The sequence below is a fragment of the Peptostreptococcus stomatis DSM 17678 genome (assembly GCF_000147675.1).
GTDB classification, from domain to species: Bacteria; Bacillota; Clostridia; order Peptostreptococcales; family Peptostreptococcaceae; genus Peptostreptococcus; species Peptostreptococcus stomatis.
The window spans coordinates 1-51,430 of the sequence record NZ_ADGQ01000044.1; the positions used below are offsets into that span (position 1 = coordinate 1).

General features: G+C 36.7%; 41 protein-coding genes. 2 read left to right on the forward strand and 39 right to left on the reverse strand.

Annotation, left to right across the window (positions count from 1 at the left end; genetic code table 11):
• Positions 1–79 precede the first annotated feature (79 nt).
• The 22 genes from pta to HMPREF0634_RS03995 all read right to left on the reverse strand — a co-directional run bounded on the left by pta (position 80) and on the right by HMPREF0634_RS03995 (position 25,177).
• Complete coding sequence (pta, locus tag HMPREF0634_RS03885; protein WP_007789246.1) at positions 80–1,051, reverse strand: phosphate acetyltransferase; 972 nt, start codon at positions 1,049–1,051, stop codon at positions 80–82.
• A 34-nt stretch (positions 1,052–1,085) separates the two neighbouring features.
• A complete protein-coding gene (locus tag HMPREF0634_RS03890; protein ID WP_007789252.1) occupies positions 1,086–1,562 on the reverse strand; it encodes a SoxR reducing system RseC family protein in 477 nt (158 codons plus the stop codon).
• Between the two features lie 14 nt (positions 1,563–1,576).
• Positions 1,577–1,891, reverse strand: a complete 315-nt coding sequence (locus tag HMPREF0634_RS03895) for a metal-sensitive transcriptional regulator (protein WP_007789250.1) — start codon at positions 1,889–1,891, stop codon at positions 1,577–1,579.
• Between the two features lie 3 nt (positions 1,892–1,894).
• Positions 1,895–3,685, reverse strand: coding sequence for an aspartate--tRNA ligase (gene aspS, locus HMPREF0634_RS03900; RefSeq protein WP_007789208.1), 1,791 nt, complete (start codon positions 3,683–3,685; stop codon positions 1,895–1,897).
• 16 nt (positions 3,686–3,701) lie between these two features.
• Entirely contained in the window at positions 3,702–4,964 is a 1,263-nt protein-coding gene (hisS, locus tag HMPREF0634_RS03905) for a histidine--tRNA ligase (RefSeq protein WP_007789204.1), read from the reverse strand.
• On the reverse strand, positions 4,936–6,495 hold the full coding sequence (hemZ, locus tag HMPREF0634_RS03910; protein WP_007789238.1) for a coproporphyrinogen dehydrogenase HemZ: 1,560 nt from the start codon (positions 6,493–6,495) through the stop codon (positions 4,936–4,938). Before hemZ ends, hisS begins: the two co-directional genes overlap by 29 nt.
• Positions 6,496–7,122 carry an MBL fold metallo-hydrolase gene (locus HMPREF0634_RS03915; protein WP_007789218.1) on the reverse strand — a complete coding sequence of 209 codons (627 nt, stop codon included), beginning with the start codon at positions 7,120–7,122 and terminating at the stop codon, positions 6,496–6,498.
• A gap of 17 nt (positions 7,123–7,139) precedes the next feature.
• Positions 7,140–7,589 carry a D-aminoacyl-tRNA deacylase gene (gene dtd / locus HMPREF0634_RS03920; RefSeq protein WP_007789211.1) on the reverse strand — a complete coding sequence of 150 codons (450 nt, stop codon included), beginning with the start codon at positions 7,587–7,589 and terminating at the stop codon, positions 7,140–7,142.
• Between the two features lie 11 nt (positions 7,590–7,600).
• Positions 7,601–9,826 carry a RelA/SpoT family protein gene (locus HMPREF0634_RS03925; protein WP_007789253.1) on the reverse strand — a complete coding sequence of 742 codons (2,226 nt, stop codon included), beginning with the start codon at positions 9,824–9,826 and terminating at the stop codon, positions 7,601–7,603.
• Positions 9,827–9,908: 82 nt separating this feature from the next.
• Positions 9,909–10,430 carry an adenine phosphoribosyltransferase gene (locus HMPREF0634_RS03930; RefSeq protein ID WP_007789222.1) on the reverse strand — a complete coding sequence of 174 codons (522 nt, stop codon included), beginning with the start codon at positions 10,428–10,430 and terminating at the stop codon, positions 9,909–9,911.
• A gap of 22 nt (positions 10,431–10,452) precedes the next feature.
• On the reverse strand, positions 10,453–12,936 hold the full coding sequence (gene recJ, locus HMPREF0634_RS03935; protein WP_007789206.1) for a single-stranded-DNA-specific exonuclease RecJ: 2,484 nt from the start codon (positions 12,934–12,936) through the stop codon (positions 10,453–10,455).
• A gap of 12 nt (positions 12,937–12,948) precedes the next feature.
• On the reverse strand, positions 12,949–14,616 hold the full coding sequence (locus HMPREF0634_RS03940) for an ABC1 kinase family protein (RefSeq protein WP_007789235.1): 1,668 nt from the start codon (positions 14,614–14,616) through the stop codon (positions 12,949–12,951).
• A 3-nt stretch (positions 14,617–14,619) separates the two neighbouring features.
• Positions 14,620–15,993 (reverse strand): thioether cross-link-forming SCIFF peptide maturase, encoded by a 1,374-nt coding sequence (scfB, locus tag HMPREF0634_RS03945; RefSeq protein ID WP_007789242.1) that lies wholly within the window; start codon positions 15,991–15,993, stop codon positions 14,620–14,622.
• A 150-nt stretch (positions 15,994–16,143) separates the two neighbouring features.
• A complete protein-coding gene (locus tag HMPREF0634_RS03950; RefSeq protein WP_040565734.1) occupies positions 16,144–17,118 on the reverse strand; it encodes a hypothetical protein in 975 nt (324 codons plus the stop codon).
• A 255-nt stretch (positions 17,119–17,373) separates the two neighbouring features.
• Positions 17,374–18,261 carry an SPL family radical SAM protein gene (locus tag HMPREF0634_RS03960; RefSeq protein ID WP_007789220.1) on the reverse strand — a complete coding sequence of 296 codons (888 nt, stop codon included), beginning with the start codon at positions 18,259–18,261 and terminating at the stop codon, positions 17,374–17,376.
• Between the two features lie 14 nt (positions 18,262–18,275).
• Positions 18,276–18,821 carry a ClbS/DfsB family four-helix bundle protein gene (locus HMPREF0634_RS03965; RefSeq protein ID WP_007789249.1) on the reverse strand — a complete coding sequence of 182 codons (546 nt, stop codon included), beginning with the start codon at positions 18,819–18,821 and terminating at the stop codon, positions 18,276–18,278.
• Positions 18,822–18,883: 62 nt separating this feature from the next.
• The gene (locus tag HMPREF0634_RS03970; RefSeq protein ID WP_040565740.1) at positions 18,884–19,780 is read right to left on the reverse strand and encodes a helix-turn-helix transcriptional regulator; all 897 of its coding nucleotides are present in this window, start codon (positions 19,778–19,780) and stop codon (positions 18,884–18,886) included.
• Positions 19,781–19,982: 202 nt separating this feature from the next.
• On the reverse strand, positions 19,983–20,636 hold the full coding sequence (locus HMPREF0634_RS03975; protein WP_007789240.1) for a hypothetical protein: 654 nt from the start codon (positions 20,634–20,636) through the stop codon (positions 19,983–19,985).
• Between the two features lie 278 nt (positions 20,637–20,914).
• Complete coding sequence (ptsP, locus tag HMPREF0634_RS03980; protein WP_007789243.1) at positions 20,915–22,630, reverse strand: phosphoenolpyruvate--protein phosphotransferase; 1,716 nt, start codon at positions 22,628–22,630, stop codon at positions 20,915–20,917.
• A 67-nt stretch (positions 22,631–22,697) separates the two neighbouring features.
• Positions 22,698–22,961, reverse strand: a complete 264-nt coding sequence (locus HMPREF0634_RS03985) for an HPr family phosphocarrier protein (RefSeq protein WP_040565736.1) — start codon at positions 22,959–22,961, stop codon at positions 22,698–22,700.
• A 283-nt stretch (positions 22,962–23,244) separates the two neighbouring features.
• Positions 23,245–24,372 (reverse strand): N-acetylmuramoyl-L-alanine amidase family protein, encoded by a 1,128-nt coding sequence (locus HMPREF0634_RS03990; RefSeq protein WP_007789248.1) that lies wholly within the window; start codon positions 24,370–24,372, stop codon positions 23,245–23,247.
• Positions 24,373–24,388: 16 nt separating this feature from the next.
• Positions 24,389–25,177, reverse strand: coding sequence for a Cof-type HAD-IIB family hydrolase (locus HMPREF0634_RS03995; RefSeq protein ID WP_007789247.1), 789 nt, complete (start codon positions 25,175–25,177; stop codon positions 24,389–24,391).
• Positions 25,178–25,340: 163 nt separating this feature from the next.
• Between HMPREF0634_RS03995 and HMPREF0634_RS04000 the strand changes: the two genes are divergently transcribed.
• Both HMPREF0634_RS04000 and HMPREF0634_RS04005 read left to right on the forward strand, forming a co-directional pair.
• Positions 25,341–26,390: an LCP family protein gene (locus HMPREF0634_RS04000; protein ID WP_408634985.1), complete on the forward strand. Its 1,050-nt coding sequence runs from the start codon at positions 25,341–25,343 to the stop codon at positions 26,388–26,390.
• 170 nt (positions 26,391–26,560) lie between these two features.
• Entirely contained in the window at positions 26,561–27,523 is a 963-nt protein-coding gene (locus HMPREF0634_RS04005; protein ID WP_007789233.1) for an LCP family protein, read from the forward strand.
• A gap of 177 nt (positions 27,524–27,700) precedes the next feature.
• Here the strand turns inward: HMPREF0634_RS04005 and HMPREF0634_RS04010 are convergent, their stop codons facing one another.
• The 17 genes from HMPREF0634_RS04010 to secA all read right to left on the reverse strand — a co-directional run bounded on the left by HMPREF0634_RS04010 (position 27,701) and on the right by secA (position 51,091).
• On the reverse strand, positions 27,701–29,050 hold the full coding sequence (locus HMPREF0634_RS04010; RefSeq protein WP_007789255.1) for an alanine/glycine:cation symporter family protein: 1,350 nt from the start codon (positions 29,048–29,050) through the stop codon (positions 27,701–27,703).
• Between the two features lie 89 nt (positions 29,051–29,139).
• The gene (locus tag HMPREF0634_RS04015) at positions 29,140–31,284 is read right to left on the reverse strand and encodes a family 10 glycosylhydrolase (RefSeq protein ID WP_007789200.1); all 2,145 of its coding nucleotides are present in this window, start codon (positions 31,282–31,284) and stop codon (positions 29,140–29,142) included.
• 309 nt (positions 31,285–31,593) lie between these two features.
• A complete protein-coding gene (locus HMPREF0634_RS04020) occupies positions 31,594–32,823 on the reverse strand; it encodes a C40 family peptidase (protein ID WP_007789226.1) in 1,230 nt (409 codons plus the stop codon).
• 131 nt (positions 32,824–32,954) lie between these two features.
• Entirely contained in the window at positions 32,955–34,514 is a 1,560-nt protein-coding gene (murJ, locus tag HMPREF0634_RS04025; protein WP_007789224.1) for a murein biosynthesis integral membrane protein MurJ, read from the reverse strand.
• 11 nt (positions 34,515–34,525) lie between these two features.
• Positions 34,526–35,971, reverse strand: a complete 1,446-nt coding sequence (locus HMPREF0634_RS04030; RefSeq protein ID WP_007789217.1) for a polysaccharide biosynthesis protein — start codon at positions 35,969–35,971, stop codon at positions 34,526–34,528.
• Between the two features lie 100 nt (positions 35,972–36,071).
• The gene (locus tag HMPREF0634_RS04035) at positions 36,072–37,172 is read right to left on the reverse strand and encodes a glycosyltransferase (protein ID WP_007789244.1); all 1,101 of its coding nucleotides are present in this window, start codon (positions 37,170–37,172) and stop codon (positions 36,072–36,074) included.
• 61 nt (positions 37,173–37,233) lie between these two features.
• Entirely contained in the window at positions 37,234–37,998 is a 765-nt protein-coding gene (locus HMPREF0634_RS04040; protein ID WP_007789228.1) for a glycosyltransferase family 2 protein, read from the reverse strand.
• A 12-nt stretch (positions 37,999–38,010) separates the two neighbouring features.
• Entirely contained in the window at positions 38,011–39,132 is a 1,122-nt protein-coding gene (locus HMPREF0634_RS04045) for a hypothetical protein (protein ID WP_050786352.1), read from the reverse strand.
• 22 nt (positions 39,133–39,154) lie between these two features.
• Entirely contained in the window at positions 39,155–40,342 is a 1,188-nt protein-coding gene (locus HMPREF0634_RS04050; protein WP_007789237.1) for a CDP-glycerol glycerophosphotransferase family protein, read from the reverse strand.
• A gap of 9 nt (positions 40,343–40,351) precedes the next feature.
• Positions 40,352–41,164 (reverse strand): glycosyltransferase family A protein, encoded by an 813-nt coding sequence (locus HMPREF0634_RS04055; RefSeq protein ID WP_007789215.1) that lies wholly within the window; start codon positions 41,162–41,164, stop codon positions 40,352–40,354.
• A gap of 39 nt (positions 41,165–41,203) precedes the next feature.
• Positions 41,204–41,983: a glycosyltransferase family 2 protein gene (locus HMPREF0634_RS04060; RefSeq protein WP_007789202.1), complete on the reverse strand. Its 780-nt coding sequence runs from the start codon at positions 41,981–41,983 to the stop codon at positions 41,204–41,206.
• Between the two features lie 14 nt (positions 41,984–41,997).
• Positions 41,998–42,660 (reverse strand): sugar transferase, encoded by a 663-nt coding sequence (locus HMPREF0634_RS04065; RefSeq protein WP_007789210.1) that lies wholly within the window; start codon positions 42,658–42,660, stop codon positions 41,998–42,000.
• Between the two features lie 76 nt (positions 42,661–42,736).
• Positions 42,737–43,843, reverse strand: a complete 1,107-nt coding sequence (locus tag HMPREF0634_RS04070) for a cell wall-binding repeat-containing protein (RefSeq protein WP_007789213.1) — start codon at positions 43,841–43,843, stop codon at positions 42,737–42,739.
• Positions 43,844–43,994: 151 nt separating this feature from the next.
• The gene (locus HMPREF0634_RS04075; protein ID WP_007789216.1) at positions 43,995–45,887 is read right to left on the reverse strand and encodes an N-acetylmuramoyl-L-alanine amidase; all 1,893 of its coding nucleotides are present in this window, start codon (positions 45,885–45,887) and stop codon (positions 43,995–43,997) included.
• A 230-nt stretch (positions 45,888–46,117) separates the two neighbouring features.
• Positions 46,118–47,422 (reverse strand): phosphatidylinositol-specific phospholipase C/glycerophosphodiester phosphodiesterase family protein, encoded by a 1,305-nt coding sequence (locus tag HMPREF0634_RS04080; RefSeq protein WP_040565746.1) that lies wholly within the window; start codon positions 47,420–47,422, stop codon positions 46,118–46,120.
• 13 nt (positions 47,423–47,435) lie between these two features.
• Positions 47,436–48,800, reverse strand: coding sequence for a DUF5009 domain-containing protein (locus tag HMPREF0634_RS04085; RefSeq protein WP_040565737.1), 1,365 nt, complete (start codon positions 48,798–48,800; stop codon positions 47,436–47,438).
• Between the two features lie 17 nt (positions 48,801–48,817).
• Positions 48,818–51,091 carry a preprotein translocase subunit SecA gene (secA, locus tag HMPREF0634_RS04090; RefSeq protein ID WP_007789251.1) on the reverse strand — a complete coding sequence of 758 codons (2,274 nt, stop codon included), beginning with the start codon at positions 51,089–51,091 and terminating at the stop codon, positions 48,818–48,820.
• Between the last annotated feature and the right edge of the window lie 339 nt (positions 51,092–51,430).

A 51,430-nucleotide genomic window follows, 5' to 3' on the forward strand; every position in this document is an offset into this window, starting at 1 on the left:
TTTTTGCCTTTGCTATCTTGCAGTTGGCTACTAGTCTCTTGTCTGAACTACCCTATATTAAGATTTTATTAAATTCTAACTATATTAAACTCTGGCAAGCTGTTATAATACTTAGCTTGTATACATCCTCTTCATTACAACCCCTTGAAAGGTCTGTAATAGGCTTATTTAACCCCTGGATAATTGGTCCCAAAGCTTCAAATCCACCTAGTCTCTGAGCAATCTTGTATCCAATATTACCAGCATCTACTGATGGGAAGATAAATACATTGGCGAATCCAGCAACCTCTGAACCTGGTGCCTTCTGCTTGGCTACTCTTTCAGATACTGCAGCATCAAACTGTAACTCTCCATCTATTGGAAGGTCTGGTGCTAATTCTTTTGCTATCCTAGTGGCATCTTGAACCTTTGTTATAAGGTCGTGCTTAGCTGACCCCTTAGTCGATAAGCTTAGCATAGCTATCTTTGGATCTATACCAAACATCCTAGCCATTCTAGCAGATTCTACTGCAACTCCTGCTAGGCCTTCAGCATCCAATTCAATATTAATAGCACAGTCTGCAAACAGGTACCTAGTGTCGCCTCTTAGCATTAGGAAAGAACCACTTGTTCTTGGTACACCTGGTCTAGTCTTTATAATCTGTAGGGCTGGCCTTACTGTATCAGCAGTAGAGTGAACAGCACCACTTACCATACCATCAACCTTGTCCATATATGTCAACATAGTTCCAAAGAAGTTTCCATTCTTTAATATCTCTCTAGCCTCTTCTTCACTTACCTTGCCTTTTCTTCTTTCTACAAAGGCTGCTACCATCTCATCAAAGTCTGGGTATGTGTCAATATCAATAATTTCTATACCGTCTATATCAAAATTATTTTCTACAGCTACTGACTTTATATCTTCCGGCTTACCTAGTAGGACTGGTACCAATATTCCTTCCTTCTGTAGTCTGGCTGCTGCACCAAGTACTCTTGGCTCAGTTGCTTCAGGTAAAGCTATTCTGATATTTTTACCTTCAATTTGTGCTTTTAATTCGTCAAATAATTCCATTTTCTTCCTCCTGATTACCTATTACTTTTTATATTTACATGCCCTCACAACTACCATCAAGAGAGCAAGTATTTAAATCTATGACAACACGAGTTACGGTTGGCATATATTTTCGACTAGCTCTAAATTTGCCTTCTCTAGACCTTATTAATAAGTAGGCCAAACCTGTAAAGGCAAATCCCACTAGGGCACTCAAGACTTCTAACATACTTGTTACACCTAGTGATTTCAATATATAGTATGACCCCACTGAGCCTATTAAAAGGCCTAATAGTGGTATGCCGTATAGGATGCCCAGGGCTTTCATTACGTCGATTTGGTCCATGCTGACCTCTACCTCGTCTCCTAACTTTGCACCTATAGTATTGTCTACTTCAACTATTATTTCTTGTGACTCTGATGACGAAGAACCTATGCACTTACCACAAGACGCACAGGCAGAGTTTCTCTGCATCTTCATCATAGCAGTTCTTTCATCTATTATTTCTACAATTCTACCTCTTTGATCCATTTTTATACCTCCTCTTATTTGGAGTATCTCACCATTAGTTCAATCATTTCATCAATTAGTTCTTGCTTGTCGTCCTCATTTTGTTCAATGGCTTCTTTTACACAGCCCCTGATATGATTTTCAAGGATCATATTCCCAACGGCATTGATAGCTGACTTGGCTGCAGATATCTGTGTCAGTATATCTACACAGTATCTTTCGTTTTCAACCATACCCTGAATCCCCTTAATCTGGCCTTCTATCCTCCTCAATCTCTTTAGGAGTAGTTCCTTATCATTATTTGGATTCAAGTGTCTATCATCATGATTATTTACTGAATCAATACTCATATCTTATTCCTTATCTTCTATTTCTACCCTTATACTTAGCTCCTTTAACTGGTCATCTTCTGCTATACTTGGTGCATTTGTCATTGGGCAAACTGCGTTCTGGTTCTTAGGAAAGGCTATTACTTCTCTGATATTTTCAGCTCCTGCTAATAGCATTACCAACCTATCTAAACCAAATGCAATACCCCCATGAGGTGGTGTACCAAACTTGAAGGCATCTATCAAGAAACCAAACTTGTTATAGGCTTCTTCATCTGTGAAACCTAAAGCCTTAAACATCTTCTTTTGAATTTCTGCATTAGAGATTCTAATTGAGCCTCCACCTACTTCATACCCATTTAATACGATATCATAGGCTTTTGCCCTTAATTCTAATTTATTTTCTGCAGATTCTAGCTTATCAAGGTCTTCATCCATTGGTGAAGTGAATGGGTGGTGCTTGGCAACAAATCTTCCATTTTCTTCATCTTCCTCAAATATAGGAAATTCTGTCACCCATAATAGGTTAAACTGGTTAGGATCTGCTAGACCCAACTTGTCTGCTACTGCTATTCTAACCTGGCCCAAGGCATCATATACTACAGGGTCCTTATCTGCCACAAACAGTAGTAGGTCGCCTGACTTGGCATCCATAGCTCCTGTTATCTTGGCTAATTCTTCTTCTGTAAAAAATTTTGCTATTGGAGAAGTAACTCCTTCATCAGTAATCTTCATCCAGGCTAGACCCTTGGCCCTGTATGTTTTTGCATGGTCTTCCAGGTGGCTGATGGCCTTCCTAGTAAAGTGATCTGCCCCACCTACTACATTTATACCCCTTACTGAGCTACCTGGCTTAGTAGAGTCGGAAAATACCTTAAAACCACAGTCTGCTACTATATTTGATATATTTACAAATTCTAATCCATACCTAGTGTCTGGCTTGTCAGACCCATACTTATCCATGGCATCTGCATAAGTCATCCTAGGAAATGGTGTAACTATATCTCTGTCAAGGACCTTCTTAAAAATGTCCTTTACCAAACCTTCCATTATCGTCATTACATCATTTTCTTCTACAAATGACATTTCACAGTCTATCTGAGTAAATTCCGGCTGTCTGTCAGCCCTTAGGTCTTCATCCCTAAAACACTTTACTATCTGGAAGTACCTATCCATACCAGACACCATTAATAGCTGCTTGTATAGCTGTGGTGACTGTGGTAGGGCATAGAACTTACCTTCATTTACCCTTGATGGTACAAGATAGTCTCTTGCCCCCTCTGGAGTCGGTTTTACCAAGAAAGGTGTCTCTATTTCACAGAAGTCATTGTCTGACAGGTAGTTCCTAACTACATTCGCTACCTTATGTCTTAGCATCAAGTTCTTCTGCATCTTTGGCTTTCTAAGGTCCAGGTACCTGTACTTTAACCTTAGAGCCTCACTTACTTCATCGTCATCCTTGATGTATATAGGTGGTGTCTGCGATTCATTTAAGACCCTTAGTTCTTCTGCAAATACTTCTATTTCACCAGTTGGTATATTAGGGTTTTTAGACTGTCTCTCTAATACTTTACCCCTAACTCCTATTACATATTCACTACCTAGCTTTTCTGCTTTTTCAAAAGCTTCTTTGCTTACTTCCGTATCGAATACAATTTGGGATATTCCTCCCCTATCTCTTAGATCAACAAAGACTAGTCCACCTAGATTTCTCTTTTTCTGGACCCATCCCATTAATACTACTTCTTTGCCTATATCAGAAGATCTCAAGTCCCCTGCGTAACAAGTTCTCTTCATTCCCTTTAAATTATCCAATGCCTCTACCTCCAAATTATAGTACACTTCTTAGCTCATTAACTAATTCACTGATTTTTATCAATTTCTGGTCACCTGTTTCCATATTTTTCAGAGTGGCCTTATCCTTGTCTAACTCATCATCCCCAATTACAATCGTATACTTTGCATTTATCTTGTTCGAATACTTAAACTGGGCCTTTAGACTCCTATCAAGGTGGTCCTTGTCAGCTGATATATGATTTTCTCTTAAGTCTTTTAGAATACTAAATGACTTCAACTTAGCCTTGTCTCCTATAGTTACCACAAATATATCTGTATGGTTAGGGTTGCCGATTTCAACCCCATTGGCTTCAAGTGTTAACAAGAGTCTTTCTGCCCCTAGCCCAAAGCCTATACCACTATAGCCACTCGGTCCACCGATTTGCTCAACCAGACCGTCATACCTACCCCCACCACATACTGTAGACTGGGCTCCCAGATCGTTTGATATTATTTCAAAAGCTGTCCTCTTATAGTAGTCCAAACCTCTTACTATCTTCTTATCAACCACATATTTTATGTTCATCTCGTCTAAGTATGCTTTTAACTGCTTAAAGTGGTCCTTGCAATTGTCACACAAGTGGTCTGCCATCAATGGTATATCCACTATATTGGCCTGGCAAGTTTCATTCTTACAGTCTATTACCCTCATAGGGTTCTTGTCTCTTCTATCATTACACAGGTCACATAGGACATCAGCCTTGGTTGCTAGATAGTCCTTTAATAGCCTGTTGTATTCTTCCCTACAAACTGGACATCCAACTGAGTTGATAGATACTGTCAGGTCTTTTAGGCCAGCCTCTCCCAAAAACTGCATGGCCAAGGAAATTACCTCTGCATCCAGTGAAGGTGTATCACTACCGATAGCCTCTACACCAAACTGGTGAAACTGTCTCTGCCTACCTGACTGGGGTCTTTCATACCTGAAACATGGTGTGATATAGAAAAGCTTGGTAGGCTGGGTCTCAGCATACATCTTATTTTCGATGAAGGCCCTTATTACACCGGCTGTACCTTCAGGCTTTAGTGTAAGGTCCCTATCCCCCCTATCCTTGAAAGTATACATTTCCTTTTGAACTATATCAGTAGTATCACCTACACCCCTCTTGAAGAGTTCTGTGTGTTCAAATACAGGTGTCCTAATTTCTTCATATCCATATAGTCTGCACAAGTCTCTGAATTTTTCTTCTAAATAATTCCATTTATAGGCTTCTGCAGGTATTATATCCTTAGTTCCTCTTGGTGCTTTTGTTAACATTTTTTGCTACCTCCTTATACTTCTTATCTATCATTTCATCGATTCTAGCTAGATAATGGTCTAGGTTCTTTACATCATCTACTCTTTCTATACGATTTTCATCCAGGTATACAAACTTGGAAACTGCCCCTGCCCCAATAGCATAGTTGGACTGTTTTTCCTCCATAATCTGCATATTGTATAGGCATTCATAGCCAGGTTTTGCATAACCTATGTTTTCCAGGTTGCCCAGCATATGTTTTTGCCTGTACATGTAGTATGGCTTGTAGCCATTTTCCTCCATATAAGTCCTGGAAATATCTATCATTTCAACCATATTCCTATAGTTGGTCAAGTCATTTTTATGGTCTTGCAAATTTATATTTAAGTCTGAAGCCCTCTTAAGTGCCAGTGTATGAACTGTCACACTCTCTGGGTCCAGGTCTATAATTTTTTTCATGGTCTCCTCAACCATGGCTGGACTTTCACCTGGTAGACCCAGTATCAGGTCCATATTTATATTGTCAAAACCCAGGTTTCTTGCCATATGATAGCAGTCCACTATATCTTCAACACTATGTTTCCTGCCAATCCTATCCAGGCTGACCTGGTTCATGGTCTGTGGATTTATACTAATCCTGGTCACACCATGTTTTTTAAGGACTTTTAACTTGTCCCTTGTTATGGTATCTGGCCTTCCAGCCTCAACAGTAAACTCTTTAATCTTCGTCAGGTCTAGGATTTTAAATAGGTTTGTTATCAGGTAATCCATATCCTTGGCCTCTAGACTAGTCGGTGTACCCCCTCCTATATATATGCTTTCGATAGTCTTACCAAAGTCTTCTATAATAGACTCGATACCTCTAGCCTCTTTTAATAGGGTATCAACATATGACTCCCTATGCTGGCCATACTTATCCAGGCTATGAGATGGGAAGGAGCAATACAGGCACCTGGTTGGGCAAAAGGGTATGCTCAAGTAAAGTGATATCTTGTCCTCTGAAGTAGGATATATAAAGGGTCTCTCTCTATTGGCTATATCCATAATCAGGTCTAGTTTCTCCTGAGATATAAGGTATTCTTCCTTCATAAAGTCACTTATTTCCTGGTCGCTTTTTCCTTGGTCCATAAGACTGTGTATCAGCTTTACTGGCCTGATACCAGTTAAAATTCCCCACGGAACATTTGCATCATACTTCTTATTCAAGTAATCAAACATTGACCTTTGTATAAGTCTTTTTGATATAGTCTTAATATCATTATCTATTTTTTTATTTCTTTTTTCAAACTTTTTTTCATAATCTACTAGGTCTATGTCTTGCGAAAGTTCTTTTTCATACAGGACTTGGCCATCCTTAAGAACCTGGCTCTTAGTAAGTATACTCACCCTGTCAGGACCATGGTCTATATCCAATTTATTGACCAAAAGTTCACCCTCTCTATTAACGCCAAAATCTTCTGAGCATTCTATAAAAGAAAACTCAGAAGAGAATAGCTTTAGAAATTCGGATATTTCGTACCTATAATTATGCCCCTGCAATAATATATACATCTATACCACCAATTTCATATAATAATTTTCTTGTTTTTCAATACCTATAGTACTGACTGGCCCATGACCAGGATATACTACTAGGTCATTTTCCATCTTGCTTAATTTTTTTAGGGACTTCAGTATTACCTTGTAGTCTCCACCATAGAAGTCTGTCCTACCTATTGATCCTGCAAATAAGGTATCACCGGTAAACATATCCATACCAATCCTTATACACATGCCACCCTTAGTGTGACCTGGTGTAGCTATAAAGGTAAAAGTATGGTTTCCTACCTTTAATTTTTCCTTATCAGTTACATAAACATCAGCTTCAAACTCTATTCTTCTTCTGAAAAGCTCGTGACTCATGTTCTTGTTAGCATCATTTAGCATTTCTTTTTCATCTTGATGGGCTAAAATCTTAGCACCTGTTAATTTTTTTAATTCAAGGACGTCACCTATATGGTCAGCATGACCATGAGTCAACATTATGTATTTGACATCTAGATTCTTATCCTTTATAAACTTTTTTTCTTCATCTATGCTTAAAGATGGATCTATTACTACTGCTTCTAGAGTCTCCTCATCATAGCAAATATAAGTATTTTCTCCCATCATCATATCTGTAATTGCCTTAATTTTCATCTATATTTAAACCCTTCCTAGAAATTTTTCTTAGAATCAATCAACAAGGTTACCGGTCCATCATTTACCAGTTCTACCATCATATGGGACCTAAACTTACCTGTATGGGTATCGACCCCCATGGCCCTGGCCTTGTCGACAAATTTTTGGTAAAAGTCATCTGCCATATCTGGTCTGGCAGCTTCACTAAAACCTGGACGCCTACCCTTTCTACAATCTCCAAAAAGGGTAAACTGGCTAACAACCAAGAGCTGACCACCTACATCCAAAAGTGATAGGTTCATCTTATCATCCTGGTCTTCAAATATTCTAAGGTTGACTATCTTGTCAACCATATAGTCTATATCCTTAGTTGTGTCATCCTGGCCAACACCCAAGAGTACCATCAGCCCCTTGTCTATTTGTCCTACTAACTGGTTTTCAACCTCTACCTTAGATCTCGCAACTCTCTGTACCACTGCCCTCATTATAGCTACTCCTATCTGCCTTGTACCCTATAGGCTTCTTCTACACCCGGTATATTCTTCATCTTTTTGATAAGCTTGTTTAATTCTTCCATACCAACTACCTCAACTGATAGGTCTATTGTGACACCAATATCAGTACCCTTTCTGGCATAAATTCCAACTAAACCAACCTTTTCATTGGATATAACATGGGTAACTTCGTTTATAATACCCCTTCTATCGTTGGCCTTTAATTGTAGCTCGGCTTCAAATTTTGATTTTATATCCTCTATCCATGATACCTTAACCATTCTTGGAGCATTCTTTTCCTTGTCTCTAAGGACATTCTCACAATCTGTCCTGTGAACTGCTACTCCCCTACCCCTAGTGATGTAACCTACGATTTCATCACCTGGAAGCGGACTACAACACTTGGCAAACCTAACATATATACCATCTAGTCCATCGACCTTTACACCAGTATGCCTCTTTTCAGTCTTCTTAGAAGTATACTTGCTCTTTTCCGGATCAACTATATTATGGGCTACAACCTCTTCTTCCAGGTTAGCCTTCTGTTCTTTTTCTAACTTTCTTTCTTCCCTGGTAATCTCATCCTTTACCTTGTTAACTACATGGTTAGCTACAATACCACCATAGCCTATAGTAGCTAAAAAGTCATCGTAGTCTGGTTGGTTGAATCTGACTGCGACTTCCTTAATGGCAGCCATTACCTTGTTATCATTCCTGCTTAAATTATTTCTTGAAAGTTCCTTGTCCAGGATAGCAAGACCTCTTTCAATGTTTTCTTCTCGCCTTTCCTTCTTAAAGAACTGTTTTATCTTATTTCTTGCATTTGGAGTCTTGACCAGGTTCATCCAGTCCCTACTAGGACCTAGAGAATTTGCAGATGTAAGTATCTCCACTATTTGGCCATTTTTAAGCTTGTATTCTAATGGCACAATCCTACCATTTACCTTGGCCCCTACACACTTATTACCCACCTTGGAATGGATCCTATAGGCAAAGTCTATAGGTGTAGCTCCATTTGGTAATTCCAAAACATCTCCCTGGGGTGTAAATACATACACCTGGGCATTAAATACATCCTCTTTTAGGGCATCTAGGAATTCATATGGGTCAGTTACATCCTTCTCCCATTCCATCATCTGCCTCAACCACTGAAGTCTCCTATCGACATCACTAAGACTATTGTCAGTAACACCCTCCTTGTACTTCCAATGGGCGGCTATACCAAATTCAGCCACATTATGCATTTCATAAGTCCTTATCTGGATTTCAACCGGCTCACCATCGGAACCTATAACTGTAGTATGGAGTGACTGGTACATGTTTGGCTTTGGCATGGCTATATAGTCCTTGAACCTACCTGGAATTGGCTTCCATAGGGTATGGACCTCACCAAGAACTGCATAACAGTCCCTGTCCGTATCCACTAAAACCCTGACGGCTGTCAAGTCATATATCTCGTCAAAGCTCTTATTCTTCTTTTTCATCTTTTTGAATATGCTGTAAAAATGTTTAGGACGGCCGTAAACATCACATTCTACACCCTTATCATCCATATCCTTTTTTATTATAGTTACTATTTCATCTATATAAGCTTCTCTTTGCTCTCTCTTCTTATTAACCCTATTGACAAGTTCATAATATTCATCTGGATACAAAAACCTAAAAGCCAGGTCCTCTAACTCCCACTTGATAGTAGATATACCCAGCCTATGTGCTATACCAGCATATATGTCTAGGGTCTCTTGGGCCTTGTACTTTACCTTATTGCTATCCATATACTCTAGAGTTCTCATATTATGAAGTCTATCTGACAGTTTAATCAGCATGACCCTCATGTCCTTGGCCATAGCCATAAACATCTTTCTTAGGTTGCTGGCCTGAGACTCTTCCTTAGTCATATACTTGATCTTACCAAGCTTGGTAACCCCGTCTACCAGGGCAGCTACATCCTTGCCAAACATCTCTTCTATGTCTGCCTCTTCAAAATCAGTATCCTCTACAACATCATGAAGTAAGCCTCCACATATTGTATCTATATCCAATTCCATATCAGCCAGTATATTAGCTACAGCTACCGGATGAATAATATATGGTTCTCCAGACTTTCTAAATTGGTCCTTATGGGCCTCCTTAGCTAAATTATACGCTCTTACTACCTTATCTATATCAGCATTAGGCGCATATGCTTTTATCTTTTCTATTAAATTTTGTATTCTATCATCGTACATAAAATCACCCCTCATACTAAATATACTGGAAGTTAGTAAGGCTAAAAGAAATTTAAACTCGACTAGTTCCTTTATCTATTAATTATTCACTGTCATACTGGACTAGGGTCTGAACATCATATCCATCCAGCTTGTCCCTGCCATTTAGGAAGGTTAATTCAATTAAAAATTCCAAACATACAACCTGGCCACCCAGTTTTTCTATAAGCTTTACTGCAGCTGCAGTTGTACCACCAGTTGCTAGGAGGTCATCAACTATAGCAACCCTCTGGCCTGGTTTTATTGCATCCCTGTGGATTTCCAGGATATCAGTCCCGTATTCCAAATCGTATTCAATAGTTTCTACCTCTGATGGTAGCTTACCCGGCTTCCTGATAGGAACAAAACCAACTCCTAGGGCATAGGCAACTGGTGTACCAAATATAAAACCTCTTGCTTCCGGTCCAACTATTAGGTCTACCCTCTTCTCTCTTAAGTAGTCTGCCATCCTATCAACGGCCAGCTTAAAGCCTTCTCCATCGCAAATCAAGGTAGTAATATCTTTAAAACCTATACCTTCTTTTGGGAAATCCTGGACATTTCTGATTTTTTCTTCTAAATTCATATATTCCTCCACAGTATCGACCCTATAAATTGTATGTCTTAACAAATTTATTGTAGTCTTCACCTATATATTCAACAATTTTATTTTTTTCTAAATCTAACTTTATATCTGGCCTAGGCAAGATCTCAACATCAATTGAGTCCCTCTCAAAATCAGCCTCATACCTCATCAAATTTTCACTGGCTAGAACCCTTAAAATCAAGTCTAACTTGACTGGGTTGACCCCTGTTACTTCAATTAATTGGCTATATTTTATTTTACCTATATTAATACCCATCAATTTTTTATATACAACAACAAATTCTTTCCTGTCAAATTCAAGCATCCTAAACTTATTTTTCAAGTATTCAAAATCTGATTTATCATAGTTGATAAGCAGGTCAGAATCGCCTATATTTTCCAACAAATTCTTGTATTGTTCATAATTGTCTAAATAGTCATATACAATAATTTTATTATATACTTTTAAGGCCATTTTATCAATATTTCTTGGGCATATAAGGTCTATTTTCTGGTCATAGTATAGATTTTTATCTGACATTGCCCTAAAATACCCATTAATAGTATTCACAAGCATTAGGTTTGACTCTCCAAAGTCTAAAGACTGGTTATTTATAGCTTTTTCTCCTTCAAAGTCTTCTGACTCAAACTTAAGCCTAAATATATCATCTATCCTATTAAGGTCTGCCCTATTTTCTAGACTGGCAAAGTCTTTCCTATCAGATAAGATATCACTCTTATTGGCCCTGCACTTGTCTGGAATCATCATATCGATAATTTCACCATAGTATGGGCTTGGATAGAGACTTTTAGGTTTTGACAGTCTCATATCCTTTAATAACAATTGCAGACTAGTCTTATTGTTAAAGGTGTTTGAATCAACCTGGAAAACCAAGTCAACAAGGTCTCCCTCCTGATAATCTGTCCCCAGATGAGCCATATTAAAACCTATTACGTCAAACTCCATGTCCTTCTCGACCACCATTTTAAGGTGGTTCTTGTCCCTGCCTATTGTCATCAACCTCTTTAACAGGCACTTTCTCAACATAAAATACGGGGTTGGGTTTTTAATGCCAAAAGGCTCTAAAAGGTGGAGGTTTTCCACTAGGTCTAGATTAAGACTAGACTGGTCTATTTCATACTCTACCCTGATTACCTCTACTAAGTCTTCCTGGTCTAGTTCATAGTTGGCTATCTGGTTTATCTTTTCCCTTAGTAGGCCTATCTTGGCCACTTCCATGCTCATACCTGCAGCCTGTTGGTGACCACCAAACTTGGTCATATAGTCCCTACACTCATAAAGGGCTGAAAATATGTCAAATCCCTTTATAGACCTCGCAGACCCTACTGCTATATCCCCTTCCTCACAAAGAAGGATGCAGGGTTTATAGTATTTTTCTGTAACCTTAGATGCAACTATACCTATAATACCATGGTGCCAGTCCTCCCCCGAAACCACTAAGACCTTGTCATCCCTGTATGAAGGATCCTTGGATATTATATCCTCTACTTCCATATGAATCCTAGCTTCTACTTCCTGTCTTTCTGTATTTTTTGTATCCATCATAAGGGCCAAGTTTCTTGCCTCTTGTAGATTGTCACTTGTAAATAGGTCAACACCCAAGTTTGAAAATCCCAGTCTACCTGAGGCATTAATCCTAGGCCCTATTGCAAAGCCCAGGTGGGAACTCTTTATCTTTGTCCCATCTAGTCCACATACTTCTAAAAGAGCCTTCATCCCTATATTATTACCCTGGCCTAAAATCTCCATACCATTCTTTACAATTATCCTGTTTTCATCCAGTATGGGCATTATATCACATATGGTAGCTAGAGAAACTATCTCCAAATACCTATTTATATTTTTATAAAAGTCCTCATTTCCTGATAGGGCATGGATTAGTTTGAAGGCTACACCACAGCCACATATTCCTTCGAAGGGGTATGAACAGTCTTCCCTCTTTGGGTCTACCACTGCATAGGCAGCTGGTAGGCTTTCCTGGCATTCATGGTGGTCTGTTATTATAACATCTATTCCTAGCCCCCTGGCATATTCAACCTCTTTTACAGAAGTAATACCACAGTCTACTGTTATTATTAGCCTGCCATCCTGACTGCCTATATGGTCTATTGCCTCTATATTCAAGCCATATCCCTCTTCCAACCTATTAGGTATATAGTAGTCAACCGGATAGCCTATGGACTTAAAATACAAGACCATAATAGATGTTGATGATACACCATCCACATCATAGTCCCCAAAAATCCATATCTTTTCTTTTCTCGATATAGCCTGCCTTATCCTCTCCACTGCCTTGTCCATATCCTTTAGCAGAAAGGGGTCTCTGAGATACTTCAAGGATGGGTCTGTAAACATCTCTACCTGATCTTGGCTCTCTATACCCCTGTTAAGAAGGATTTGACCTATTTCCTTTGATATAGACATGGACTCCATCAAGTCATTTCTAGATGGCTCCTGCCTATGTAATATATTCCATTTTTTCATCAAAATCCTCCCCTATTTCTTGTTGTGGTAGTTGTTCCTAAATATTAAAAATACCAGGGTAATACCAATAACAAAGGATATCATAAATCCTATTATACTCACATACTTGATCATTATGCTATTTTGTATATTTGATGAAGCCAGTATAAGAGATGAACCTACTATACAGGCTGCTAGCATAATACTCATAGACATCTGAGTTGTGAATTTTTTTATGCTATTATCTAGACTAGGAGATTTTAATTCCCCCAACTCTAGTTTCATGTTATTCTTCTCTAATATAGATAGGATGGTCTTTATCTGACCTGGTACCGTAATCCACTCGTAGTAGTACTCGTCCACATTGGATTTTAATCTTAAAAGGTTCCTCTTAATATCCACCTTTTCTTCCCTATAATACTTCAGGTATGAGTTGGCGATACTCTCTACACTGAAATCATTATATAGGCCCCTAGATGTCCCTTCAAGGGTTATTACAGTCTTACCTAGTATGATAAGCTGTGAAGGCAACTTAATCTTGTGGTTCCTCATAAACCTAAAGACCTCATCCAAGATGTCGGTTATCCTTAACCTATCAAAAGGTATATCATAGTAGTAATGAATCAAATAAAGCAGGTCTCTTCTCAGGCCCTCTGTGTTTATGTCAACTGACATGGCATCCATATCAGTCAAAACCCTGATAATCTTATCAATATTTTTGTTTGTAGAGGCGATAATTAACTGGTTTAGGTAGCCTAGGGTCTTATCGTCTATCAGGCCTATCATACCAAAATCTATATATGCCAGACGACCGTCATCCAGTATATACATATTGCCCGGGTGGGGGTCAGCATGGAAGAAACCACAAGTCATGGCCTGCCTAAAAAATGACCTCACACTTATATCTACTATCCTCTTTTTTTCCTGGTCATCAAGGTAATGTTGGTCTAGCTCAGACAAGCATACGCCCTCAATCTTTTCCATTACCAGGATCTTCTTACTCGTATAGTCACTAAATATCTCAGGTATAAATACCTCACTACTATTTTTAAATATCTTACCTAGTTTGACCCCATTTACTGACTCAAACTTGTAGTCTAACTCTCTTAAAAGCTGGATTTCCATTTCCTTGATAAGTTCTTCAACATCTAGGTTAAAGTCTTTTTTAATACTATTTAGGCTGGATGCAATGTTCTTCAAAATACTTATATCCGCCTTTATAGTCGACTCTATTCCTGGCCTCTGAATCTTTATAACGACCTTTCTACCATCAAGGAGCTTGGCCTCATAAACCTGACCAATCGATGCCGCTGCTATCGGGTCTTGACTGATATAGGAAAATACCTGGTCTCTTGGAAATCCTAATTCTTCATCCAATATAGCCATGGCCACGTCATTGTCAAACATCTCTACATTGTCTCTCAGCTTGCTTAGTTCGCCTATTATTTCATCGTCAAAGATATCCTTCCTTGTACTTAAAATCTGGCCTATTTTGATGTAGGTAGGTCCTAACTCCTCTAGGGCGCACTTAAGCCTTTGGGCAGTTGTCATAGACTTGCTCTTGATACTAGGACCATGTCCAACTACCTTGGCAGTCATGGAATCCTTGTTAAGCCTGTCTACGATAAATCCAAATCCATATTTAATTAAAACACCTGCTATTTCCTTATATCTGCCTAGATATTTGTAACTTATCCTCATATATTATTCACCTTCAGTCAGTAATTTTGCCTGAATCATTATGGCACATTCCGTCCTCTTCTTCTGCATTTCACATCCCAAATCATATGGTTTTTTAATATCATTATTAAAGTTAATTGCATTGGCATGACATCCACCAGAACAGTAGAACTTGTTCCAACATGTTTGGCAAGTTTCCTTGTTATATACATGAGCCTCCCTGAACATATTTGTTATATCTTCAGGTATCTCAATCTTTTCATTATTTATATTGCCTAGAATATATTCTTCCTTTCCTACAAACTGGTGACATGGGTAGATATCCCCATTTGGCACTATAGATATATACTCATTACCTGCCCCACAACCTGTTATTCTCTTGATAACACACGGGCCCTGGTTTAAGTCTATCATAAAGTGGAAGAACTTCATCTTCTCTCCCCTCAACTGCCTATCTGCCAATTCATCTGCAAAAGATTCATACTCCTCGAATATCTTTGGTAAGTCTTCCTCTCTTAGGGCAAATGGGTTAGTCTCATCATCTACAACCGGCTCTATAGATGTCAACTCAAAGCCAAGGTCAGCAAAATGCTTGACATCCTCTGAAAAGTCCAGGTTGTCCCTGGTAAAGGTACCCCTCACATAGTAGTACTTGTCTTTAGGCCTCTGACTAACCAATTTCTGGAACTTAGGTACTATGATATCATAACTACCCTTATCATTTACAGTTGGCCTCATGCTATCATTGACATCCTTCCTACCATCAAGTGATAGGACTACATTATGCATGTGTTCATTTATAAAGTCTATCTTCTCATCATCAAGAAGGACACCATTAGTAGTAATTGTAAACCTTATATTCTTACCGGCAGGCTTTTCAACTTCCCTACCATACTTTACCAATTCCTTGACTACTGGCCAGTTCATAAGTGGCTCACCACCAAAGAAGTCTATTTCAAGATTTCTCCTGTTGCCAGAATTAGCAATCAGGTAGTCAAGGGCCTTCTTGCCTACCTCTAGTGGCATTAGTTCAGCCTTACCTCCAAAGTCACCCTGCTTAGCAAAACAATACTTACACTTTAGGTTGCAGTCGTGGGCGACGTTTAGACAGAGTGCCTTTACCACCGGTTGTCTATTTACAAAACTTGGATGGAACTTATACTCATCTTCTGAATAAAGTAGTCCCTCCTCTTCTAGATTTTTTATTTCTTCATAGGCCTCCCTGACCTTATCAGCCTCAAATTCACCTGCTAAAAGCTCTACTATATCTTCTAAGTCATTTTCCTTATAAAAATCCAGTACTCTATATGTCACATCATCTATAACGTGAACAGCCCCCCCATTCACGTCTATGACGATATTATATCCATTCAAACTATACTTGTGTATTAATTCCACCTTATTTCCTCCTATTTTAAAAATCCTTTACTCTTTATTATACCACACCATTATAAGACTATACAAAAAAACCAACCCATATGGATTGGTTTTTATTTAAATATTAGTTTTATTTTCTTATTTAGGTTTAATCAATGTCCAATTATGCCATTAATTACCATAAAAGGCTGCCTTAAAGGCCTCTACGAAAATAGATCTGGCTTCAGCTATCTGACTTCCCTGGATTGGACTATCTCCTTCTAGGTCATTAAACATCTGAGTTGCTACAGCTTCAAGCTGGCTTTCACTACCTCCACCCTGCTTGAAACTACTACCCGCATTAGCACCGGCACTCTTAATTTCACTTCTTAGACTGTTATTCAAACTAGAAACCTTAGGAACAAATCCTGGGTCATCATTAGAGTTTGAATCACTGTTACTTGGCTTAGTATTGTTTGAAGGCCTCTTATTCTTGTTAGAATCTTCATTAGACCTTCTCTTATTTGACTTCTGGTCAGAGTCCTTATCTTCGTCTTTCTTATTGTTTGACTTGCTCTTATTTTTGTCAGTACTTGAAGATGAATTATTCTTGTCTACTTCATCTGTCGTAGTCTTGTCGTCATTTGCCTTAACAGACTTACCTCTAACCTTTTCAACGTCCTGTCTTATCTTATCCATCTTTTCCTTGAAATCTTTAAACAAGTTATCATACTCCTTCAATTCCTTCTTGTACTTAGCTGAATCTGTAAGAACATGGTCTGCCATGTCAAGGGATTTTACATACATCTTTTTCAAGATATCCTTAGCCTCATTTAGGGGCTTGTACTTAATATCTGTACTAGCCAAAAGAGTCTGGCCATTTTTGATTAAGTCCTTGGCTGATACTAGGTCACTCTCAAGGTCTGGGTTTTTACTAGCATCACTTATTGTCTTCAAGTTATTCTTGAGATCATTGTAATATGACAATATTTCCTTATATTCAACAACCACTTCTTCTACATTGTCTTTTGTAATCTCTGTAATATATTCTGTTTTCTGGGTTTTATCACTATTTTTGGTATCAGTTTTTTTATTGCTACCACAGCCTACTGTCAAAGTCATGGCAAGTACCAAGCTGGCAGCAATAGCCTTCTTGAATAAATTCAAAAAATCACCTCCGTTTCATAGATACTTTTTATTATACCATATTTTCTTGCAATTCACAAAAAATATATAATTATTCTTGTATATAAGTGTTTATACACATATTTTTTTGCATTGTAGGTCACAAAAATATTTAATATTTCACTTGAATTCCTACGATATAATAAATCACCTAAATTATCCAGCAAGAGCATTGACTTTGCGCCATCATAGGCTAATTCATATTCTGTATTTGCATACAGGTCATTTAGTGCTTCATTAGCCGCCAAATATTTCATCAAAAAAACTTAGTTGCTTTGAAATTTCCTTTTCCTCAAATAAATTCAAGTAATTAAATATAGCCTCATTATCATGGGCAATATTATTCTGCTCACAAAATCTGTGAAATAGACCCATTAACTTTTTATTATTTTGACTGGTCACTATATAGCTGTTTCTGTATTCACTCATATATTGATTTTTCAATCTTGGAAACTTTTTATCTAGTTGGGAATAAAAATATTCTCTGTTACCATCCCTAAGTGTAAGACCCATACCAAAGCATATTATCCCATATACACCGGCATCTTTACAATAATTCAAAATCCCAAGAATATTCTCTTCCGTATCATTTATGTATGGCAATATTGGACATAGCCAAACTACTGTCGGTATCCCTTCATCTCGCAATACTTTTAATGCTTCAAACCTTTGTCTCGTAGTTGAAACATTGGGTTCAATTTTTTTGCACATATCTTCATTATAGGTTGTCAAGGTCATTTGAATAACACATTTAGTTTTTGAATTTATTGCCTTAAGTAAATCTATATCTCTTAAGACATTCGCAGATTTCGTTATCAGTGTAGCACCGAATCCATACTTATTTATTAGTTCAAGAGCTTTTTTCGTATAGTTTAAGTCTAATTCTTCACTAAGATATGGATCTGTCATGGAGCCCAAACCAATCATACATTTTTTCCTCTTTCGTCTTAATCTTTCTTCCAGAAGACTTATTCCGTTTTCTTTTACCTCTATATCCTCAAATTTATGGTTCATCTGGTAACAATCACTTCTTGAGTCACAATATATACATCCATGTGTACAACCCCTAAACAAGTTCATTCCATTTTTTGAAGATAAGATTCCTTTTACTTTAGTAAAATGCACTTTAAATCCCTACCCTACTCTTTTGATTTGCAATTTTTCCTATGAGTTTTAAGCTTTTTCATAGCCCAATCATAATGGCTCGAGGTCGCACTTACAAAATAAGACCCAAGTACACTTCCTCCGACCCACTTATATATCTCTTTTGTAAACAATTCTTCATCTGTGAATGTTTCAGCCAACTCTAAAACATCCCTATGGGATTTATGAAACATTTCAGTCGCACTTTCAAGAGAAGTATTTTGGTGTTTCTTCCAAAATTCTATGTTCATATCCCCATAAGTTTTCCAGTTATATGGTTTAGGCAAAAATGGCCTTTCTTCCCCTTTTTGATTAGAATATACCCATTTTAAAATAAGCTGATGCCATTCATAGAGATGAATTAAAATATCTCTTAAATTCTTATCTCTTTTCCAATGAGCTTCTTTTTTCTTTTCATCTTTTGAAAAATCAAAAGGTGTATTTAACTCATCCTCGGTCATATTTGAAATAAGTAAATTAAACTTTTCATAGTTTTCCTTGGCAGCAGTCAATAAATCTTTTTTTGTTCTAGGTCTTGACATAATCTAATCCCCCTTTGTCTTTTGATTATTTTATTATACAGGAAGATACTTGACACCATATGTCATATTATATATTTTTCTGCCATTTTATTTATCATTTCCTTAATCTGTATTCGTATCTCCTTTGGCTCTAATACTTCAGCACTATCTCCAAAGGAAAGAATATAGTTAAATAAGTTATAATCATTTGGCATCTCTATTTCAACATATAAATCTCCATCATCTTCTACGATTTCTCCCTTTAACTCATCATATACTCTAAAGGCAACTTTATGATCAAACTTAACTTTGATATTGACTGTATTTTCATATGGAATTTCTTTTTTCAGTATTAAATTTTCAAAGCTGTCTTCGAATTTTTCGGCATGAACTTCTAAATTTTTTATCCTAGACAATTTAAAATACCTAAAGTCATTTCTAAGTAAACATAGGGCATATAGGTACCAGTCCTGTCCTTTAAAAAGAAGCCTCACAGGTTTAACTCTTCTGCTTGTTTCTTCTTCATTGCTACTAAAGTATGAGAATGAAATAATACTCTTACTTAAAATGGCAGATTTAATATCATTAAATGTTCTTTCATACATCTTGTTGTTTTGCCAATTATTGAAGTCGACCTCAATCCAATTAGTACTTTTCATTTTAAATAATGCAGACAGTTTAGTCATGAGTTCATTTTCATAATGTTTAGTAGTATTATCCAATCCTTGAAGAGCAGACATAATTTGCTCTTTTTCCCTTTCAGTAAGCAATGATTTGCTCAGCACAAAATCTTTGGCAATTTCTATACCACCACCCTTTCCTTGAGTGGCATAAATTGGTATCCCAGCACTGCTAATTGAGTCAATATCTCGATAAATCGTTCTGACTGACACTTCAAATTTATCTGCAAGCTCATTTGCCGTAACTTTCTCTTTTTCTAAAATGTAATATAGTATCCTAAACAATCTATTATTTTTCATCATCTTAAATCTCCTCGATTCATTATACCACAGTAACATGACACCTTTTGTCATATTATATTATTTTCTATAACAAATCCCCCAGATAAACTGGGGGATTTATTATAGAAAAAACGCCGGATTGGTAAGTTCCGACGTCTCTGCACTATAATAGTGCATGTTATTATGGTAGTTTTGTAAAAAAACAAAAAGTAATAGCAAATTAATTAGCTAGGGCTGTCTTAAGGCTCTCATTTCTATATGAAAGGTCCTTGTTGTCTGTTGGAACCATGACAACTGAATAACGTTTACCTTCAACAAAGAAAACTACGACCTTCTTGTCCTTAAAGTTATATTCCCTATACTTATCCATTTCCACGTTGCATACCTTACGAATCTGGTCCATCTCATTAGAATCTGCCAACATGAACTGGGCATCTGACTTCATCAGTAAATTGATTAGGTTTCTTTCCTCACCAATTTCATAAATCTTATACTTTCTCAAGATCTTTTCTAACTGGTCATCTGTTAGTGCAACGCTAATTGGATTACCCTTGTCATCCTTCAATATAGAACCACTTATATCCTGAACATGTACAGGATGTAATTCATCTGGCCTTACATCGATAACCTTACTAAAGTGTACGTACTGCTTGTTACTTACATAGCCTTCATTCTTGATTTCAACGAATCCAGGAATCAGACCAATGCAGAAAGATTCAATAGAATCCTTGCTAAACTTGTTAGATATAGGCAAAATCTTCACAGTATTTTTGTCTTCGTCTATATCCAAAATAACTGCGTAGTCTAAAGAGTATGTCTCATAGTCTACATCATCTAGTGCAAAAAAGTTATACCTTATAATATCACCTAACATTAGCTACACCTCCACTTAATATTCAACGTCAGGAAATCATTTCCAACCTTATATTAACATACTTTCAACCTTAAGTCTAGTGTTTTTTACAAAAAAATAAGGCATTTGAATAATAATTCAATGTACCTTATTTGTCTAAAAGCACTCTAAGCCTTGATATAATAGGGTTTTTTAATCCTAAAAAACTTATTAGTATATCATATATTTTTTATTTTTAGGGATATTTTGCTCATATATCCTAAATATATTATACTATATTAATCCCTTTTAATCCTTGTCTACTTAGATTCTATAAACTTATCCATATAGGCTTCTATTTCCTTGGCTGTTCCTAGGACAAGAACCTCGTCAGAAAGTTTCTTCATATCTGCTTCTGTAACAGAATTTATCAGCCTTCTAGCCCTTAAAATAGATATTGGTGACATAGAAAACTCATCTAGTCCAAATCCTAGTAGGATTGGAATCATCTTCTGGTCCCCTGCTGCTTCACCACACATACCTACCCACTTACCTTCTTGGTGGGCGTTCTTTATTACAAGTTTGATTAATCTCAACACAGCTGGATTAAACTGGTTATATAGGTAGCTAATCTTCTGGTTCATCCTGTCTACTGCACAAGTATACTGGATTAGGTCATTTGTGCCTATAGAGAAGAAGTCTACATGCTTGGCTAATATATCAGAGATTACTGCTGCAGATGGTATTTCTATCATCATACCTAGTTCTACATCTTCAGAATATGCTATTGCTTCTGCCTTCAATTCATCCTTGACCTTCTGGCACATTTCCTTAGCTGCCAATAATTCTTCTAGAGAAGATATCATCGGGAACATTATTCTAAGCTTGCCATAGACAGATGCCCTATATAGGGCCCTTAACTGAGTCCTAAAGATGTCAGTCTTGTCTAGGCATAATCTTATAGCCCTGTAGCCCAAGAATGGATTCATCTCTTCATCCATTTCAAAGTAGCTTAGCTTCTTATCGCCACCTATATCAAGTGTCCTGATTACAACTGGCTTGCCGTCCATGCCTTCTAAAACCTTCTTATAGGCTTCATACTGGATTTCTTCACTTGGGAATTCATCATTATTCATGTATAGGAATTCTGTCCTGTATAGACCCACACCTTCTGCATCGTTCTTAATCAGGCCTTCAACATCATCTGGAGTTCCTATATTACCAGCTAATTCAACCCTCTTACCATCTATTGTCCTAGATTCCTGACCCTTTAATAGGGCAAGGGCCTTCTTGTCTTCCTCAAATACCCTCTTCTTTTCCTGGTACTCATCTATAAGGGCCTGGTCTGGATTGATATATACCTGTCCCTTGTCTCCATCAAATACTATAGTATCTCCGTCCTTAGCCTGGCATGTAATATCACTTAGACCAACTACGGCTGGAATTTCTAAAGTTCTTGACATTATGGCTGTATGAGAAGTTCTACCGCCTATATCAGTCAGGAAGCCCTGCACCATAGCCTTGTTCATTGTTGCAGTGTCAGAAGGAGTTAAATCATGGGCTACCAAGACAACTTCTTCATCTATAGCAGACAAGTCTACTATCTTTATACCTAGTATATGTCTAAGAACCCTATTAGTAACATCCTTTATATCTGCAGCCCTTTCCCTCATGTAGTCGTTGTCCATCGACTCAAATATAGTCACAAACATATCCTTCACTTCATTTAGGGCGTATTCAGCATTTAGAGACTCTGACTTTATCTTGTTTTCTGCCTCACCTATGAATTCTGGATCTTCCAGTACCAAAAGATGGGCTCCAAATATTTCTGCTTCTTCTTCTCCAAGGTCGTTTGCAACCTTAGCCTTTACTTTTTCTAGTTCTGTCTTTGATATTTCAACCGCGTCATTTAATTTCTTAACTTCAGCTTCAAGATCATTGATAGCCTTTTTTTCTATTACTATTTCGTTTTCTTCTACTACTAGGGCCTTGCCTATTACAATTCCTGGTGATGCTCCAATACCATTAAATAACATGACTACCTCCATCAAATATAAATAAAATGTTAAGAGAAAACTCTTAACATTTTACAATCTAGTTATACTATTTTTCTCCAAAACCACTTTCTATTAATTCTACTATTGAATTTAAAGCTAATTCTTCGTCTTCTCCGTGAGTTTCAATAACTACTTCAGTACCCTTAGCTAGGCCTAACTTCATTATACCCATGATTGACTTAGCATTTACCTTTTCTCCACCACAAATTAATTCTACGCTTGACTTGAATTCAGATGCCTTCTTTACAAACATACTAGCTGGTCTAGCATGTAAGCCTGTTTCATTGATAATTGTAACTTTCTTTTCCATAATAACCTCCAAAAAAAATTCTTGTATTTGTGAAAACCTAAGACATATAGACTTTCTAATAAACTATACTTTGATAAATGGTTTTGACGGATTGCGACCCTAGAGGTCATTTTTCGTCCCCATATATTCAACAAATAATATTATACCTATATATTACCCCAATTGCAAGGAAATTACTAGTATTTTATTTAAAATATTTTCTGTAAATTCTAAAAAATCCAAACTTACAATTTAAATTAAAAGGTCAAATATAAGACTTATATTATAGCCACTATATTTAAGTCTACCTATAATTTATCCTATCTTTAATAATATCGGCCCTATGCTCATCTACAAATTTCAGGATACCCTCGCTAATGCCCTTGGCTATATCCTGTTGATATTTTTCACTCTCTAATTTACGGGCATCATCCTTGTTGCTTATAAAGCCACACTGGACTATTACGGCTGGCATCTGAGTATAGTTTAAGATATCGAACTTTTTTTCTAAAACCCCCCTATCTTTCATTTCTATATAAGATACAGTTGTATTTTGTATGCTCTCTGCCATAAGTTTTGATAGGTTTTTCCTTTCAGGTTTGTCGGTTTTTCCTTTAGAAGTTCCCTTACTTGAATCTTCCTTATCTGAGTTTTCCTGGCTTGAAGACTTATTATTAGTATCGACATCACCTGTATCTATTTTGTCTTTTGAAGACTTGTCTCCCTTTTCCTTGTCTGTAGACTCGTCAGTTTTTTTAGATTTATTTTCATCCTTAAGTGAGACAGTCTTCTTACTCTCATCTTTTATGAGTGAATCGTATTCTATATTCTCTGGACCAATGTAGAAGGTATCTATCCCCGAAGCATCATTCCTGTTTGCTTGGGCACTTAGTCTTATTGACACATAAAGGTCTGCCTGGTTCTTTTTTGCATAGGCCACCCTTTCTGATAGCTTCATATCTTCATCGTAGGACCTCACCATGATTACATTTATATCTGCCTGGTCTGATAGGTTGTCCTTGACATATTTAGCAATTTCCAAGTTTATGTCTTTTTCTTTTTGACTACCTCTATAGGCTGTCATGCCTTCATTGATACCACCCTTGGCAGCATCTACGGCAACATTTATAACATTCCTCTTCTTCGCTTCCATAAGTTCTATAGACTTTTGGTTTTGAGATGCTTCCAAAGCTTTTTTTGCCTGGGTATTTTTATGGTTCGACCAGACTAACCTCCCTATTGCAAAGAAAATTATAAATATTATAAATAAAACCAAAAATAACCTGGATTTAATTATTTTTTTTCTTCTAGGTCTGGTCTTTCTTGCAGGATTATTAGGTCTTCTCTGCTTACTAGGTCTTCTCTGCTCATTAGGTCTCCTGGATCTTGAATTTCTATTTTGACCCTGCCTTGTCCTTGTCTTCTTTCCCATACCTTATTACCCCTCACTAATCAATGGCAAATACTTCTTTGAGTGTAGATACCACCCCAAATTCATTATTACTAGGTGCAGTATACCTGGCTATCTGCTTGATTTTATCTATGGCATTATCCATAGCATAACTATGATAGGCCTGGTTTATCATTTCAAAATCATTCATCTGGTCTCCAAAGGCCATAGTTTCTTTTGGACTTATACCAAGCATGGCCTGCATCTTGGCTATGGCCGTCCCCTTGTTTGTCCCCTTTGGAACTATATCCAACCAGTCAAAACCAGAGGTACATATACTGGCCTCGTCGGAAAACTCCTCTACCAATAGTTTAAAGTCGTTATAATATCCATTTTTTGAATGGACCGATATCTTAACTGGTAACTCCTCTATATGGGTCACATCCTTTACAATTTCAAATTTTGGCAAGTATATCCTGGCATTTTCCATGGATTCATCATCAGTCCTATCTATGTATGAGTAGTCTGATGTACAATACAAGATTCTCATATCGTCCAATTCCTTAAGTCTGGCCAAAAATTTATCGCTAATTTCCCTGGTTAGGGTTGCATTTACTATTGGCTGACCATCTATTTCCATAACAGCACCATTTTCTGCTACAAATAACATCTGGTCCTTATATTTATCAAATACAGTCTTAAGGCTGGCCAACTGCCTGCCACTCGCTGCACAAAATTTCACATTTTTTTCCTTCAAGGCCTTAAAAACCTTATCAAATTCTGGACTCATTTCCTTATCATCATTTAGAAATGTACCATCCATGTCTACACTTATTAATTTTACCATAAAGCCTCCCTGTTCTATTTATTACTACTCGTCACCTATAACATTATATCATATACCGTCCTCTAGTTAAATCCAATAAAAAATTATCATATTTTTCCATATTCCCCTTTACTAGTCAAATGATATTTAATATAATAGTTTATGTAACTTTAGAGAAAAGAAGGTGATATTTTTGTCTGCTCTTAGAAAATTCGTAATTTTTCTAGCAGTACTAGTTGTTACAATTCCAATTACATTTGCAGGGGTTGTTTATTCGAAACTAAAAAGCATGCAATTAGATGGTAATTTTGATATGTTGGCTTCAAATAAATACAAGTATGATAATGAAATTATTAATATACTTTTGGTTGGTAGTGACGGTCGACCTGGTGAGAAGGTTTCAAGGTCAGATTCCATGATGATATTGACTGTGGATAATAAGCACAAAAAACTTAAACTAACTTCACTTGGTAGAGATACCTATGTCAAGATACCCAACCACGGTTTCCAGAAGCTAACTCATGCATATGCCTATGGCAAGGAAAAATTATTGATTCAAACAATAGAAGACAACTTTAAGTTGGATATACAAAACTATGCTCAGGTTGACTTTTTCTCCTTTATGGATATAGTTGATGCCCTGGGTGGTGTAGATGTAAATATTAAAAGTGAAGAAATTCCAGAATTAAACAAGTTTGTTGCAGAGTGCTACCGTTGGAGCAATCACAAAAATGGCCCTCTGAAGTACTTTAAGAAAAGTGGTCAACAAACCCTTGTCGGCTACCAGGCCCTTACTTACGCAAGAATAAGAAAGAGTGATGGTACTATGGAAAGGGATGATAGGCAGAGAAAGGTTATAGAAGCTATCATACACAAGGTTAATGGTATATCTATATCCAAGTATCCTAAGCTACTGGATGCAGTTAAGCCATATGTAAAGACTAACATGACCCCTACAGAGATAATGTACCTGGGTAAGGATGTCCTATCAATAGGAAACTTGACCATAGACACTATGCAGTTCCCTCTTCATCCGGAAAATGAAGTTAAATTGCCTGAAGCTGGTTATGTAATACCATTTGAAAGCTATGAAGTGGATATCTTGCATAAGTATATATTTGATAATATAAAGTCTACAGCCAATGAGATAGAAGAAGCTAGACGGGCTTGGAAGGAAGCTGGTAACCGAAGCCAGTACCTGACAGATTCAGAATACATGTCAGCAGCCCAATAGTTAGATGGCTATTTTTACAAACTTTAAAAACTAGATATAATGTTAAGAATTAAGAGTGGTAGGTATTTTAGTTGACACAAAACTAAATGCCTTACCCCTCTTTTTTTATTTCCAATTATGGTTAATTTAATATTAATATTATATAATCAACGAGAAAGGTAGGTGTTTAAATGTTTAAACTCAGAAATTTCGTAAGACTTTTACTCGTATTAGTCATAGCAATACCAGTTGGGACTTTTGCCCTAACAAGCTCTGTCCTAAGCGATATCCATAATTCAAATATAAATACAACTAGTCTAGATGACAAGTCCCATACAAGTAGGGACGGTATCAAAAATATACTAGTAATGGGTACAGATGCCAGACCAGGAGAAAATACTTCAAGAGCGGACTCCATGATGATTGTTACAATAGACAGCGTCCACAAAGACATCAAGATAACATCTCTAGCCAGGGATACCTTGGTTAACATACCAGGTCATGGCAAGTCTAAATTGACACATGCCTATGCCTATGGCAAGGAAGACCTCTTGATAAGAACAGTTGAAAATAACTTTGATATAGATATAGATGAATTTGTCATGATAAACTTCCAGTCATTTATGGCTATTATAGACAGCCTGGGTGGAGTTACAGTCGATGTAACCCAGAATGAACTTGCAGAATTAAATAAGTTTATCCCTGAGACATATTCATGGTCTACCAACAAGAATAAGGGAGAAATGGAATTGGTAAAATCTGCCGGTACACAAAAGCTAAACGGCTACCAGGCCCTATCCTATGCTAGAATCAGACACAATGATTCAGCCTTTGGTAGGGACAACAGACAAAGGATGATTGTATCGAGCATTATGAAGGAGATAAAGAATACTTCCTTCCTAAGGTACCCTCTCCTATTAAAGGCAGCTGCCCCATATATAGACTCAAGCATGTCACCAACCAAGATGATAAGACTTGGTCTCGAGGCTCTTAGAATAGGTACTGATAATATAAAACAAAAGGAATTCCCTCTTGTAGACAACCCTAGGTATACAACCAACGGTTCTTACAGAAGCTATGGATGGGTAATCAGGTTTGACCCTGACTCTGTTAAATTCCTAAAACAGTTTATATTTGACGATATTGAGTACTAGGCTTATAGCCTTCTATAAATATAACTTCTAAAAAATAATCAACACAAAAAATCGGGCTGTATTTGACACTAGATCAAGTCGGCCCGATTTTGTATTTAGCAAAGTAAAAGTGTTAATATTTTTTAAGATAATATCTAAATTTAATTTTCTAACAATAATTAATTGGAGACCTCACATCTACAAGATATGGTTATCTTCTGCCTTATCAAGAGCCTGTTTAACCAACTTAGATAGGCCTATTAGACCTATTACGTTAGGAATTACCATGATACCATTAAACATATCTGCTAGCTCCCAAACAAGGTCTACACGTAGACATGTACCCAAAACTATAAAGGCAAGTACTATTATCCTATATGGAGTCAGTCCCTTTTCACCAAATAAGTACTTGATATTAGCTTCTGCAAAGAAGTACCAACCGATTATAGTCGAGAAGGCAAAGAACAATAAGGCTATGGCAACAAAGACCAAACCAAACCCTCCAAAACCTGTCTCAAAGGCCTTCTGAGTTACTGCTATACCTGTTTCACCTGATAAGTTAGCACCCGTAGCTATAATAACTAGGGCACTTACATTCAATACTATAAAAGTATCTATAAATACACCTACTATAGCAACTAGACCCTGCTGAGTAGGATCGTCAACCTTGGCTATTGCATGGGCATGTGGTGTAGAACCCATACCTGCTTCATTAGAGAATAAACCTCTGGCAACACCGTATCTAACTGCATCCTTAACAGCTACACCGGCAGCACCACCAAGAACTGCACTTGGGTTGAAGGCCCCCACAAAAATTTGCCTAATAGCATCAAGTGTGTCCGAACCCATTATAACAAGTATTATAAGACCTCCTATTATATAGAAGAATGCCATAATCGGTACTATCTTTTCTGTGAAAGAAGCTATTCTAGCAACACCACCAACAAAGATAAAACCAGATATGATTGCTAATACAATACCAACTATTAGTGGGTTTACATGGAAAGCTGATTCAAAAGCTGTACCTATAGAGTTGGCCTGAACCATATTACCTATAAATCCAAGAGCCAAAACTATTGTGATTGCAAAAAAAGATGATAAGAACTTACTGTTTAATCCATACCTTAAATAGTAGGCTGGACCACCAGTCACTTGTCCATTTACCTCTTTCTTAAATAACTGGGCTAAAACCGCTTCGGCAAAGATTGTTGCCATACCGAAAAAGGCACTAATCCACATCCAGAAAATTGCACCTGGACCACCTGAAACTATAGCCGTCGCAGCACCTGCCAGGTTACCTGTACCAACCTGGGCAGCTATTGCCGTTGCAAGAGACTGGAATGATGACATACCCTCTTTACCGGCCTTTTCTCCCCTCAAACTAAATCCTCCAAAAGCCTGTTTAAAAGCCTTGGCAAATTTCCTAAGCTGTATACCCTTCAAAGAAATAGTGAAGAATATACCACATCCCACTAGGATCACCAATAGGACTTTTCCCCATAGTATACCATTTATGGCAACTACGATTTTTAATAATGCATCATTCATTAAAAAAACACCCCCTTGTATTTTATTTATATCAATCGTATAACGAATAATACCAATTTTATACTCGAGGGTGTTTAAATTTCAATTAGCTACTGCATAACACCTTCAAGCAAATTGTATATCTCTTTGTATGAGTTAGCATTTATACCTCCTCCTATCTGGTATAGAAGGCTTGTACTCCTTGGATATAGGACATCTCTCTGGTACTGGGAAACACTAGATGATGCCAGCACTATAGGTGAATCAGACTTCTGAGCAAAGGCACTAACTGTAATAGCATCTATCGGTGCATTACTCCTAGTTATAAATACCTTTGGAGAGAATGATTTCGTATAGAATTTTTCTATTACCTTAGTATTGGTTTGAATTCTATCATTACCATATATCCTGTTTGAACTTAGATTCATATTTAAGGCTGAGCCCAATTGATTTATTACTGAGTCTGACAGTACATCCGGACCACCTATGAAATATATGTTTTTAACCTGCTTGTTCTTTATCCAATTAATTGAATCCTGGTTTATAGACTTATTTGATGAAACTATAATAGGATTCCTGTTTTTACCTGCCTTAGATGCTATTGACAAAACATCCACTAGGGCTTCCTTACTAGCTATGTAGACTGTATCTACCTGCTTATCTTGTGCTAACTTATCTGCAATTTGCCTAGATGCCACTTCAATATCTGAACTATATATTTTTTCTATAGTCACATTAGATAATTCTCCCTCTATGCTTTTAAGGTCCCTGTTGATTGCAAAGTTATTTGTGCCTACAAGGATTACCTTCCTGGCTCCTAGCCTCTTTATTTCCTTTATTGTGTTGTCACTGAGTTTATTTGGATAGCTAAGTAATATTGGGGCATTGTAACTTGCTGCTAGAGGACTTGATACCACTCCAGCTATCAGGTCTTTACCATTTACCAATACTACTGTTGATGATCCATTTTTCCAACCCTGCTGGCTGATTTTTACAGCAGTTTCTGCCCTATTGGCCCCCCACAATTTATTTTGATATGGGTACCTCCTGTTAGGGTCTGGTTGCTGGTCAGTAGGATTTGTAGTAGTGTATAGGGACTTTAAGTCGTTTGCAACCTGTCCTATATTTACTATATCCTTGGCAGAGAAGAAGACGCTTCCCTTTATATCTTTATACTTTCTATTTAAGTTAATCTGACTTTTGATTTCTGCTGCTACATTTTCACCATTGTATTCATCTTGACCATGCTTGTAGATACCCTGACCTATATATAGGTCTACTCCTGTACCCCTCACCTGGTCGGACCACCATTTTACCAATGTAGCATAATCTGCCTTTGGATGCCCAATTCTCCAGTATACCTGAGGTACTACATAGTCTACTAAACCATTCTTAATCCAGTACCTAGTATCTGCGTATTGCTTATTATATGACTCTCCCCCACTAGTTCTGGAGCCATTGGAATCATTGCTGTAATTCCTCCATATACCAGCTGGGCTAATACCAAAGACAACATTAGAGTTTATTGACTTTATCCTATCCCTTACTGTCTTGACCATATTGTTTATGTTGGCCCTTCTCCAGTTGTCTATACTTCCACTGCCATACTGGTTAAATGTATTGGAATCTGGGAAACCAGGACCTGGATAGAAATAGTCATCAAAATGTATTCCATCAACCTGATAATTTTCAACTATCTCTGCTACCACATCTGATATATACTTGGTTACTTCTGGCTTACCAGGATCATAGTACCACTTGCCCTGGTACTTGATTACCCAATCCCTATGAGTATTTATAGGATTTGATGGTGATGTGGAGCTAATATCATCATATATACTGGCCCTGTATGGGTTAAGCCAAGCATGCACCTTCATACCCCTCTTATGAGATTCCTCTAAGATAAACTGTAGGGGATCATATCCCGGGTCATTACCCTGCTTGCCTGTTAAAAACCTCGACCATGGACTGATATTTGACTTATAAAATGCATCTGACTCCGGTCTAACCTGGATCATTACGGTGTTTATTCCTACATTCTTTAGTCTGTCTAGTAGACTTATATACTCCTGCTTCTGTTTTTCTGAATTACCATAAGAAGCTTTTGAAGGCCAGTCTATATTGAATACTGTAGATATCCATGCTGCCCTGACTTCCGAATCTTGGGCCTTGACCGGACCCAAACTAGCCATAGATGATAGTAACATGCTAAGGGCTAGAGCTAGTGTTGCTACAAAAGAAATTTTCTTCTTCATTTTCTTCCTCCTAATAAAACATCAACTAGCCAGTATGTAAAACACCCACATTCTATTATTTATTTATATATAATTAATGTTATGCTTTATATACTACTATAAGATTCTCAATTAAACAATAATTATAGATAAATTGAATATATATATTTGTGTTATATACAAAATCTATAGTTCCTACTACATACTGGTTATAAAAGTTCTTTTTACTAAAAATGCGACTATAATGCAACATGTAAATGTCGATTATAGTCGCAATATTTTCATAGATTAAATTGCCTATATGTTTCAAACTATATATTAGCTTGATATTTACTGTATGACTCTTCTTGCAGTTGTATAACCACCTAGGTTAGCTATTGTAACTGTTGAGCCTGGCTGTGGAGCGTGTATATACTTTCCATTACCTATATAAAGGGCTACATGATGAACTGGTGAACCCCAGAAAATCAAGTCTCCTGGTCTTAATTCAGATCTTGACACATATGTACCTACAGTAGCCTGGTCCTTAGATACTCTTGGTAGGGTAATTCCTGCCCCATGACTAAATGAATATAACATAAGACCTGAACAGTCGAAAGTATTAGGCCCCTGGGCACCCCAGACATAGTTAGAACCAATCTTTGACTTGGCAACTTCAATAACCTTGTTTATCTTGATCTGAGAAGAGCTGGATGCAAGACTACCACCCTTGTTAAACTTATAAGTTATACCCTTAATGTTTGTAGTCGTATTTGTCAGCATCACACCATTTTGGTCAAAATAGTATAGGTTGTTATCAATCTTTCTCCATAGGTTTTCTGCCCTATTAAAGCTATTTAAGAAATAGTACCACTTGCCGTTTTCCTTGTACCATCCTCTTACCTTTTTGCCATCCTGGTACCTGTAGTACTTACCGGCTTCGTATAGTACACCATTCTTCTTTTTTGAAGCGGCCTCTACTAGGGTTTGCTGACCTAAATCGTATAGCTTCTGCTGTTCAGCACTTACCTCATTTAACTTTTTGCTAGAATCTAAGTCAACCATATGACCATTCTTGTTAAACTGGTATTCCTTACCATCTATACTTATCTTCTGGTCCTTGATCATTATACCATCTTTGTTAAAGTAGTATAAGTTTCCATTTATCTTCCTCCACATATTTTGTGGAAGTTCATATGTGTTTATAATATAGTACTTGTTACCCTTGTACTCTATCCATCCCTTTTTCTGTACGTTATTCACGTAAAAATACCACTTGCCATTTTCCTTTATAAATCCATTAGAACCATTATTAGCTGCCTTTAATGGATTTTCATTTGGAGTAACTTCCAACTGGCTTTCCTCTGGTGTATTAGATGCCTGACTATCTGTGTCAGAAGTAACTGCTTCTGCACCATCATTAGTGGTCTGGCTATCTTCAGCGGTTTGTTGGCTAGTTATTTCTTCAACTTGTTCATCTGCCTTTACATTAGCTGTATACATAAAAGCACTAGATGACAAAACAAATGTCGCTAAGGCTATGGCAATTATTTTCTTACTCGTTCTCTTTTTAAACTGCATCTCTGCCTCCTTTAGTTAAAATATATCCATCAACAAATACAATTCTATCATAAATAAGAAAATAAAGCAAGGTAAAAATTACAATTTGTAACTTTTACCCTGTCTACACTAATATATATTTACATTTTTAACTATTTCTGTAACTTTTTAATCTTTCTTTTTACTACTCCAAAGAACATATCAAAAATCATTTCATACTCTTCTACCTTTAGGAAGTGCATTACTATTGCATATATGATTACTCCCACTCCTACGGCTGAAAGCAGGGCTATAAGCTTTAATAATAGGCCACCAACCAGGCTCGCCCCTACTATTCCATATACCAACTTTACACCTAGGCCCATTATTAAGGCAGCAAAAAGGGCTTTTGCAAAGACTATATAATTGTCCCTAGATGAGTATCCCTCGATCTTCTTTTTCATACTGCGATTGAAAAGGAAGAGACCTATATAGGCCGATACTGCAGTAGCAATTGCCAGTCCCTTATATCCTAGTGGTTTAACCAGTATCAAATTTAAACTGATATTAAATACTATAGATATGATACTATTTATCATAGGGGTCTTGCTATCTTCCATAGAATAAAAACCCCTCGTAAGGACATCCCTTAGGGCAAAGGCCAGGATACCAATTACATATATTAACAAGATGCTAGCCGTCATAGTTGTATCCTTAGATGTAAAGGCATTTCTTTGGAAAAGAACTTCTACTATCTGTTTTGAAAGTACTATGCAACCTACAATTATAGGTACAAGAGCCACTATTATTACATTCATAGTCTTTTTCAAGCTATTTAAAAAGCTATCCATCCTCTCAGAAACTATCATACTGGATAACCTTGGATATATGACAGCCAGTATAGATGTTATAAATAGGGCTTGAACAAATTCATATAGCTTTATTGCATAGCTAAAAGATGCTACTACATCCGTTCCCAACAAAGAAGCCAAGGACTTGTCTACTATTGAATTTATCTGGTTGGCTCCTACCCCTATAACTACTGGTAGTATAAGAATCATCATATCCTTCATAACGGGATCCTGAAGGTTTATCCTTGGCCTATACCTGTATCCCTCCTTATATACAAAAGGAAGCTGAAAAAGAGCCTTGGCTGATATAGCTATAAGTGTACCTACTACCAGGACCATTGGACTTGTCTTCAAACTTAAGAATATAGATACTATTATAATTACACTGTAAGGCATACCTATAAAGCCTGGAATTACATACCTCTTTTTTATCTGTAGGTAGGATGTAAATATGTTAGCCAGTCCAACAAATACTATGCTTGGTAGCAAAATTCTAGTGTACTGGACACATAGCGTATACACATCTCCCTGATAACCTGGTGCAAAAACCTTAACCAAGGGACCTGCAAAGATAATACCTAGGCCCGCTATTGCTAGACAGACTATGACCACAAGATTAACAACTGAATTTAAAAATCCCATTGCCCTTTCAGTAGAATCTTCGGTTTCTAATTTATTGTAAAGGGGTATCAGACTTGTAGCTAAAGCCGTACCTATTACTGCAAAGAGTATTGTAGATATACTATTGGCAGTTGAATATACTGCGGCATACTTTCCCGTACCATAAGCCGATGCCAAGACACTATCCCTAAAGAGACCCAATACCTTGGAAACTATGGTAACTATCATCAAAAGGACGGTAGCCTTTGCTGCTTTTGACATAACTTTCTCCTCTATATTAACTTGTTGACATCTTCAGGTTTCTTGTAGCTGTCAACTAACTTCTTTATCAAACTAATTACTCTTGGGACATCTTCATCTTCTGAAGCCAACTTTAACTCCTCCAGTTGGCCAAAAATTTCGTCCCTATTAAATTCCTGTGGCTTGCCTATGAAAATTTTATTATGATCAGTAACTTTCAGGCCCTCTTCTGCCATTAAAAGCTCCTCATATAACTTTTCACCTGGTCTTAAACCTGTGTATACTATATCTATATCTACATCCGGTTCAAAACCACTAAGCCTTATTATATTCCTTGCCAGGTCATCTATTTTGACTGGATCACCCATGTCCAGGACAAAAATTTCCCCGCCAGAGGCCATGGCACCTGCCTGCATTACCAGGGCAACTGCCTCAGGTATAGTCATAAAGTACCTAATTATATCCTTATGAGTAACAGTTACAGGACCTCCCGCTTGGATTTGAGACTTAAAAAGTGGCACTACTGATCCATTACTTCCCAATACATTGCCAAACCTAACCGCTACAAAGTCTGTAGGACTATTTTCGTTATAAATCTGGATCAATTTTTCTGCCAATCTCTTTGTCGCCCCCATTATATTAGTAGGGTTAACAGCCTTGTCAGTAGATATAAGAACAAATTTCTTTACACCATACTTATCTGAAATCTTTAGGAGGTTTAGTGTACCAAATACATTGTTTTTAACTGCTTCAGTAGGATTTGCCTCCATCAAGGGCACATGTTTGTGGGCGGCCGCATGAAAGACAATATCCGGTCTGTACTTAGAAAAAATCTCTTCTAGTCTCTTTTCCTCCCTTATATTGGCTATCACTACATCCATATCCAACTGGTGGTCATACTTCATCAAAAGTTCCTGTTGCACATTATATACATTGTTTTCATAATTATCAAGCAGTATTATCTTCCTAGGACCATACTTGTATATCTGTCGGCATAATTCAGAGCCTATAGTACCACCTGCCCCAGTAACCATAACGATCTTATGGGATATATAGCCCCTTATCTTGTCCATGTCTAGATTTACCGGGTCCCTTCCAAGAAGGTCATCTATTTCTACATCCCTGATTATCTTAAAATCTACCTTACCGTCTATTATCTCCAAGAAGCTTGGTATGGTCTTTGTATAGCAAGACGTAGCCCTGCAAATGTCTATTATTTCCTTCTTCCTCTTGTTGCTTATATTTGCTATAGAAAATATGATTTCATCAACCATAAATTTCTTGACGATGTCTGGTATATCATCTACCCTACCATCAACTGTCTTACCACAAACCTCTTGACCTAGTAATTGCTCATTGTCATCAATAAGTGCAACAACCTGCCTATTTAATTTTCCCTTATTTTTATTAATTTCATTGATGACCATCTGGCCAGCTTCACCTGCACCAACTATCATCACCCTCGACAATTTCGCCATACCTCACCTTTCATGAAAAAACTTATAAAAGTTTCATATATACCATATGATTATACAAGATAAAGCTCCAGTAAAAACAACCGGACTTTGCAAGTATAATCTATCTATTTTCCAGTACCATATCATATAGCTTGGATATATCCTCAAAGTTATCCTCAAACCTATAAGTAGACACGACAAAGTCTCTTGCATTTTTACCCATAGCTAATCTCATATTATCATCAGTCATAAGCTTATCCATAGCAGCTAGAAGTGTCTCCGCAGACTTTGATTCCACTATCAAGCCTGTTTGACCTTCTTCTACGGATTCCGGATGACCACCAACCCTAGTGATGATTACCGGAACCTGGCAGGCCTGTGATTCAATTGCAGACACACCAAATCCTTCCCTCAAAGATGGGAAAACACATATATCACATGAGTTGTATGTAGCCACTATGACATCAGGTTGAACCCTACCAAGAAATCTTATTGATTCCCTTGATTCTAGTCCGGCCACTTGTTCTTTAAGGGTCGCTTCTTCTTGACCACTACCCCCTATTATGAGCCTTAACTTCTTCCCCTTGTAAAGGCCCTGGTACTTAGTGTAAAGGTTGTCATAGGCCTCTATAAGGTATTTAATACCATACTTCTTTTCTAAACTTTTTACTATGCCAAATGTAAAATAGGTTTCGTCCTTGGCCTCATCCATAGGTGTAAACCTATTAGTATCAACACCAAAATAGGTGATATAAACATTTTTATTAGTGTATAGGTTGGCCTCTCTAGCCATATCTACACTATTTGAAAAAATATAGTCTGCTTTTTTAAAATTATACTTAATAATCATCTTTTGAAGCAGACCCTTTCTAGGAAAATCATATATGTCCGTACCCCATACTGATAGTATATAAGGCCTATAAGCCATTAGGGCCCCCAAAAATCCATAGGAACTAGCATACTGGGCATGTAAAAAATCAGGTTTAATCTTCTCAATTAGGGCCTTGATTTCCTTCCTGTGTTTAAGGTAACTGAACTTACTAAAGAGTCCCTTGTTCCTGACTTCATTTACATTTGTTTGAAAGTTGTGAACCGTCACACCTTCTATGCTCCCCCCATTTAGGGATATTATTTCTATCTCATAGCCCTTCTTTAAAAAGAAGTCACACCACTTTTTAACATGAGGGTTCGAAGCATCCGCTAAATAACAAATCTTTGGCATATAAACCTCCTAGTTAACCCATTTATTTTATGCCTTTATGCTTAATTAATACTAAACAAGGCTATTTTTCCTTCTTAAGTCTCTTTTTTGCTGCATTATATGCATAGAATATGAATACATAAGAGGCCTTCCATATACTCAATTTTTCTATATTTCTATATGTATTCCATGTCCTCCTTATAGCGTTGAACTTGTTGTGTGATAAGGATTCCTTGACTATCCTATACCATACCAGGTCTTCGTATATACCATAGGCATAGTCCACCCTCTTAAGTAGATGTAGCCAGGTAGCCGTATCTTGACCACGCCTAACATTTACCATCCTAAAATCTCCCATTAGGTACCTGTCTATCAGGACAGTAGAACAACCTATAATTGTATTCTTTAAAAGCCCATTGTAGTTTATCTTTTCTGGAGCCCTAGCAACCTTGTGGGTTGGAGTCCCATCCGTATTAGTGTACCTATAAGAGGTAAAACAGAAAGCAACCTTCTTTTCAGCTAAAAAGTTCAACTGCCTCTCCAACTTTTCTGGTTTCCAAATATCATCGCTATCCAAAAAGGCCACATACCTTCCACTAGCCTCTGAAAGTCCGATATTCCTAGTAACGGCTGCTCCAGAATTTTTTTCTAATTTTATATATTTAATTCTATCATCTTCTTTAGCCTTTGCCTCTATAAGGTCGCCTGAAGAATCCGTTGAACAATCGTCTACCAATAATAACTCCCAATTTTTATAGGTCTGTGCCTGGACAGATTCTATAGTTTCTATCAGAAAGTCTTCTGCATTATATACGGGTATTATTATTGATACCAAACCTTCCTTCATGATATCTAACTCCTAACCAATTTTCTTCCTAAGCTTTTTAGGTCTATGTAATTTCAATTTATTTAAACTTGCTTTTCTAATATCAAACTTAGATATACCATAAACTAGTAATATAATACTTATATTACTAGCAATATCTACCAAGATACTCTCTGCAAAGCAGTAGGTCAAAATACTTACAAGTAAAAGTACCTTGTCCTTCTGGCCTTCCTTGCATAAGTTATACATAGCAAGGCATATAAAAGCTATAACTACTATAAATACTATAAGTCCCATACTATATAGGGTCCAAATATAACCACTGTCCAGGGGCATTCTCTGCGAAAATAGGATATCCCTGATATTTGGTGTATAACCAAACAAGTTGATCCCACTAGTAGGATGGGTAATATATGAATGCCAGTATAGGGGTCTATGTGATAAGACCCTATTCAAATAATAATTGCCACTTCCAAACAAGGCTATCACTATGCTCAATATAGACATAAAGGCTGGAAATATACCTATTAATAAGGCGTTCCTCTTCTTCCTTACATCTATCTTCCTTAAAATCAAAAAGGCAATTACTGTTACAATAGCTGTCAGCAAGCCTGTCCTTGTTATAGTCTGAGAATACATCAAAAACGCCATTAGGAATAGGACAAGAAAGTCTACCCTCCTCTTGCTGTAAAATACATAGTAAAAGTAAGAAGACCAGACCAGGAACATACATATAAATGATGAGTTTGGATTACCAAAACCAAAATCATTCCTACCTTCCAAGTATTCAGTCGGGTGTATACCAAGTAGGTTACTAACCAGGTATACAGAAAAGAATATGGCATTAAAAACCATAAACCACTTTACCATGAGCCTAAAATCACATGTATATAGGCCTAGACATAAGTAGTATACATAGGCCATAGTGATGTTTTTTGACATTAGAAACTGGATACCAGCCACTAGTAAAAACAATAAATGTGTAATATTAAATTTTCTTATATCTGTTGCTATCATTATCGTTGATAAACCTAAACTAAGTACCATTATGTACCTAGAAAAAGAATTCATATCAAAAAAGTCCCCATAAAACTTAAATACAGCCATAAAGACTATGATGATACCAAATAAATTTCTCCATTTATCTTTTAACATCAAACTACTCCCTTAGTATAAACTATTTCTTTAAATTAAGTATAGCTTCAAAAATTCTATCACAATTTTTCCCATCCCTAAGATCAAAAAATTCTTCAACCCTTTGAGCATAAATATCTTCCATCCTAAAGTCATTTTCAAAGTAGTCTGCTAGCTTACTAACTAGAGATTCTTCATCCAAAATCACCTTGCCAAAACCATCATCCTCATAGCTAAAATAACCTGGTGCATACTTATCGTCCTTTATCTTCTGGTAGTATATAAGGGGTTTTTTCATATAGGCAAAGTCAAAGGCTACAGATGAGAAATCTGTTATCAATAGCTCTGACTCCTTCAACAAGGTTTGGACATCATAGTCATCCTTGTCAGCCAAAATAACCCTCCTATTGTCATTATCAAAGGCCCCCTTGTAGGGTTGCATTTCAAAATGAGGATAGAAGATCAGGTCCCTATCATACTTTTCCAATAGGTCCAATATTTTCCTGTTATTAATCAAAGAATTTAGTGACTTAAAATAATCAGAAGCCAAGAAGCTAGTCATATCTAAATTATCCTGATTCTTATATGAAGGAGTTATTATAGTCTGCCTCCACGTAGGCATCAAGAGAATCTGCTTTTTTGTCTTGAAGTCATTTAACCTGTCATATCTTGCAATACCTGTCCTTACAACTACTCCATCATCAAAGCCATAATTAGGTCCACATATAGACTCATATTCACGCTTGGTCGTAGTTATAAACAAGTCTATCTTAGTAGAAGCATTGTAATACATGCTCAAGTCACTAAGTATGACACCATGCTGTAAAAGAACAAACTTCTTCTTGTCCTTCCTATCTAATAGGAGCTTGTAAAGTTTGTAACTCCAAGGCTCTAAAAAACCAAGATGTGATGATATTGCATATTCACATAGTAGAAAGGCTATCTTATGGTCCTCACTGCCAAATTCTATGATATTCCCAAGGTCTTTGACCCTGTCATAGTCCTTCTTATGAGAAGAATCTATTACATACCATGCATTGATCTCAGGATGATTTTCCCTCAAATACTTGAAAAAAACATAGCCGTTATCCTTAGCTTCCACCCCTCTTTCAGATATCAGCCACATATTTTTATACTTGTCTTCTTCCCTATATTTATTGACTTTACTATTATAGACCAGCATATCCAAGGAATTTTTGCTTAGTCTAACTATTTTTTCAACCAGACTCATAATACCACCCTAAACCCTAAATTTTAGTTGTTCCTTGATAGCTGACATAAATATTCCCCAGAATTTTCCATCATTGCTATCCTTTATAATCCTCATTTTCTTAAAACCAAAGGCTATAAATAGTATAAAGCCCGTAAAACCACCAAACAATCTTTTGAAAAGTGGCCCCTTACCTAAAATTGATTCTGCATCGGTATAATTAACCCTCTTGTAAGGATGGTAGGATACAACAACTGGAAAATAATACATCTTTCTCTTGCCCTCATTGTAGGCATCCATTATAAATATATTTTCTTCACCTGAATTGTACTTTTTCCCTATACCAAATCTCTCATCAAACCTATGAGTCATAGGGTCTAACTGGTGGGCATTAAACCACATATCTAGTGTAAGCTGCTTTAATGTCTGCCTCCTGGATATACCCATAATAGGTTCCTTTGGATAGTCTGCAGTAGACTTCTTAGTTATTGGATCAAAGTTTTGAAAAATAGCTATATCTGGATTGTATTTTTCAAAATGCTTCTTTACTATCTCCAAGGTATTGTCTGCATACCAGCAGTCATCATCGGTAAAGGTATATACATCCCCTGTACAATAATCCATAGTTGCATTCCTGCTTACAGAACAGCCTATGCCACCTGCATCGATATGCTTGTATTCAAAAGTGTGTTTTTTAAGTATTTCATCTATCTCTTTGAAGTTAGTCTGTGAACCTACTATAACTTCAAAGTTCTTATATGTTTGTCTATCTAGGCTATCAAACAATACATCCAGTTCCTTTAACCTGGAACCATATGTACCCAACAATAAACTGAATTTCATAATATACTTCCCTTCTTCCTCACTTTAAGAACAGGCCCACTATTTAGACAAAAAATGCTTAAATATATTTACTAAAGCATAGTTTGTAAAACAGTACAAGGATTTAAGAAGGCCTAATTTTTCTTCATTTCTTAAGATATTCCAAGTCCAAGTAGCCGCCTTTAATTTATTACCAGAAAGTGAATTCTGCCTTGTCCTATATAGGGCCAGAAGATCATTTAATCCATGGGCCTTGTGACCCTGCTTCAGTATCCTTAACCATGCAGCATAGTCTTCATGCCTGGTTTTTGGCATGACAATTTCCTTAACGTAATTTCTGTCAATTACTACTGTCAAGCAGGCTATGGCATTATGCTTTAACAACTTGTTGTAGTCCAATTCTTCCTTGGCCTCTACCACAGTATTCATTAGCTTGCTATCTGCATCCATAAACCTGTAGCTGGTAAAAGTGAACTCATATTTGTTTTCCAACATAAAGTCTATTTGACGGCTGATTTTTTCAGGTAACCAAACGTCATCGCTATCTAAAAAGGCAATAAACCTGCCCTTAGCATTTTGTATGGCTACATTTCTTGCATTTGCTACCCCAGCGTTTTCCATCAAATATATAGCCTTAACTTTTTCACTTTTTTCCTTATATTTTTCTAAAATATCCCTAGACCTATCGTTAGACATATCATCCACACAAATAATTTCTATATCTTCATAAGTTTGGCTTAAGACACTATCTAAAGTTTCTTCCAAGTATCTCTCGGCATTATATACAGGCATAATGACCGAAACCAACTTGTTAGTATATACTTTTTCCATCTCGTTCATTTAAAAATCCCCTTCTATCTTGCTCCGTCACCTGTAAAAATAACCTTAACAGTCATAAAGACTATCTTTATATCCAAAAGTAGACTCCTGTTTTTTATATAATAGATATCGTACTTTAGCTTTTCTCCTGGGTCTATTTCATAACCCCCATTTACCTGGGCCCATCCTGTCAGTCCTGGTTTTATAGCCAGCCTGTAAACAAAATGCCCATATGTTTCTTCAAATTCCTTGGTGAAGCCTGGTCTTTCAGGTCTAGGTCCAATAATACCCATATCCCCTTTAAAGATATTAAATAACTGGGGTATTTCATCAATCCTAGTCTTTCTTATAAATTTCCCAACCTTGGTTACCCTTGGGTCATCTTTTTCAGCCCACTGGGCCCCAAATTTTTCAGCATCAGTCCTCATTGACCTAAGCTTGTAAACATAAAATTCCTTACCGTGTCTTCCCAGCCTCTCCTGCTTGTAAAGGATAGGTCCCTTATCCTCTAATTTTATAAAAATACCTGCTATCAATATTACCGGTATCCCTATTATCATGGCTAAGAAACTCAGTACTATATCAACTATCCTCTGACATAGTTCCAGGCCCTTACCACCCTTTACTATAGTGTAATCTATGGTATCAATATACTCTTTTAGTTCTACGTCATCTCCACCGTACTTGTTTAGAGACATCATTATCCTCCCTTCAGCAGTTGATACGCTAATTTATTGCGTACACCAGCCTATATTATTCCAAAACTTTGTATTCTTACAAATCAATATCAAACGACTTCTTTGTAAGAAAAACCCTTACTGTCATGAATAATGCCAGTAAAACCAAAAGTATTGTAGTAGTTACTTTGAATCTTTCTATATTAAAGAAGTTTCTTCTTTCAATTTTAAAACCGACCTGGTTGAGTTCTGTATATTTTCTCTCCTTAACCAGTTTTTCATCTGCAGTTGCAAGATAATTATTCTCTATCAAAAGTAATGGAGAATTGTTATCTGCTGCCAGTGGGGCAATTGCTATTGCATTTATCAACTGACCCGATGCTATAGACCTCTTGTGAAGGACTTCCCCACCCTTAGAGACATAAAGTTTTTTACCCTTCTTATATAGGCGGTCCATTATATTCCTATTAACTTCATACCTGTCCCTTCCACTTATTTTCACCAAACTGGCAAAAATCTTGTTAAAATTCCTGTTCAAGGTATTTTTATTAGTTACTATAAAGGCCTTCTTGACCCCATACTTATCCACATATTTTTTCAGCTTGGCTGCATCATCATCACCACCAGATATTACTATCACCGGTATGTTGTTTTTCTGTGCGTAAGGTGAAAAAGATATGGCATTTGGTAAGTCAAATACATCGTTACTAACTAGAGCCACTGCATCAACTTTTTTCTTGTCAGCCATCATGCTAGCAAGTTTTATGGAAAGGTCTGTAGCATTGCTCTCTATTAGCCGATCTACCTTATATCCATTCCTCTTAAAAGACCTCTCAACCCTCTTATTTAAACTATTTATTCCTCCTATTAGGACTACCTTCTTGACTCCTAGTTTCTTCATTTGATCATATACAGGCTTCTTTATAGTATAGCTTTCTATATAAAATACCGGATATTTATTGTTATAGGCATAAGGTGCTATGGATACTATCTGGTCTATCATTTCAGTATTTACCACTATGGCTGTATCAGCCTTTTTAAATCGTTTGTCAACAACCGTATTTACAGTATCATACCTGGTATCACCCGTATAGTCAACTATATCAAATTTATCAAAGTATAACTTATCAAGCAGTTTTCCGCCGCCTATATATATAATTAAAAATATAAGTATAAGTGCTGTATATTTTATAATCTTTTTCATACTTAATTCTCCTGCTCTATTTTGTGTGAAATAAACACAGTTTCACTCACTACACTATTATACTATATATTGAAAATTTGTGCAAAGCTTGTAAAGAAAAAAAGATATATAGAGAACTTTTATAATTCTCCATATATCTTATTTAAAACTATTAATTAAAAGCAGCAATTATACCCTTGGCTATTTGTATACCCATTGTCCTAAGTGCCTCATCTGATTTTAGCTGGTTTACATCATGTGAATTAGACATAAATCCACCTTCCACTAAAATCGCTGGTGCAAGAGTATTTGAGATTACATATAGGTGGGTACCATCCTTTACTCCCCTATTTTTCATATTAAACTTAGATAATATGCTATTTAATACCTTCTTAGCAGTATTTTGAGCAAAGCTACCTTCACCTGTATATACTTCTACACCATTACCACTCTGTTCTCCAGTGTCCGGATTTATTACATCTCCGCCCTTATTGTAGTGAATACTACAGAATAAGACTGCCTTGCTATTATTAGAGATATCTGCCCTATCCTGAAGTGTAGGGTAGGTATCATTCTTCCTGGTCATTACTACGTCAGCTCCAGCCTTTGTAAGGTAATCAGCACATGCTAGGGCTGTCTTTAGGGTCCAGTCTTTTTCCTTGTAACCATTTAGCCCAACTGCACCTGAATCCTTACCTCCATGACCTGGATCTATTACTATAGTCTTTCCCTTAATACCTTTACTTGGTGTAACATTATTATCACCACCATTGTTTCCTGGTTTTTTATTAGGCTTTTCCTTAGACTTATCTTCCGGTTTAGGATTAGTTTCTATTGTACCGCTACCTGTAGGAGCCGATTGAAAACCAGACTTAATCAGGTTAGTTACACTAGCACTTATTCCTCCACCAATCTGATAGATTGCATTTCCCTGTACTTTATTTAAAAAATTCTGAGATGCTACTGCCAGCTTATTCCTATGTGTTATCAGTATAGGACACGATTTCAATGTTGCAAATGGTCCTGCACTTACTGTATCTATTAAGCCGTTATTCTCTGCCTTTGTGACTATCAGACTGGTGATATCACTATTTCTATAAAACTTATTTATAACCTTTATATTTGTCTGGTACCTGTCATTACCATATATTCTGTTGGCCTGGCCACCATTTCTAACCACTGAGCTAATCTTATTAATAAGACTGTTTGATATAGAATCCTGGCCGCCTATATAGTATACATTATCAGCAGAATTTTTTAGGTAGTTATAAACACCACTGTTAACATAGTTCTTACTTGCAACCAAGACTGGTGCCATAGTGCTTCCTGCCCTTGAAGATATAGATAGGGCATCGGCCACACCATATTCAGTACTTACAAGGTAGGCTGTGTTCACCTTACGACTTGAAGATATCTTTTCTGCTACAGCTGCTGATAAGTCACTTGGGTTCTTACCAAAAATTCTTGCCATCTCAGCTCCTGTATTGGCCTTAATAACATTAGAAATACCCTTGGAAATATGGCTAGTATCACCAATCATGTATACTCTCTTAGGCTTTAACCTCTTTATTTCATCTAATACTGATGGTTTAATAGCTTTTGCAGATGTCAATAATATCGGTGCCTTATTCAAACTGGCAAATGGAGTTGCAATTAAACCATAAATAGCGTTTGATGAATTTACCAAAACTACTGTATCTGCCCCATTTGGATAAGAGGCCTTACTAACCTGGATAGATGTCTCATACCTATCACTACCATATAAATATGACACGTTTGCATTAGACTTAGCATAGTTGGAATCCAATTTTTCCTCATATGATAGGTCTCCTTCCTCAGCGTCAAGATATTCACTTACATTTCCATCCTGGTCTAACTTGGCCACCCCAAGCTTAATTTTCATTACTCCAGACTGGTCTTCTGATCCATTATTAGAACTGCTTGCTTCTATTTTTGAACCAGTATCACTGGCATTTACTTCATTTGCAAGACTATATGGTGTTAAAGCAGCCAAGATAGTCACAGCTAGTGTCATTGCCATAATTCTTTTCAAAAAAACTTTCATCCATTACCTCCCCAAAAACATTCTATATTACTTAAATAAATGAGCAAATCAATACTTCTTTATTATACCACAAAAGTTACATTTTGTAACCTATTTTATTAAAAAGACCGAATATATTATAATTTGGTTTTTTATTCACCAATTAAATATTCGGTCTTTACAATGCTTTCTAATTAAATTTTTATCTGTTAGCTAAGTCATAAGTAAAGCATCCTATCCTAATATAGTTCTTATTTCTTTACAACAACCTTGCCATTAGCATCCCTATTTATTACCTCTTTTGGTAGGAAGTCTGTATAGAAACCACTCACGTAGCTATTCCTTAGGGAGTTAACCTTATTCTGATCATTATATGTATACATATATAGGCTGATATCCCTATCTACTAATTTTTTAGTCAAATCAGCCGAGAATTTAAACTTATTGGCTGCAACAATCTTTATACCGTGTTCATATGAGAAATCAACAATCCTATTTACCTCTAATTCCTCTAGCCTATAAGTCGTGAATATCATAGACTTAAAGTCGTATATATTCATTACAGGCTTGTACATCTCTTCATAGTATATCTGTGGTATTACCCTATTCAAAGATGATGGGTCTATCTTTTTAAAAGTATCAACAAGTTTTTTATAAGCCTGCTCGACACTCTTGATGTCATTTGTCTTAAGATCTACTACCAGGTATACATCCTTATGTTCTTTCATAAATTCTACTACGTTGTCCAAGGCCAGAGTATCATACTTACCCAATATCTTTTCACTCAAGAATTCCTTCTTAGTCGGTTTAGTATTTGCCCAAGAAAGAGGTAGTGCCAGTTCCGACAAACCCTGTCTATCATAGGAATGTAAGAGTATCAATTCATTATCAGAGGACATGGACATATCGGCCTCAAAAACTCTCAAACCCCTCTTGTAACTTGATATCATAGCCTGCTTGGAATTGGTATAGGAGTTGCCATCAACGCCACCCATGGCATGTGCTATATACCTGTTCTCACCAACCCAAGAATAGTTAAATTTTTTAGGATAGTTATCCATATATACAGTCCTATCACTTGATTGGACTACATTGACATCTAAGACCTTATAGATAAAGTCTAGGGGAACGTATATGGTATCTTCCATATATTCCATTACACCGTCCATCTTTAGGACATCCTTATTTTTAGCAAACCTAACTTCATTAGACCCCCTCTTTAGATAGTAGGTATATTTTTTATACTTAACTTCTACTTCTCCAAAAGGCAGGAACTTGTATTCAATTTTAGTCCCAAAATTATTGCACAACTCTAACAAGGGAACGTATACTATACCATTATTAATCTTATAAGGTTTATTCATTTGAGCAACCTTATTATTGGTAATTAATCTTTCCCTTATATTTGTGTTCTTGTATTCACTTATAATCTTCCTCTGACTCTGATGGTAGTGAAGCAACCTAAATAAGGCCAAGATCAATATTAGGGAAATCAATAGAATCAAGGCTTTTCTAACCCTATTTTTAGCAATTTCCGTATTAAATTTTTCTAACATAAGCCCCCCACTATCATATATTAATCTTCAATTTATACTTTTCCAATAAGTTAAAAAGTAATACCCAAATTACCGTTATAAATACTGAATAAATTGCTGATGCATAATCAGTACCGGTTATCGGCAGTATAAAGTCAGTTGTGAACCAATTATTAAATGGCAACCAAGTCGCTGTATAAATAGACTTTATATGTATGAATTTGATCAACTCATGTACGGCAGTATCTAAAAGAATTATAGCTACTGCGTTCAAACCTACCCTCTTCAATAGACTAGTGCCAAAACTTAGACCAACAATATCGCATAAAAGGTAGGTTAACATACTAATAAAGTAGATATATTCTGCCATCCGCAAGACAAAGGTCAAACTAAAAACATTCCTGTTCAAAGGTATGAATATCTGACTGATATGTGATAATATAAACATCAGTATAGATAATAAGGCCAAGTTGACCAATTTTTTTAGTTCATCATTTATCCTATAGTAGTTACTTAGGATTGACCCTATAGATTTAGGATTCAACCAACTTTTAATATCTATCCATAAATTAGACCTGTTAAAACCATATGTATTTACCATCCTAGGTCTGGTGTACTTTTTGTATCTTTTGTTTTTTATAGGTTTTTTGTTAAAAATGCAGGCAATAGATATACCTATCATACCCAAGGGACTTGCTGCCAGGATTGCCAACAAGCCCTCTGGGTCGGCAAGGGACTTGCTCATAAATCCACCTAAAACCGACCTATCTATGCCAATGAATGCACTTTTATCCATAGAATAACCATTTATAAAGGCTATAAGGGTCATAATGCAAGATACCAGGATGGCCATAATCAAGAAAACATATGTTAAGGCATTGTTTTTAATCTTAAGATTCAAAAGCCCAATATAGGCCAGGGCCACCAACAAATAATCTACGGCCAAGAGTTGGTATGGTCCAGTCAGCCTGATACTATCCCTTCCCTCCATAAAAATCACAGAATACAAGATCCCTATGACAAATATGATTACAAACCTGACAAAAACCCTCTTTACTATGTCTATAATCAAGTCTCCATCAGCATAGTTTTTCTTTACAAAAAATGGTATGGACATGCCCATTATTAGTACAAAATAGGGAAGTACAAGATCTGCAAAGGTCATACCATGCCAGGTAGAAATTGACAAGTTGCTTGAAACTGCAGATTCCATACCCTGGTTAATTATAAATAGGGCTGCTACTACAAAGATACCCCTCAATACATCAATGGCACCTACCCTCATATAGGCATATTCTTGGTCCTTTGCCTTTTTATCCAAATATAAATTTTTAATAATCTTCAAGTACTTACGTATATAAGTCTTCAGAGCAAATTCTTCCACATCATTTACATACATTATAATATCACCTTCATTTATTCATCTTCTTCGTCAAAGGTAAATACAAATTTTAATGTTTCTCTCCTAATCTTTCTATTTAAGGATTCAAACATCTTGTAGCCCTCTATCGTATACTCCTTAACAGGATCCTTTTGGGCTACGGAGACTAGACCCACACTCTGTCTCATCTGGTCCATCAAGTCTATGTGGTCAACCCAGTAAGTATCTACTACCTTTAGTAGTATTTCTTTTTCCTGTTGGGCAAGTTCATATTCTGGAACCATCATCATCTTCAATTCATATACCCTTTTAACAATTTCCATAGTATTGTCGATTACCTCGTCCCTAGTCATATTGGCTATATCAGGTATCAACAATGTTCCTTCTGGCATAAAAGCAGTGTAAAGACTCTTGAAATAGTTGAAATAGTTTCTTGGCTTTACGTCAATATACTTTTCAACACTTTCAACAACTGTATCCCTAGCCATCTGCATTATAGTATCTCTTAGGTCAACACCCATTAGTACATTGTCTCTTTCACCATAGATGACCTTTCTCTGCTTGTCTATTACATTATCGTACTTTAATACATCTTTTCTCTGTTCAAAATTCTTACCTTCTATACCCTTTTGGGCATTTTCTATTGCCCTAGTTAGGGCCCTACTAGATAAGGCCCCATGTTCATCTGGCTTTAGCTTCTTGCTTAATTTTTTGATGGCAGCACCACCATATAACTTGATAATTTCATCCTCTATACTTACATAGAACCTGGAAACACCTGGGTCACCCTGTCTACCAGAACGTCCCCTTAGCTGGTTGTCTATTCTACGAGACTCATGTCTTTCAGTACCTAGAACATATAGACCACCTAATTCCTTAACCTGGTCTTCTATTTCCTTATCACCATTACCCAGTTTGATATCCGTACCCCTACCAGCCATATTGGTAGCTATCGTAATATTTCCAATCATACCGGCCTTGGCAACTATTTCTGCTTCTTTCTTATCATTCTTAGCATTTAGTATTTCATGCTTTACCCCCCTCTTTGTCAAGAGTCTTGATAAGATTTCTGATTTTTCGACAGTAGCAGTACCTATCAACATTGGTTGACCTGTACTGTGGACTCTTATTATCTCTTCTACAACAGCATCAAACTTTTCTTTTTCTGTTGAATATACCTTATCGTTTAAGTCCGCCCTTATTACTGGCTTATTTGTAGGTATCTGTACAACATTCATATTGTAAGTTTGTTCAAATTCATTTTCTTCAGTTTTGGCTGTACCTGTCATACCAGACAGTTTTTCGTACATCCTAAAGAAGTTCTGGTAGGTAACAGTTGCCATAGTCTTGTTGTCAGACTTGATTTCAACCTTTTCTTTGGCCTCTATAGCCTGATGAAGACCATCAGAAAACCTCCTACCATCCATTATTCTACCTGTAAATTCATCAACTATAAACACTTCTCCATCCTTGACTACATAGTCATCATCAAGGTCCATCAACTTGTGGGCTGTAAGAGCCTGGTTGATATGGTGGTAGATGGCCATATTATTTAAATTTGTGATAGTCCTTATCTTAAAGAAATTCTCAGCCTTCCTAAAACCTGATTCAGTCAAGGATACCGTGTGTTCCTTTTCATCAAGGTCATAGTCCTCTTCATCAATAGTTTTTACGAAATCATCAGCAAGATAATATAGGTCACTAATTGCTTCACCCTCACCTGATATAATCAAGGGAGTTCTCGCCTCATCTATAAGTATTGAGTCAACCTCATCTATTATACAGTAGTAAAGTTTGCTCTGAACCTTAGCTTCAATATTTTTAACCATATTGTCTCTTAGGTAGTCAAATCCAAACTCTGAGTTGGTACCATAGGATACATCACAATTATATTGGAACCTTCTAGTATTTGGATCCTGTCCAGTTATGATAGTACCAACTGTCATACCCAAAAATTCAAAAACCGGCCTAACTGTATTGGCATCACGCTCAGCCAGGTAGTCATTTACTGTGATTACATGGACTCCCTTGCCTAATAGGGCGTTTAAGTAGCAAGGAGCCACAGCAACTAGGGTTTTACCTTCACCAGTCTTCATCTCTGCTATCTTACCCTGGTGTAGGACTATACCTCCTATCAACTGAACCCTATACTGTCTCATACCTAAGACTCTCTTACAAGCCTCTCTGGCAACAGCAAAGGCCTCTACTAATACATCATCAATCGATTCCCCTTCATTTAACCTATCTTTGAAGGCCTGAGTCTTATTTCTAAGTTCCTCATCTGGAAGAGAAGATATTTCATCTTCCATTGCCTCTATCTTATCTACAATCTTATTTATTTTTTTATTTCTGCATCATCTTTTTTACTTAAAAACGAATCTAAAACTGACATTATTTACTCCTTATATTTCAATTTTTATATCAAATAGGGCTAATTTATCCCCCTAATAATCTTCTTCTACAGGTCTTATTTACCCACTTTCAGTAAATTTACCTACTTCGACTTCTATATTATACCATTAAAATTAGATTTTCACAAAAACTATTAGACATTTTTCATAACTTATTGTATAATATACTTACTTAAAAGAATTACATTTCTTATTAGGTATTTCTCACAAAAAAGTAGAGGTTGATAGGCAACCTCT

Bases quoted from the DNA above. Each gene is read 5' to 3' on its own strand.
- pta (WP_007789246.1), bottom strand. From the start codon at position 1,051: ATGGAATTATTTGACGAATTAAAAGCACAAATTGAAGGTAAAAATATC.
- HMPREF0634_RS03890 (WP_007789252.1), bottom strand. From the start codon at position 1,562: ATGGATCAAAGAGGTAGAATTGTAGAAATAATAGATGAAAGAACTGCT.
- HMPREF0634_RS03895 (WP_007789250.1), bottom strand. From the start codon at position 1,891: ATGAGTATTGATTCAGTAAATAATCATGATGATAGACACTTGAATCCA.
- hisS (WP_007789204.1), bottom strand. From the start codon at position 4,964: ATGTTAACAAAAGCACCAAGAGGAACTAAGGATATAATACCTGCAGAA.
- hemZ (WP_007789238.1), bottom strand. From the start codon at position 6,495: ATGTATATATTATTGCAGGGGCATAATTATAGGTACGAAATATCCGAA.
- HMPREF0634_RS03915 (WP_007789218.1), bottom strand. From the start codon at position 7,122: ATGAAAATTAAGGCAATTACAGATATGATGATGGGAGAAAATACTTAT.
- dtd (WP_007789211.1), bottom strand. From the start codon at position 7,589: ATGAGGGCAGTGGTACAGAGAGTTGCGAGATCTAAGGTAGAGGTTGAA.
- HMPREF0634_RS03925 (WP_007789253.1), bottom strand. From the start codon at position 9,826: ATGTACGATGATAGAATACAAAATTTAATAGAAAAGATAAAAGCATAT.
- HMPREF0634_RS03930 (WP_007789222.1), bottom strand. From the start codon at position 10,430: ATGAATTTAGAAGAAAAAATCAGAAATGTCCAGGATTTCCCAAAAGAA.
- recJ (WP_007789206.1), bottom strand. From the start codon at position 12,936: ATGAAAAAATGGAATATATTACATAGGCAGGAGCCATCTAGAAATGAC.
- HMPREF0634_RS03940 (WP_007789235.1), bottom strand. From the start codon at position 14,616: ATGAGGATAAGTTACAAATATCTAGGCAGATATAAGGAAATAGCAGGT.
- HMPREF0634_RS03965 (WP_007789249.1), bottom strand. From the start codon at position 18,821: ATGTCAAGACCTAGAACAAAAAAAGATTTATTGACTGCTGCCAAGGAA.
- HMPREF0634_RS03970 (WP_040565740.1), bottom strand. From the start codon at position 19,780: ATGAAAAATAATAGATTGTTTAGGATACTATATTACATTTTAGAAAAA.
- HMPREF0634_RS03975 (WP_007789240.1), bottom strand. From the start codon at position 20,636: ATGTTAGGTGATATTATAAGGTATAACTTTTTTGCACTAGATGATGTA.
- ptsP (WP_007789243.1), bottom strand. From the start codon at position 22,630: ATGTTATTTAATGGTATTGGAGCATCACCAGGAATTGTAATAGGCAAG.
- HMPREF0634_RS03985 (WP_040565736.1), bottom strand. From the start codon at position 22,961: ATGGAAAAGAAAGTTACAATTATCAATGAAACAGGCTTACATGCTAGA.
- HMPREF0634_RS03990 (WP_007789248.1), bottom strand. From the start codon at position 24,372: ATGGGAAAGAAGACAAGGACAAGGCAGGGTCAAAATAGAAATTCAAGA.
- HMPREF0634_RS03995 (WP_007789247.1), bottom strand. From the start codon at position 25,177: ATGGTAAAATTAATAAGTGTAGACATGGATGGTACATTTCTAAATGAT.
- HMPREF0634_RS04005 (WP_007789233.1), top strand. From the start codon at position 26,561: ATGTTTAAACTCAGAAATTTCGTAAGACTTTTACTCGTATTAGTCATA.
- HMPREF0634_RS04010 (WP_007789255.1), bottom strand. From the start codon at position 29,050: ATGAATGATGCATTATTAAAAATCGTAGTTGCCATAAATGGTATACTA.
- HMPREF0634_RS04015 (WP_007789200.1), bottom strand. From the start codon at position 31,284: ATGAAGAAGAAAATTTCTTTTGTAGCAACACTAGCTCTAGCCCTTAGC.
- HMPREF0634_RS04020 (WP_007789226.1), bottom strand. From the start codon at position 32,823: ATGCAGTTTAAAAAGAGAACGAGTAAGAAAATAATTGCCATAGCCTTA.
- murJ (WP_007789224.1), bottom strand. From the start codon at position 34,514: ATGTCAAAAGCAGCAAAGGCTACCGTCCTTTTGATGATAGTTACCATA.
- HMPREF0634_RS04030 (WP_007789217.1), bottom strand. From the start codon at position 35,971: ATGGCGAAATTGTCGAGGGTGATGATAGTTGGTGCAGGTGAAGCTGGC.
- HMPREF0634_RS04035 (WP_007789244.1), bottom strand. From the start codon at position 37,172: ATGCCAAAGATTTGTTATTTAGCGGATGCTTCGAACCCTCATGTTAAA.
- HMPREF0634_RS04040 (WP_007789228.1), bottom strand. From the start codon at position 37,998: ATGAAGGAAGGTTTGGTATCAATAATAATACCCGTATATAATGCAGAA.
- HMPREF0634_RS04045 (WP_050786352.1), bottom strand. From the start codon at position 39,132: ATGTTAAAAGATAAATGGAGAAATTTATTTGGTATCATCATAGTCTTT.
- HMPREF0634_RS04050 (WP_007789237.1), bottom strand. From the start codon at position 40,342: ATGAGTCTGGTTGAAAAAATAGTTAGACTAAGCAAAAATTCCTTGGAT.
- HMPREF0634_RS04055 (WP_007789215.1), bottom strand. From the start codon at position 41,164: ATGAAATTCAGTTTATTGTTGGGTACATATGGTTCCAGGTTAAAGGAA.
- HMPREF0634_RS04060 (WP_007789202.1), bottom strand. From the start codon at position 41,983: ATGAACGAGATGGAAAAAGTATATACTAACAAGTTGGTTTCGGTCATT.
- HMPREF0634_RS04065 (WP_007789210.1), bottom strand. From the start codon at position 42,660: ATGTCTCTAAACAAGTACGGTGGAGATGACGTAGAACTAAAAGAGTAT.
- HMPREF0634_RS04070 (WP_007789213.1), bottom strand. From the start codon at position 43,843: ATGAAAAAGATTATAAAATATACAGCACTTATACTTATATTTTTAATT.
- HMPREF0634_RS04075 (WP_007789216.1), bottom strand. From the start codon at position 45,887: ATGAAAGTTTTTTTGAAAAGAATTATGGCAATGACACTAGCTGTGACT.
- HMPREF0634_RS04080 (WP_040565746.1), bottom strand. From the start codon at position 47,422: ATGTTAGAAAAATTTAATACGGAAATTGCTAAAAATAGGGTTAGAAAA.
- HMPREF0634_RS04085 (WP_040565737.1), bottom strand. From the start codon at position 48,800: ATGTATGTAAATGATGTGGAAGAATTTGCTCTGAAGACTTATATACGT.
- secA (WP_007789251.1), bottom strand. From the start codon at position 51,091: ATGGAAGATGAAATATCTTCTCTTCCAGATGAGGAACTTAGAAATAAG.